The following is a 56,916-nucleotide window of genomic DNA, read 5'->3' on the forward strand; positions in this document are numbered from 1 at the left end:
TACGGTTGCTTTTCTTTGCCGCTGCAAAGAAAAGTAGGTGCCGCCCCGCACAGGGGCAACGCCTGCATACCGACATGAAAACAAGGAAACGCGCATAAACTGCGCAGACCACTCAGAACCACACCACCGCCCCAAAAAAGGCCCGTTCCAAACACGCGCGAGGCACTCAGCGCGATCCCGAATCGCACGGGCGATGTCTCAACTTGAGACGCGAAGCGAAACACATGTCGACTAGTGCGACACGTCACCCACTGTTCGCTACCGCGCTCTCCCGCCTGGTGGGCCGCATTCGTGTGGCATGAGTCCTGCTTCGATGGCTCGCACTCAACCCGAATCGCAACCCGAATCACAACGGCCACCTCATGAATAAAACCCTCTATGCCTTATCAGCAGGATTCCTGATTTATTGCTCACACGCCTGCGCACAGAGCAGCATGACCCTCTTCGGCGTGCTAGACGAAGGCCTAAACTATACGAGCAACGTGGGCGGCCACACGTCCTGGCAAACTTCGAGCGGCGAGCTTTCCGTCAGCCGCTGGGGCCTGCGCGGCACCGAAGATCTCGGCGGCGGCCTGAACGCCGTCTTCGACCTCGAAAGCGGCTTCGCGCTCGACAACGGCCAGACGGCCTACGGCGGGCGCCTGTTCGGCTACCAGTCTTATGTCGGCCTGCAGTCGGACCGTTACGGCACGCTCACGTTCGGGCGCCAGTTCGATTCAATCGCCGACACCGTGGGCCTCTTGACGGCCAACGGCAATTGGGCCGGCTTTCTGTTCTCGCATCCGCTCGACAACGACAACACGGACGCCACCTGGCACGCCAGTAACTCGGTCAAGTACACGAGCCCCGCATGGGCCGGCCTCACGGCCACGGCGCTCTACGGTTTCAGCAATCAGGCGGGCGGCTTCGCGAACAACCGCGTCTTCAGCGCGGGCGTCAACTACACGTGGCAAACGCTCACGCTCGCGGCCGTCTATGCGGACCTTGGCGCGCCAGGCTCGAACGCGGGCGGCTCGATTGCCGCCGACGACATCGGCTTCGCCGCGCAGAACCAGAAAACGTGGGGCTTTGGCGCGAACTACGGCATCGGTCCCGTCACGCTCGGCGCCGTGTACACGCGCGCGAACGTCATGCAGCCAAGCGCTTCGATCTACGTTGGCGACCTGGGCCTTGGCGATCACGCCAGCCTGAAATTCGACAACTTCGAAATCAACGCGCGCTACAACGTAACGCCCGCCGTGATTTTGGGCGGCATGTACACGTACACGCGCGCCACGCTCGACGAGGACAGCGGCCGCTCGTCGCTGCACTGGAACCAGGTGGGTGCGATGGCGCAGTACCTGCTGTCCAAGCGCACGTCCGTGTATGGCCAGGTGGTCTGGCAGTCGGTCTCGGGCGGCAACACCGGCACGCCGCTCGACGATGCGCTGATCCCGGGCACGGCGGGCGCCTCGTCGAACTCGCATCAAATCGTCGCGCGTGTCGCGATCAATCACGCGTTCTGAAACGCGCCGGTCTCCGGGGCGATTCCGGCCCGGCAAAAACGCGCGAAGTGGCCTAAACTGGCGCCCTCGTTCGACGCGATGGCGCTCGCGCATTTCGCCCAACCCGCTACTTTGCCCAAGTTTTCGCCCATGTTTTCGCTTTCCGACACCCTGCCCGCCGACAAACCCGCCCTCTATGCAACGCTCGCCGCCCAGGCGCGCGCGCTGATCGAGGGCGAAGCCAATGTCATCGCCAACGCGGCGAACTTCTCGTCGCTCGTGTTCAATTCGCTCGAAGGCCTGAACTGGGCCGGCTTCTACTTCTTCGACGGCACCGAGCTCGTGGTTGGCCCGTTCCAGGGCAAGCCCGCGTGCGTGCGCATTCCGCTCGGCAAGGGCGTGTGCGGGACCGCCGCGCAGACGCGCGAAACCCAGGTCGTCGCCGACGTGCACGCGTTCGCGGGCCATATCGCCTGCGATTCGGCTTCGCAATCGGAGATCGTCGTGCCGCTCGTCGCCGCGGACGGCTCGCTCATCGGCGTGTGGGACGTGGACAGCCCGCACCTCGCGCGCTTCGATGAAGACGACGCGAAAGGCATGGCCGAGCTGTGCCGCGTGTTCGTGGAATTCGGCTGGAAAAAAGCGGCCTCGCGCTGAGCCTCGCTGCCCCAAGCCGATGAACGCGCTCGGACGCTAACGGGGCAGTGCCAGCGGGAGCGCGCCGCTACGCACTAGCCTCAGGGCCGCCCGCCTTCAGGAAATCGACGAACGCCCTGAGCGGCGTGGGCAAATGCCGCCGGCCCGGATAGTACAGAAAAGGCCCGGAAAACTGCGGCCACCAGTCCTGCAGGAGCGGCTCCAGCGCCCCGCTTGCGAAATGCGGCGCCAGCATGTCCTCGAACAGCGCGATCACACCCGCGCCGCTCAATGCCATGTCCACAGCAAGGTCGAACCCCGCCGCCGGTTTCACCACGAGCGCTCCGGGCGGATCGACGCGCAGCGTCTCGCCGTCGCGCTCGTATTCCCAGATCGCCATCGCGCCGCCTGAAAAACGCACGCGCAGGCAAACGTGCCCGAGCAGATCGCGCGGGTGTGCGGGCCGGCCGCGCGCGGCGAGATACGCAGGCGACGCTGCCGTCGCGAAACGCTGCACGCGCGGGCCGATCGGAATGGCGATCATGTCCTGCTCGAGCCGCTCGTCGTAACGGATGCCCGCGTCGCAGCCCGCCTCCAGCACGTCGACGAAACCATCCTCCACGACCACTTCCACGCGGATCTCGGGATACGCCCCCATGAACCGCGTGAGGATCGGCGGCAGGATGCTGCGCGCCACGTTGGCCGGCACGTTCAGGCGCAGCACGCCTGCGGGCCGATCGCGATAGCCGTTCAGGACGTCGAGCGCGGCTTTCATTTCCGCGAACAGCGGCGTGATGCTTTCGAGCAGGCGCTGGCCCGCTTCCGTGGGGGCCACGCTGCGCGTGGTGCGGTTGAGCAGGCGCAGGCCGAGCTTCGCCTCGAGCCGCCGCACGGCCGTGCTCAGGCTCGACGCCGAAACGCCGCCCGCGCGCGCCGCGTCGCGAAACCCGCCCGCGCGCGCGACGGCGGCAAAGGCGGCCAGATCGTTCATTTCGAACGCGGCGAACGAGGGGTTCATCGGCGTTGGGTTTTCGTGGCTCATATCGGTCGGGCCTGGCGTGTGTGTAGGCGTGCCCATTGTGCGGAATTTCGAACAACCCGTGCGGATCAGGTGGGATTATCCGCCAACGCGGCAGCGCCCATACTGGCGCCATCCGTTCACGAGGAGCATCGAGATGCCGCAAACGTCCAGCCAACCGTCCACTCATTCCCCCGCCCAACCGAGCCGCACGTTCGCGCTCGCGGGCCGGACCGTCAACCGCATGGGCTATGGCGCCATGCAGCTCGCCGGCCCCGGCGTATTCGGCCCTCCGAAGGACCGCGCGACGGCCGTCGCCGTGCTGCGCGAGGCGCTCGCGCTCGGCGTGAACCATCTCGACACGAGCGACTTTTACGGCCCGCACGTGACGAACCAGATCATCCGCGAGGCGCTCCACCCCTATCCCGCCGATCTCACGATCGTCACCAAGGTGGGCGCGGTGCGTGACGGCACGGGTGCCTGGCTGCCCGCGCAGGAGCCCGCCGATATCGAACGCGCCGTGCACGACAATCTGCGCAATCTGGGGCTCGATGCACTCGACGTGGTCAATCTGCGCATCATGGGCGACGTCCACCAGCCCTCCGAAGGCCCCATCGAAAGGCAAATGGAAGCGCTCGCCTCGCTGCAGGAGCGCGGGCTCGTGCGCCACATCGGCATCTCCAACGCGACGGCGAAGCAGATCGACGATGCCGGGCAGATCGCTCCCATCGTCTGCGTTCAGAACCACTACAACCTGGTCAATCGCGCCGACGACGCGCTGATCGACTCGCTCGCCGCACGCGGCATCGCCTATGTGCCGTTCTTCCCGCTCGGCGGTTTCACGCCGATCCAGTCGACGGCGCTCTCGGAGATCGCGCAGTCGCTCGGCGCCGCGCCGATGACTGTCGCGCTCGCGTGGCTCTTGCACCGCGCGCCCAATATCCTGCTGATTCCGGGGACGTCGTCGCTCGCGCACCTGCACGAGAACATGCAGGCGCAGACGCTCGAGTTGAGCGACGCGGTGCTCGCACGGCTCGACGCGATCGGCAAGCCGCGCGCTTGAACATGTGAGCCTGGCTGGCAGAACCGCCCACCGAAAAGCGAGGCGAAAAAAAACCGCGGCCATCGGACCGCGGTTGACAGAGTTCTGCCACTCTCATCGAACGCACGCGCCGCTCCCTCAAGCGGCTCGCGCGGAACTGCGTGGAGCGATGCGGATCGCGCAGATCAGGTCTGCGAATCCGGTGCCGCCGCATCGCCTGCGTCGGCTTGCTGGGTGCCGTCGTCGGCTTGCTTCTCGTCTTCTTTCTTCTCGACCATCTTCTCGAGCGCCCCCGCACCCTCGAAGCCCGCAACCGCAGCGGCCGCCTTCGTGAGGAAACCGGCGTCCGTATCGACCTTTTCCGTTGCTTCCACCGCGGCGATCGCGCCAGCGACCTTGCCTACTTCGTCCAGAATGCCCATTTGATCCCTCCGGTTGATTGCCGCTCGATTGCAGCCAGTTGCCTGCGTTGCGCCTGTGGGGCGCAGTCGCCGCACCCAGGCGCTCCGCCGCCCGTGATGCTCGCCGAAAGCGGCGGGCGTTGATGCATTTTGGGCGCACGCGATACGCAGGGCAATCATATCTCTCAAAAAATGACAATGGTTAACGGTTCAAACGACGTACGATTCTTGCGGCGCGTCAAGGGCGTGCTTATACTGAGTCCGTCTCCTCCATGTCTCCTTCGACGTGGTTCAAGCCCGCCCCGTGTTCAACTCAGCGAACCTTTCGGCGGGCTTTTTCTTTTCTCCCGTTTCTCTTCCGCGGCATAATTCACGTTTCGTCTTTCAACACGCTGTCGCCATGAGTCTCCACACCTGGTGGTTGTTCCTCGCCACTGTCTTCGTCGTCTGCGCCATTCCCGGCCCCAATATGCTGCTCATCATGTCGCACGGCGCGCAGTACGGCATGCGCCGCACCAGCGCGACCATGGGCGGCTGCCTTTCCGCGCTCGTGCTGATGCTGGCCGTCTCTGCCGCCGGCCTGGGCGTGTTCCTGCAAGCGTGGCCGACCATGTTCAACGTGCTGCGCTTCATTGGCGCGGCCTATCTCGTGTATCTGGGCATCAAGGCGTGGCGTGCGCCCGTGCGCGAAAGTGGTGCCGACACCGCCGACGCAATGGCCGAGGCACTCACCGCCCGCGCGGGGCGCTCACCGGGCGCGCTCTTTCGCAACGGCTTTCTGGTGGCGAGCAGCAACCCCAAGGCCATTCTGTTCGCGGCCGCGCTGCTGCCGCAGTTCATCGACGCGAGTCGTCCCACGCTGCCCCAGTTCGGCGTGCTGGTGGCCACTTTCGCCGTGTGCGAAGTGAGCTGGTACCTGGTCTATGCGGGTTTCGGCACGCGCATCGGCGCGACGCTCAAGAGCCGACGCGTAGCGAAGGCTTTCAACCGCGTGACCGGCGGCGTGTTCGTCGGCTTCGGCGCGATGATGGCGCTCATGCGCCAGTAAGCGATTGCCGCTTGCGAAGGCCTGGTGCGGTGGCGCGGGAACCATTAAAGTTCAACTCTGAAGTTAACCGCTTCCCTTTTGCGACCCAAGCACAGAATCGCACCACGTTGGCGCACAATTCGGCCTTAGCCGACCTTCGGCGATGAGTGGCGGTACGTCGGCTGCAGGTTGGCTTGCCTGGCACCAACCATCCTGGCCTCAGGCGTTCGACGATACTTTCGTTTGCGGGGCAGCTCGATCGCTTTCTGGGGCGTCACGCCGCGCAGCTTCACAAGGGCGATTGATATTCCACCGGCTTGTACGGCATCGAAACACGTTTTCGGATCGTGATGCAATATTTATTGCGGCCGGTGTAACCAATTCGGCTTGCCGGCCGTATTGCATTGTGCGCGTTGGCGATCTGCGCGCAGTCAGGATATTCCTCAGGCATTTCCTCAGTGCTTTGTTTGCCGTACCACGACGTTGCACCGGCACGGCACTTATAGGAGCTGGCAATGAAATCGAACCTGCGATGTGTCTTGTGTGCGTCTTTTCTGTTGATCCTTACGGGCGTGTCCCATGCCCAGTCGGCCAATGCGCCTTCGGACGCGTCAAACATGACGGGCGCGATGCCGGCAGCTCCCAGCGCGAAGAAGGCGGACCGCGCGCTCTCCCACGCTGTCCGCCGTGCATTGGCTAAAGCGCCAGGCCTGGATGTTTCCGGGATTTTCGTTCGCGCGCGAGACGGTGCCGTGACGCTGAGCGGCTCGGTTCGCAATAGCGACCAGCTCCGGCAGGCGGAAGACGTTGCGCGCTCTGTGCAGGGCGTGAATTCCGTATCGAACAAGCTGACGTACTTTCACGGCGGCAACGGCTGAACGCTCGGTGACAGCAAAACAGACAGGGGGCAACTGTTTCGCGCGCCGATAGTACCGGATGCGATGTGATGACCGGGGCGGTCATTGTCTATTACGGAGGGGAGGTCAAATTCGCTACGGTTGGAATGAACCGGCCGGAACTGGTCGCCAGGTGCCTCCTGACGGATCTCGTTCAGCGGGCAGAGTCGAGCAAGCGCAAGCAATCGTGCCATTGAGAACTCCGCGCACCTGCGTCGTCCGCCGCCCCATGCGATGCATCGTGCCGCGCAATGGTGCAGGTCACCCGTCGAGTTCGTTCAGGAAGGAGAGTAGCAGCCGGTTCACTTCGCGCTCGCGCTCGCGCTGCAGCCAATGGCCCGCGCCTTCGAGCACGTGAGCACCGCGCAACCCCGGCAGCACTTGCGGCAACGCAGCGACGCGCTGCTGCATGCCTGGAAACCTGAGTACATCGTCGCGCGAGCCACCGATGAAGAGCGATGGCTGACGAATCGGGCAACCATACCAGGGGGCGAGCAATTCCGCGCTCCTGCGGATCGCGCGATACCAATTCAATCCACCACGGAAGCCGGTGCGTCGGAACTCCGCGACGACATATTCGAAGTCGTCCTGACGAAGCCAATCCGGCAATACGTCGGGGTCCACGGTGTTGTCGAGGACGCCGGCGCCCGGCGTGAGGATGCCTGCGACCATGCGGCCCGGGCCGTCGCCCGACATGCTGAACGTGAGGCGGCGCATGGTCGCTGCGACGTCGGCCTGAAGCTCCTCCTCAGCCACACCCTCCTGCTGGAAGTACTGCATGTAGAAAGTCGTCACGCCCTGCTGCTCGAGTGCCGTCAGCAAGTCGATCTTCGCGGGGGGGACATAGGGTACGCTCAGGCCGGCGACGGCACGGAAGACATCGGGCCGTAGCAGCGCACTGTTCCAGGCCGCGGGCGCTCCCCAGTCGTGGCCCACGATCACAGCCGTTCCGGCACCGAGTACCCTGACCAGTTCCACCATGTCGCCTGCGTGGTGCAGCATCGTGTACTGTGCAGGGTCGGCCGGTGCGTCCGTACCGCCGTAGCCGCGCATGTCCGGCGCCGCGGCGCGGTAGCCCGCGTCCGCGACCGCAGCCATTTGCGCGCGCCACGAGACCCACGACTCCGGAAATCCGTGGCAAAACACCACGAGCGGCCCCGCGCCCTGCAGCGCGACACGCATGCGGATGGCGCCAACCTGCAGCGTTTCGAGCTGCACCTCGCGGGGGACGCTCACGCTGCCTCCGCTGCTGCCAGAAATTGCGGAATGCGCTGCGCCGCGTCAAAAGCTTTGGCCCCGACGGCCTTGAGAAGGTCCTGCACGGCAGCGTCCACCTCTACGCCTTTGAGAACCACAACCTGGCCGTTGAGGCGGCACTGCCTGAGCCAGGCGCTCAGGTCGGGATTCTGCTGCCAGCGCGCTGCATTGGCGAGAGTCGGCAGCCACATACGCAGGTAATCGATCGGCAGTTCGGGCACAGGCACCGGCATGCACATCGCGTTCTGTTCCTGCAGATTCGCCAGGTGCGCTTCGACCCAGGCGATCACGCTGCCCGAAAAGACCGGCTGGCACCAGCGGACCATCAGGAGGTTGATCGCTTCATCCTGGAACACCGGCACGCCCGGCGCCGGCTGAATCGCGCAGGCAGTGCAGTCGATGTACAGCGTGTCAGGATCTGCGGCGAGCTCACCCTTCTCCAGTACGATCCGCGACGGCTCGATTGCGCGCACGCGGCCCAGCCGCACGATCTCACCGACCTTGCGCAATTGGGCCATCTCGCCGCGCGAAACGAGTGCGCAGCGGTAGGTCGTGGGTTCGATGGCAGGGTCGATCCGCATCAGCGCGCCGCCCGCTTCGAGCCGCCGGAACAGGTCGGGGACGTCGAGTGCGTCGCGGATCGCATCGAATTGCACCACGTTGTTCTCGAAATAGCGCCGCCAGCCGTCCGGGCCTGGCTGCATGTTGGCACGGTCCATCACCCAGGCGTCGCGCGGCATGATCCAGCGGATGCGCTCGTGCGGTACACCGTTCTCGATCAGCCAGATGCACGCATCCATGCCGGTCTTGCCGGAGCCGACGACGGTGTAGCACGAGTAAGGCCGCGCAACCTTCGGCAGCTCGTTGCAGGCAATGCATTGCACACCCGCGGCCACGCTGTATTTTGGTGGGTGGGTGGACGGCACCTCGGTTTTCGCAAGCGTGGCATTCACCCATTTGCGCCGCACGCGCACCTCGTGCTCGGCGCCGGTCAGCAGCGAGCGGAAGCGGTGCGTGTGGCCGTCGCTCGCGAAGTGATCGCATTTCGGGAACCACTGCACGCGGCCAGAGGTAATGAAGCGCTGTTTCATCACCTGCTCGAAATGCGCGAGCACCTCGGCCCCCGAAGCCAGACCAAGCATTCCTTCGTTAAAGCCCGTCGCTTCATGCGACCAGTCACTCAGTTCGCGCGATGCCACGCCATACCAGGCGGACGGCTGGTGCAGCCGCACGTACGGATAGGTGTCGTTCCAATGGCCACCGGGACGGTGGTGGCGATCCACCATCACGACTCGCGCATCTGGCGACTCAGTGAGCAACGTGTCGACGAATGCCATGGCGGTGGCGCCCGTCCCCGTCACGAAGTAGTCGGACTCGATCCATGCCATGTCACCCTCCTTGACCTTCAATATCGATCGACTCGCGCTCAAAGTAGAATTCCGGCACCGTCTTCGTCAAGGTTACCTAACCATGTCTATTCTCATGAGAATCCGCTCCATTGCGCGCAGCGATTTTCGTAAATGGAAAGTCCTTTGGGATGGTTATAACCCCTTCTACGGCCGCCATGGCGATACCGCCTTGCCCCAAAAAATAACTCGTTGGAAAGCGGCGGCCGCGCGCTTCGGCTACTGCTTTTGCTAACGGGACCCTGCCCGCATCGCAATTTCGCAACTCGGGGTTGGATCGTGTCTGTACGCTGCCGCACACACTTTTGAAGTGCACGCGGTCATTCGATGGTCAGGGGCACGACGCCGCGATCTCTACTCCGTCTTGAACGGCGGCTCACGGCGAAGTTGGTCCGCAAATCACCTCGCTATTCAAGTCAGCGCGATCAGGCACCAGGCTACTCCTTATTCAGATAATTTTTTTCAAGGTATTCTGACCTGAAATTTTGTGGCGGAGTGGGAATATCGGGTCGCCCCTCTGGTGTAAAGTCCATGAGATTCCAATACGGCCACACCGTGTCTACATGATTCCCTGACAATTCAGTTCCCCAGAAATGAAAAATCTTTCCATCCAGCCTCCTGAATACATGCATCACTGGCCATTGCATATCATCAGAGTCTCCCTGGCATTTGTAATCGGCCTGATAGGAGGAGCCCGATCCAGAAACCAGTGCAATCTGCGACCAACCACGCTGTTTGGCCCATGTATTGATTCGATCAGCCGGGGCTTTGGCAATGGCTACGAACGCGGCATGTTGAGTGACCTGATACCAGGTGCGATCAAACCCATCGACCAGCGACGTACATGACGGACAGGGATTGTCCCAGTTCGGACCAAACATGAATGAGTAAATGAGCAGGGTGTTTTTGTCTCCAAATAGCTCGGAGAATTTCACGCTATTGCCCACTTTCCCATCGTTGGCCCATTGGAAGACGTAGTCCTCTTTCAACTGCCCGCCTGGAGGAAGATTGCGGCGTTGTTTCGCGACTGATCTCACTTTGTCGACAAGCGCTTGCTCTTCTTTCAGCAATAAGTCACGCGCATCGCGATACTCTCTGCTTTCGTTTGGATACCGTAAATCACTCATGGCCGGCTCCTCCTGGAAACTGATATTTGGGTTCCCTTCTCTCCTGGACACATCGAATGACGGGATGTAAATTCGGGGGCAGGCAAACCCCATTCGAGTGTACTCTCAATGGTTGCTCGAGGCCGCCTTTGACGATGTATGCGGCACTGTCGACCGTCTCAATCGGGCCGCTCGCTGCCCGATCCTGAAAGGATCACACCCGACCTCGGTGCATAACCAGCTAGTTTCCGCGTCAAGGAACCCGGGTTTTTTACACAGTCAACGAACTGGGCCGCAGGCGTAAGGCTTGACTGCATGAGAAACCGACGGTATTTTTTGACTGGGCGCCACGCCCCGCGGCCTCACAGTCCATTTCGATTCCGTGCCTGCTGTGGAGTCTCGTCCGCACGGAAACTCGGACCAAAGCTATGCGTATCTACTTCCAGAACGCGTCAATCCCGACACGGGCCGCCAATCGGCTCAAATACCGCCTTTCGCTAAAGGAATCCCAGGCGCGACAAGTCACCTCCGAAGTCTTCGGCTATAGCGACTGGACCGCCCTCCATAGCGAGCTGGGAAGCGAAGTAGCTTCCGCACTCGACGAAGCGTGTGACAGCGCGACACTGACCGAGAGACGCGTATATCAGGCGTCTCAATTGGCCGCATCTTCGATTGACCTCCACGGTGAATCCGCGGACGACTTTGTCCGATGGTGGCAACCATCGGCCGCGTACGCGCGTGACGAGGGCGCGCACCCGATAGAAACTCCCTTTGCCGGCTCAAAAGAAGATCTGAGTTTTCAAGAGGCGCTGAGTACGTTGGCTCACGTCGGGCAACATACCGTTGGCCACTTCGAACAGGCGCTCGTAGCTGGCATACATAGAACGGAAAACGAAAGCTCGCTGAAGTTTGTAGAGTCGATTGCGGATGAGTTGCTAAGCGGCAACCGAAACCGGGAACCTGAAGTGGCTCGTCAGCTGCTCGAGGCTTTGGCCTCGCGCGGACTGCCCCGGTCGATACTCAACCTGGCGACGAGTTTGACGCTTGGCGATGGTGGTCCGAAAGACGAAACGAGAGCCAGGGACTTGCTTAAGCAGCTAGCTGAATCTGCTTCAACTCCCGATGATCTGAAGCGGATTGCCGAATCACGCCTGAGCACCGCCTAAGCACCAGGTGTCCGGCGGAAACCCGGTACGTCCGTCGAGCTCCAACTGCGGGAGCGGACGGCGGAGACGGGCGGCCGGGCGTTGCTCCGGCTATTACGTCCGCGCCCCGTTGTCGGGCAATTGTTCCGATCATACGCTGGCGAGTGATGCGCACCTTTACACCTGCGATGCAGCCATTCGTGGGTTTGTTCAAGGTTCCGCAAAGCAGCCATTTATTCGTTGCACGATTGTCCAAAGCTCGTACGAATGGCGACAACGCCGTTGTATCAAATGGATTGCTATGAGTGTCGCTTGGGGTTCCACGCTTTGTGCACGAACTCAAGACGGTTGCCGTCGAAGTCGGCGACGTTGGCGGCGTAGTAGCCGGGGGCGAAGTAGGTACGATCTGCAGGCTTTCCCTCGTCGATGCCGCCGGCTTTGATTGCAGCCGCGTAGGCGGCGTCGACCAGTTCATTGGTGTCGCAGACGATCCCGAGGTACAGCCCGGTCTCGCCCGGCTTGCGTTGACGTATTTCGGGGCGCCAGCGGCAGTTATGTGGCGTCATAGCTCAGCGGGTAAAACCGGCCAGCAAGGGACATTCGATCTACGAAGCAGATACGTTGAAAATTTGACGCGTCCCAACACGCGTGCTCACCAGCCCTGGCGAGTAACAGACCTTTCAGCAAGACTACGGACTTATCTGGTGACGGCCCATTGAAGCCAGCTCCAATACTCGGCGCAAAAGAGGAAGAATCGGCACTTAACTCCTTCCAGAGTTAAAGATTAATGGTTTCCCGACCAGAATGCCTGGTGCGGATTCGAGCATGAGCGCGTCTGGAACATCCGGCCCCGGCCGGTTCGCGATTCACGCAAGATCGCGACGGCCTTGGAGCCGCGCCATCATCGCCTGCGCCAAAACGGTCTCGCGGGAATCGGGCATGCCACGAGAACGCAATACAGGCTTTGGCATCGGCATTACGGAGATGCCGGGTGCATGAAGAAGTAGAGCGGCTTGTCGTACAACAGGCACAAAATAAGAGCCGTTGGCTGATTCCCGTCGCGCAGTTCAGCGCTGATTTCAGTGCCGATGTGCTGACGGCCTACAGGTTCATCGTAGCGGTTTTCTGTCACGCTTTTCCGAACGATCGTCGAGCGGTTGAGCAGTGCCAGCATCTCTGTGTTCTTCGCCATGACCTTCTTTCCATAGGCAAGGCAGCGCTGCGCAGTGCCAAAATCGCTATTCTCAAAGCTCAAATCATCTGCAAGTGCCGCGCCTGCAAAGAGGAGCGCTGCAAAGCCAAGTGCGAATCGGTAACGCTTCATGAGTTGTACCTCCAGGTGAAAAATGTGGGAAAAGCGATAACTGGCAATCAAGATATTCAAAGCGGCGTCATCTTCCAGCCTTCCAATGTCGCCTCCAGCCGGTCGGTCAAATCGAGGCTCTCCAGAAACGCTTCGTCGTGCGAAACGACCATCAGCGCGCCGCGATAGTCGCGCAGCATCGCCTCCAGCGCCTGTAGCGAAGGCAGATCGAGGTGATTTCCCGGTTCGTCGAGCAGCAGGAGCTGCGCGGGAGGATCGGCATAGATCGCGCAGGCGAGCGCCGCCTTGAGCCGCTCGCCGCCACTCAGCGCACCGCACGGCGCCGCGAGTTTGTGCGCATCCAGTCCCAGTTGCGCGAGCCGCGTGCGCAACGCATCTTCGCCCGCCGTGCGATTGGCCTCGCGCATCTGCTCGATCACCGTGCGTTGAGGCGCGAGACTCGCGAGCCGCTGGTCGAGCCAGGCGCTCGCCACTCGAACCGAGCAGCGGCCCGCAAGCGGCGCGATCTGCCCCGCCAGCACTTTGAGCAACGTCGATTTACCGCTGCCGTTCGCGCCCGTCACGCCCACACGCTGCTGGCCGTGCAACGCGAGGCGAATCGCGCGTGTCCCGGGCGGCGCATGCGGCAGCACGACGTCGTCGAGCGCCGCGATCCAGCGCCACGCCATCCCGACCGCCGGCGCCGGGCACATGACGATACGCGCCGCGTCGGTCACTTCCATGGCGGCCTCGCGCACGTTCAAATCGAGTTGCTCGCGCGCGGCGGCGTGCTGCCGGCGCAAGCGCCCCGCCGTACTCTCGCTGCGTGCCTTCTGGCGGTCGAGCAGGATCTTCGCCTGATTGGCTTCGCGCCCGTGACGCCGGCCCTGCGCTTCGCGCCGCTCGGCGCGCTCGCGTTGCTCGCTCAGTGCGCGCGCCTCGCGGCGGCGTTCGACTTTGCGACGCTCGAGGAGCGCGAGCGCAGCCGCCTCCTCTTCGGCACGACGCTCCGCGTAGAGCGCGTAGCCGCCGCCGTAGCTGCGCAGCCCCGCGGGAGACAGCTCGACGATGCGCGCCATCGTGTCGAGCAGCCGCCGGTCGTGGCTCACGACCACGAGCCCCTTCGGCCAGCGCTGCAACTGGCGAATCAACGCGTCGCGGTTCGGGCGGTCGAGGTGGTTGCTCGGCTCGTCGAGGATCAGCCAGTCGGCATGCGAGAGCGCGGCGCCCGCGAGCGCCACGCGCATCGCTTCGCCGCCGCTCAGCGCTTGCGCCGGCGCGTGCAGATCCAGATGCCCGAGGCCGCAGCGTTCGAGTTCGGCCTGCAGGCGCGGGCGCAGATCCCAGCGCTCGCCGATTGTGTCGAAGTCTTCAGGCGTGCCGTCGCCGGCTTCGATGCGCGCAAGCGCGTCGAGCGCACCCTGCACGCCCGCCAGGGCGGCGACGGTCGTGTGAGCGCCGTCGACCTGGACTTGTTGCGCGAGGTAGAAGACCTCGCCCGTGCGCAGGCAGCGCCCGGCCGAAGGCGCTAGGCGCCCCGCCATCACGCGCGCGAGCACGCTCTTGCCTGCGCCATTGCGGCCGACCAGACCCGTGTGACGCGCGTCAAACAATGCGTTGAGATCGGAAAAAAGCGGCCTGCCGTCGGGCAGGAAGCAGGAGACGCCTTCCAGCGTCAATGAGGGATTCGTCATAAATCGATGCGTTGGATGCCAAACATTGCCCTCGATCAAAAGCTGCGAAAAATCGACGATGAGCCGACGAGGGAGCGCAGACGGACAGGCGCCGTCGGAGCGACGGCAGCATCAATGGCGCATGGGACGAAATCCTCAGGATGAACAAAACCGCAACGTCTGACATTGCAAATTCACTTCGAGTTCCATACGAATCCCCTACGCGACGTGTAGGTGTACGAAGCCGGAGAACGAAGACACGATTGAGGGTGCACCGTGCCGAACGCATCGGCGATAATCGAACGTTCCCCCTTCAACGTATGCAGCGAGATGACCCGCCCCGGCTCCCTGTTCCTGCCGCAGCAAGACGATCCCGGCGACGACGCATCGAAGGTCCGCCTGGCACTCGCCGTTCTCGACGCCTTCACGGCGGCCTTCAACGCGCGCGACATTGCAGGCATGGATGCGCAGTTGCACTTCCCGCACGTCATCCTGAGCGGCGAGCAGCTCGTGCTGTGGGAAACACCGGGGCAGCTGCCGCCGCACTTCTTCGACGACCTGGCGCGCGAAACCGGCTGGCACCATAGCGCATGGCATGCGCGCGAGCCGGTGCTCGTCGGCCCGCGCAAGGTGCACTTCGCCGTGACGTGGTCACGCAATCGCACCGACGGTTCGATCGTCACGCTGCACCACAACCTCTGGATCGCGACCGAGGAAGCCGGACGCTGGGGTATCAAGCAACGCTCCTACTAAACGCAGGACAGTCATGAAATCGCATCTTCACGCCATTGCCACGGCACTGCTGGCCGCCGCGCTGTTCGGCGTGGCCACGCCGCTCGCCAAGGCGCTGCTCGGCACACTGCCGCCCTTCATGGTGGCGGGCCTCTTCTATCTGGGCAGCGGCGCCGGGCTCGCGCTCGTCATTCTCGTGCGGCGCCTGCGCCGCCGCGCGGACGAGCCGCCCGCGCACGCGCCGCTGCGTCTGGCCGAAGTCCCGTGGCTCGCGGGCGCGATCCTCGCGGGCGGCGTGGCCGGCCCGGCGCTGCTGATGTTTGGGCTCGTCACGACGCCCGCGGCCACCAGCTCGCTGCTGCTCAACCTCGAAGGCGTGCTAACTGCGCTCATCGCGTGGGTTTGCTTTCGCGAGAACTTCGACGCGCAGATTGCGCTGGGCATGGTGGCCATCGTCGCGGGTGGCGTGCTGCTCTCGTGGAGCGGGCCGCATGCGGGGCTCGCGCCGGGCGCGCTGTTCGTGGCGCTCGCATGCCTGTGCTGGGCCATCGACAACAACCTGACGCGCAAGGTCTCCGCCAACGACGCCATGACGATCGCCTGCCTCAAGGGCGTGGTCGCGGGCCCCGTGAACCTGGCCGTCGCGTTCTGGCTGGGCGCGCACTGGCCGGACGGCGCACGGCTCGCGGGCGCGCTGGCCGTGGGCTTCGCAGGCTACGGCGTGAGCCTCGTGCTGTTCGTGATCGCGCTGCGCAATCTGGGCACGGCGCGCACGGGCGCGTATTTTTCGGTGGCGCCGCTGTTCGGCGTCGCGCTCTCGCTGCTGATCTGGCCGCAGCGTCCGGAGCCAACGTTCTGGCTCGCCCTCGCGCTCATGGCGCTGGGCGTCTGGCTGCACGTGCGCGAGCGCCACGAACACGCGCACACGCACGAGGCGCTCGACCATACGCATCGGCATCGGCATGATGCACACCATCAGCACGAGCACGACTTCGACTGGGACGGCATCGAGCCGCACACGCATGCGCATCGCCACGTGCCGATCACGCACACGCACGCGCATTACCCAGACGTGCATCACCGGCATTCGCATTGAGGGTGACGATGGCAGCGACGGTGTCGATTGCGGCACATGAAGCGCTTGTCGTCACCCTGTTGCACGCGGACAGCAATTTTCCCCAGGTGCACTAGCGGGCCGGCGCGCACAATCGCCTCACGACGCCTGCATGCGGGCGTGGATGAGCTTCACATGGGATCGAAGCAAGTGCTTTGCATGGGACAAGAGTAAGCGCTGAAGCACGAACTCCGGTCGACAGCTGAAGCAAGAACTCCGAATCGACAGGAGACAACGCGATGGCTTCCCTCTACCGCGAGATTCCCCTTGAAACCGACGCGGCCCGGGCCTGGGCGACGCTGCGCGATTCGCGCAACATCGCCAAGGTGTTCGCGGGCGTGCTGACCGACGCGCAGGTGGACGGCGATCTGCGCATCGTGACGTTCGCTAACGGCAGCGTGGTGCAGGAGCGAATCGTCGCCGTGGACGACGCGCACATGCGCGTGGCCTACACCGTCTGCGGGCCGAACTTCGAACAGCACGCGGCTTCGATGCAAATCGTGGCCGAAGCCGGTGGACGTTGTCGCCTCGTGTGGATCAGCGACTTTCTGCCGGACGAACGCCGCGCCATGGTCGAGCCGCTGATGGACGCGGGCTGCGCAGCTGCGGCGCGCAATCTGACGGAGTGAGGACGTGAGGCTGAACGACCACGGCTCCCTCTTCCATGCGCCGTTGGTTTGCGCATGGGCATCGAATGCTTTCTACGGGTGACGACGCTGAGAAAGCATTGCGCACGCTGATGATGCATCGGCCTTTCGCCGCTCGAGCATGCGCCGTATTCCGCACCTCCGATTCTCCTCACCCAGACCGCCCCTTCTCTCGCTGAACGGTCCCATCCCGGGAACCCCAGACACGCTCGCGCCTGCGCGACGTGCGACGCACCGCGTGTAATCGTGGCCCGTTGCACGCGGCTATTTGATGTACGACCAAGAAGCCATCCTGGTGACCCGCTATGCTCGAACAGGACTCGATCCCTCTTCGAGCCAATGGTCCGTAGCCGGCGAGCGCCGCTGTGGAAATGTGTATGCGTGGATGCCATTCAATGCGTGGATTTTTTATATGGAGTCGACATGAAAATGCGCCCTCTCATCCCGGCCATCAGCCTCTCGCTAGGCCTCGCCCTGACGGCATTCGGGGCCTCCGCGGCGCCAGCCACTCCCGCGCGCCCGCTGGAATGGGTGACGCTCGGTACGAACGCTGGCCCGTACATTCACCAGAACCGTTCGGAACCCGCGAATCTCCTGGTGGTCAACGGCAAGCCGTGGCTGGTCGATTGCGGCGACGGTGCCATGGAGCGGCTCGCAGCAGCGGGCTTTCAGGCCGCGGATGTTTCCGTGGTCTTCATCAGCCATCTGCACATGGACCATATCGGCGGTATCCAGGGACTGATCGGCTTGCGATGGATGACGAGCGCAACGACCCCCATGACCATTTACGGCCCTCCCGGCACCCAGGAGCTCGTCAACGGCATTCTCAAATCGCTGGCGCCTACGATAAAGATCGGCCAGTTCGAGCCGATGCGCGGCATGCCTCCCGACAAGATGGTCAAGGTCGTGACCGTCGAGGGCGGCGCCGATTTGCAGGTCGATGGCGTCCGTGTCCGCACGGTGCGCAACTCGCATTTCGACATGCCGCCCGGCCATCACCTCCCGGATGGCACCCAGTCGCTGGGCTACCGTTTCGACGTCGACGGCCAGTCGATCACCTTTACGGGCGACACTGGCCCGAGTGACGCGATGACCGGCCTTGCGAAAGGAACGGACATTCTCGTGAGCGAAGTCATCGACAAGGATGGCATGGAGCAACAGGCGCTGGCAGACAAGAAACGGCCGGTCGCGGCCATGAAAGCCGAAGTCGAGCATTTCGGAACGCAGCATCTCAGCCCCCAGGACGCCGGCGCGATGGCCGCAAAAGCCGGGGCGAAGCAACTGGTCTACACGCATATCGCTACCGTGTTCGGCGCCACGCCACCCAACGGAGACGCGATCGAGCGCGAGGCGATCGCGAGGATCGTGGCCGAGACGAAGCAGGTTTATAACGGCAAAGTGGCCGTTTCCAACGACCTGGACCGCTATTCCGTAGCGGCCACTCGCTAAGGCGCCTTGCCATCGACGCCGGCCCTCAGCCTCATCGCCCAGGCCAGGGTGCGCAGAAAGCATCACCAGAAACGCATGTAAAACGCGCGGGTGCACAGGCACTCGCGCATTCGGGTGCCGGGCCTTACTGCCTGGCGTCCGTGCTGTCCTTCGCGTCGTCCTCGGAGGTATCGAAACCCCAGTCGCCGTATTCGAGCCAGTCTTCGCCGAGCAATTCGATGGGGTGTTGCGTGCGTGATGAGCCGTTTCCGCAACTGAGCGACCCGGCGGGGCAATAGCGGTCGCAGCCCCAACAGATGCGTTCAGGATGCTTCGGATGTAGCGGGATCTTCTTGGCCATGACGGGTTATGGAACGGCGAATAGGCAACGAAATTCATTCTAGGATGCGCGGCCGAACGATCCAGAGACGCATTGCCGCATTTCATCCGGCCCGAACCTACCCTGCGTAACGCTATGAAGTCGCGCGTGCCGTCGCGGCCCGCGGCGGTCCCAGATTTGTTGGCGTCGCACGGGCTGGGCAGTTAGTTGCACTTTTGGCCGCCACGACGCATCCCTCCCCTTCAGCCCGACAATTCATCGAGCGAGACGCCATTGGTTCGCGGTCCGAAAGCGCCAATCGACACCATCACCACGAGCATGCAAAGCGTGATGCCCGCGAACACGCCATGCACGCCGAAGTCGCGCAAAAGCGCAGCGATGATGAAGCCCGACATCGTTGCGCCCACGCGGCTCGCCGAATAGACGACGCCGTTCGCGCGGCAGCGCACCCAGGTGGGAAAGAGCTCCGCCTGATAGGCGTGGTAGCAGACCGAGATCGTCTGCCCGGCGAGGCTGATCAGGATGCCGAGTACGATCAGCGCCGCGGTGCTGCGCGCCTGCGCGAACGACAGTCCGAAGACCACGACGGCAAACGCCGAACCAACGATGAGCCATTTGCGCTCGATCCGGTCGGCCACTGGCATGGCGAGCAGCGGGCCGCACGGCAATGCGATGGCGATCACGAAGGCGTAGAGCAGGCTCTTCGTGACGGTCACGCCCTGCCCGATCAGCAGTGTCGGCACCCAGTTCGCGAAGCCGTAGTAGCCAACGGCCTGGCACAGGTTGAACGCGATCAGCATGATGAGCCGCGCCCGATAGGGCGGACGCCACAGCTCGGCGAGCGACGTGCGCCGGTGCGCGGGCGGCGTGAGCACGGGCGCGGGCGCCGGCAAGTCGCGTCCGCTCTCGCGCCGCGCAGCCTGCTCCAGCCCCGCGATGATGCGCTCGGCCGCTTCCGTGCGCGCGTGGGTGGCGAGCCAGCGCGGGCTCTCCGGCACCGCGCGCCGCACGAACCACACCAGCACGGCGCCAAGCGCGCCGGCGAGCACGACCCAGCGCCAGCCATCGAAGCCGAACGGCGCGATGGGCACGAGCCACCACGAGAGCAGCGCCGAAGCCGGCGCGGCAGCAAACATGACGGCCTGATTGAACGCCATGGCGCGGCCGCGCATCTGCTGCGGCACCATCTCCGTGACGTAGCTGTCGATCGTGACGATCTCGATGCCCACGCCAATCCCCGTAATGAAGCGCCACAGGATCAGGCCTTCGGAAGAATGCTGCATCGCCATCAACAGCGAGCCCGCCGAATACCATAGCAGCGAGAATGTGAAAACGCTTCGTCGTCCGAATTTGTCGGGCAACCAGCCGAAGCACAACGTCCCCACAAAGAGCCCGCCGAAAGTCGCGGCAACGAACGCGCCGATGCCGTTGAAGCCGAAGAAGCTCGACGTGGTCGTGTGCAGCAGGCCGCTCTTCGCCAGGCCTGGCGCGATGTAGCCCGTGAAGATGAGATCGTAGACCTCGAAAAAGCCCCCCAACGAGATGAGCAGGACGAGCTTCCATAGCTGCCACGTGACGGGCAGCCGGTCGAGGCGCGCGGACAGGGCCTGCGCCGCAGCGCGCCCGGTCGCAGCCGCCTCCAGGCGTGCGCCTGCCACCTCGTCCGTGGTGAGGGTTCGTTGCATGTCTGTCTCCATGTCTGCCCTGCGTGCGGCATCGCTTTGGCGATCGCCGCCGCAAGGGCTTCGTTATGCGTGCTTGCGCGAGCCTCTACGGCCCGCGTTGGGTGACAGCGGCCGGGCGCCGTTACGGCTGCCGCGCTTGCGCACCGCCGAGCCGCGCGAGCACTTCCTCTGTGTGCTCGCCTACCTTCGCGAGCGGCTGGCGCACGCCCGGGCGGCGGCCATCCATCAGGAGTGGAAGCAGCACGACTTCGGTGGTCTCGCCGTCGTCGGTCTGCATGGGCGCGAGTCCGCCGCTTTCCCGCAGGTGCGGGTCGTCGAACAGCTGGTCCGGGCGCACGATTGGCGCATAGGGAATGCCGGCCGCTTCGAGCCGCGGCGCCAATTCGCTCACGTGCAGCGCCTTCAGGACCTCGCCGAGCCGCGCGAGCAATTCGGGCCGCACGGCCACGCGTGAAGCATTGGTGGCGTACTGCGGCTCATCGGCAAGCTTCGGACAGCCAATCACATCGCACAGCGTCACGAACTGCTTGTCGCTCACCGCGCCGATAAAGAGCTGCTCGCCTTCAGCGAGCGTGAACACGTCGTACACACTCCACGCCGAAACGCGCGAAGGCATGGACGGCGGCGCTTCTTTCGTCATCGCGTATTGCTGCATGTGCTGAGCGCTCAGAAACACGCAATTTTCGAAGAGCGCGCTCTGCACCTCCTGACCACGCCCGGTCGCGTCGCGCTCGCGCAGTGCCGCCAGCACGCCGATCGCGCCGAACATCCCGCCCATGATGTCGTTGACCGACGTGCCCGCGCGCAGCGGCCTGCCCGCCGGTCCTGTCATGTACGCGAGGCCGCCCATCATCTGCACGACTTCATCGAGCGCGAGGCGGTTCTCATAGGGTCCTGGAAGGAAGCCCTTGTGGGAAACGTAGATAAGGCGCGGATAGCGCGCCGAAAGCGTGGCGTAATCGAGCCCGAGCTTGTTCATCAGGCCGGGGCGGAAGTTCTCCAGCATCACGTCGCTCTGCCCGATCAGTTCGATGGCCGCGGCACGCCCCGCCTCCGTGTTGATGTCGAGCACGACGCTCTTCTTGTTGCGGTTGAACGAGCGGAAAAAGCCGATGCCGAGGCCGGGAAGATTGCGTGTCTTGTCGCCTCCAGGCGGCTCGATTTTGATGACCTCCGCGCCGAGATCGGCGAGGATCATGCCGCACGTCGGGCCCATGACCATGTGCGTGAATTCGACGACGCGCACGCCGTCTAGCGGAAGCCGTTTTGCTGTATTCACGATAACCTCAGGAAGACGAATCAATTTGATCGGTTTGGGTGGGCGGCACGAAACGTCTTCGGTAGCCCCGCGCGCCAGAGCGTGCCGTGCAACGTTTCGTGCTCGAGCCATTGCGCCACTTGCGCGCGCAAGGCGAGCAGCGCTTCGATGTCGATACCGGTCTGGAGGCCCATGTCGGCCAGCATGAACGCGAGATCCTCGCTCGCGGCGTTGCCGCTCGCGCCCGGCGCGTGTGGGCAGCCGCCGATGCCCGCGAGCGAGGCGTCGAAGCGCGTGACGCCCGCTTCCAGCGCGGCATAGACGTTGGCGAGCGCGAGGCCGCGCGTGTCGTGAAAGTGGGCGCACCAAAGCCGCTCGCCCGCGATCGCTCGCGCCTGCCCGAAAAGATCGCGCACGGCGGCGGGGTTCGCATAGCCGACCGTATCGGCCAGGCTCACGCGGTCCGCGCCCGCGTCGAGCAGCGCCTGCATGTAGCGCAGCACGTCCTGCACGCGCACGTGCCCCTGCAACGTGCAGCCGAACGCCGTGCCGATGCCACCTTCGATCAGCGTCTTCGCGCCCGATGTGTCGCGCGCGGCGCGCATGCGGGCGACTTCGGCGACCACTTCGTCAGGCGTCTTGCGCAGGTTCGCGAGGCTGTGCGCCTCGCTCGCGGAGAGCGGCACGAGCATGAGGTCGGCGCCGGCTTCGAGCGCGCGCTCGGCGCCCTTGAGATTGGGCACCAGCACCGAGACGAACAGGCCCGGCAGGCGCCGCGCGGAATCGACGAGCTCGGCCGTATCGGCCAGTTGCGGCAACAAGCGGGCGGGCACGAACGAGCCCACCTCGATCTCGCGCAGGCCAGCGGCGTGCGCCGTGCGCAGCCACTCGCATTTGCGCGCGGTGGGCAGCACGGTCTGGATGCTTTGCAGGCCGTCGCGCATGCCGACTTCACGGATTACGGCGCGCTCGGGGAATGAGGGCATGAAGGGTCTCCATAAGCTGCGGGCAGGTCCGCCGGTTCATGGCGGTCCAACGATGTGCTAACTTTAGCCATTCCCTGAGATACATAAAGCGGTATTTCGGAACCTCTAACATTCCGAACTGGAAACATAACGGCTCGGCATCGATGCGGACCGGAAACCCCGTGGAGCGAGACGGAGCAGTGCACATGCACGACATCGACATCAAGACCCTGCGATTGCTGGTTGCCGTGTGCGAGCACGGCAACATGGGCCGCGCCGCGCGCGAGGAGCACATCGAGCCTTCGGCGATCAGCAAGCGCATCGCGCAACTGGAGGCCAGCCTCGGCGTGCCGCTCCTCACGCGCTCGCGGCGCGGCGTGCAGCCCACGCCGGCGGGCGTCGCTCTCCTCGAGCACGCACGCAGCGTGATCTTCACGCTCGAGCGCGCGCTCGGCGACATCGCCGCTTTCGGCAGCGGATTGCGCGGCAGCGTGAGCGTGTGCGCCTCCGCATCGGCCATCGCCGAGGCGCTGCTCGACGATCTCGCCTCGTTCATGCGCATGCCGGCGCACCAGAACATCCGCGTGAACGTGGAGGAGCGCACGTCCAGCGAACTGGTGCAGCGCGTGCGCGATGGCGTGGCGTCGGTGGGCGTGTGCTGGGACAACGTGGAACTCGCCGGCCTGGCGTCGCGCCCCTGGCGCGAGGACCGGCTCGCGCTCGCGGTGCATCCCGACCACCCGCTCGCGCGCCGCAAGCGCGTCGCGTTCGCCGATACGCTCGACTACGAGCACGTGGGCCTGCCGCCGTCCACGGCCGTTCATACGCTACTGCAGCGCTCGGCGGCGCGCAGCGGGCGCACCATCGACTATCGCGCGACCGTGTCGAACTTCGATGCCGCGTTCCGGGTGGTCGCGGCGAATCTGGGCATCAGCGTCGTGCCACAGGAGGTCGGACAGACCTACACGCGCATCATGAACGTACGCATGATCGCGCTCGCCGATGCCTGGGCGCGGCGGCGCTTCATCGTCTGCTTTCGCGAGTTCGACGCATTGCAGCCCGCCGCCCAACGCATGGTCGAGCATCTCGTCGCGCGGGCGCAATCGGCACCGGAGGCTCGCGAGGCAAACGAGACGCGCAACTGAAGCGGCGCCTCATGAATGCCGCGCCGAAGCCCCGTGCGTCGTTTACACTTCCAGCATTCCCTGATCGACGCTCCGAATCTCGCGCCTTGCGCGCCCCAAGCCGCCGCCTTTGCCATGCCTGATGAAAAACGCCGCCGCGTCGTAATTGCGAGCCTGCTTGGCGCGATCGGTGCCGCGCGCACGCACACCAGCAGCGGCGCGACGCGCAACTTCACCATCGCGCTGGTGCTCAAGGGCCTCCCGGATGCCTACACGCAGACCATGATCGCCGCCGCGAAGGTCTTTCAGGCGCACGCCCCCTACCCCTTCACGCTGCTCGTGCAAGGTGTCACGGGGGAGACCGACTCGGACGGGCAGATCCGCCTCGTCGACGCGCTGATCGCCCAGCGCGTGAACGCCATCGTGGTCGCGCCGGCCGATTCGCGCGCCCTCGTGCCGGCCGCGCGCCGCAGCGTGCAGCAACGCATCCTCACGCTGGCGATCGACAATCCGCTAGACGCCGACGCGCTCTTGGCGGCAGGCATCCGCGTGCCCTATGTGGGCCCCGACGACCGGCGCGCCGCGCGGCTCGTGGGCGACTATCTCGCGCATCGTTTGCGGCCGGGCGACCGGGTTGGCATCATCGAAGGCGTGCACAGCGCGCGCAACGCACAGGAGCGCAACGCCGGCTACCGCGATGCGATGCAGGCCGCGCATGTCGAGATCGTGGCCATCGCGCCCGGCGACTGGGAATACGGTAAAGCCCGCCTCGCCGCGGCCGCGATGCTCGCGGCGCACCCCGGCATCCGCGCCTTGCTCTGCGCGAACGACAACATGGCGCGCGGCGCCGTGGATGCCGTGCGCGCGGCGCAGTTGAGCGGCCGCGTCCTCATCACGGGCTTCAACAACGACGACGCCATCAAACCGCTGATCAAGAAAGGCCAGGTGCTCGCCACGCTCGACCAGTTCGCGGCCAAACAGGCCGTCTATGGCCTCGACGAGGCCATGCAGGCCCATGTCGAGCAGCAGACCCAGGACGATCTTTCGGACTTCATCGAAACCCCCGTCGTGCTCGTCACGAAGGACAACGTTCAGGCCGGCCACGCACCATGAGACACCTCCCGCCCCTGAACGCCCTGCAGATCTTCGAGACGGTCGCCCGCTACGGCAGCTTCACGCGTGCGGCGGAGCATCTGTGCCTCACGCAAGGCGCGGTGAGCCGGCAGATCCTCACGCTCGAAGAGTATTACCGGCTGCCGCTGTTCCGGCGCTCGCCCAAGGGGCTCACGCTCACGCCCGAGGGCGAGCAGTTGCTGCCCGCCGTACGCGACGGTTTTGCGCGCATCGAAGAGGCCTCGATGCGCCTCACGCGCCAGCGCACCGAGCTGGCGCTCAAGGTGCCCACCTGCGTCATGCGCTGGATGCTGCCGCGCATCATGCGCTTCCAGGCCGAGCATCCCGATCTTCAGGTGCAGATCACGACTACCTGGCAGCACGAAGCAGATTTCCAGGTCGAGCCGTTCGATGCCGCCATCGTCTATGCGCCCGCACCAGGCGCGGGCGTTCATGCGGTGCTGCTCTTCGACGAATACCTCACGCCCGTGTGTGCGCCGGAGCTGCTCGAGAAGTCCCCCATCGCGCACGCCGACGACCTTGCGCGTCAAACCCTGCTGCACCCGACGCGCGACCACCGCGACTGGAAGCTCTGGCTCGCGCAAGCGGGCGCGCAGCATGTCAATGCCCACGCGGGCCCCACGTTCGAGTCGCTAGACCTCGCAACCAGCGCCGCGATGCAAGGCTTCGGCGTGGCCATTGGCGACCGCACGCTCGCCTGCGAGGATCTCGCCGCGAACCGGCTCGTGATGCCCTTCGATCTGGCCGTGGCGACGGGCTGGCGCTACTATTTCGTCTACCCCGAGTGCGTCGCGCAGCAGCAGAAGGTCCAGCGCTTCAGCGAGTGGATCGCGCAGGATCGAGAGCGCCCGGACGCTGGCTGACGCTCGCTCGAGGGACGCCGGCCAGGCGCTTGCTGAACGGGGCGAAGCGCGCTCCATGAGGCAAATGCATGCCAGCCATGAGAATTATTCGATTGCCGCGGCGGCGCGCTTTGGGCTAAATGGACACTTTCCATCACGGCGTCTGCCACGACGCCGCCCCCCCCGAGGGAGTACCAACCCATGCAGAGCGCCGCTCGCACACGCTCGAAGCTGCCCGACGTGGGCACGACGATCTTCACCGTCATCGGTCAACTCGCCGCCGAGCATGACGCGCTGAATCTCTCGCAAGGCGCGCCCAATTTCGAGCCCGATGCGCGGCTCGTCGAGAACGTTGCCGCCGCCATGCGCGCGGGCCATAACCAGTACGCGCCGATGGCGGGCATTCACACGCTGCGCGAAGCCCTGGCCGCCAAGTTCGAAACGCTGCACGGCGCGCATTACGACCCCGCCGACGAAGTCACGGTGACGGCGAGCGCGAGCGAGGGCCTCTACGCCGCAATCAGCGCGCTCGTGCATGCGGGCGACGAGGTCATCTATTTCGAGCCGTCGTTCGACAGCTATGCGCCCATCGTCCGCCTGCAGGGCGCGACGCCCGTGGCGATCAAGCTCGCGCAACCGGATTTCCGCGTGAACTGGGATGAAGTCGCCGCCGCGATCAATCCGCGAACGCGCATGATCATCGTGAACACGCCGCACAATCCCACGGCCACGATCTTCGACGAGCACGACATCGCGCGCCTGAAAGCGCTCACGCGCAACACCGATATCGTGATCCTCTCCGACGAAGTCTACGAACACGTCGTGTTCGACGGCGCGCAGCACCAGAGCATGGCGCGCCACCGGGCGCTGGCCGAGCGCAGCGTGATCGTCTCGTCGTTCGGCAAGTCGTATCACGTGACGGGCTGGCGCGTCGGCTATTGCCTCGCGCCCGCCGCACTGATGGAAGAGATCCGCAAAGTCCATCAGTTCATGATGTTCTCCGCCGATACGCCAATGCAATACGCGTTTGCCGAAGCGCTCGCCGATCCGGCGACTTATCTCGGCCTGGGCGAGCTCTATCAGCACAAACGTGATTTGCTGGTGAACGCGCTGGCCGGCTCGCGATTCGAGCTGCTGCCGAGCGCCGGCAGCTTCTTCCTGCTCGCCCGCTTTCGCGCCTTTTCCAGCGAACGCGACAGCGATTTCGTGCTGCGCCTGATTCGCGACGCACGCGTGGCGACCATTCCGCTCTCCGCGTTCTACACGGACGGCACCGACGACGGCCTCATCCGCCTGAGCTTTTCGAAGGACGACGCCACCCTGCTCGAAGGCGCGCGCCGGCTGTGCGCAATCTGAGCGGCCCCTGTCCGTTCTGGGTCGGTTACGCGCACATCAAACGACAACCATCGCAAGGAGATCACCATGAAGCTATCCAGGATATTGCTCGCACTCGCCTGCGCCTGTGCCGCGCTTCCGGCATTCGCGGATACGACCGCACTGCGCTTTGGCGTGGAGGCGCAATATCCGCCCTTCGAATCCAAGGCCGCCAATGGCAGCCTGCAAGGCTTCGACATCGACATCGGCAATGCCGTGTGCGCGGCCACGCATCTCACCTGCAAGTGGGTCGAGACGTCGTTCGACGGGCTGATTCCCGCGCTCAACGGCCGCAAGTTCGACGCCATCAACTCGGCGATGAACGCAACGGCCAAGCGCCGCGAGGCCATCGATTTCACCACGGTGATCTATCGCGTCCCCACCCGCCTGATTGCCCGCAGCGACAGCGGCCTCACGCCCACCACGGCGTCGCTCAAAGGCAAGCGCGTGGGCGTGCTGCAATCGTCTATTCAGGAAACCTATGCAAAGGTGCACTGGGAGCCGGAAGGCGTGAGCGTCGTGGCGTACCAGGACCAGAACCAGATCTACGCCGATCTCGCGGCGGGACGCCTCGACGCGACGCTCCTGCTCGCGCCCGCTGGCCAGACAGGCTTTCTCTCCCGCCCTGATGGCAAGGGCTTCGCGTTCGTTGGTGCGCCGGTGCGCGACGACGCGATCCTCGGCAGCGGCGTGGCATTCGGTCTGCGCAAAGGCGACGATGCGCTGCGCCAGCGCCTGAATGCGGCCATCGCGAAGCTCGAATCCGATGGCACGGTCGCGTCGCTCGCGCACAAGTACTTCGGCGATATCGACGTGTCGCCGAAGTAAGGCGTTGCGGATCGGCCATGTCATACGGCGCCGATCCGCAACGAGACGCAAGGGTCTGTTTCTAATTTGAACAGACCCTGGGCCTTATTGCTGCTTTTGCTGCTGCAGATACTGCCGCACGTCGCTCATCGAGACGCGGCCCGCATGCGCCGTGTCGATCTGGTCGAAATGCTGCGCGATATAACCGAGGCCGCTGCTTTGCGCCTGTGCCTTCGTGATCGTTGCACCATTGCTCAGAACCGAATTCGCGCCTAGCCGCGCTTCAATGCGCTTTTGCGCCTCTTGTTGCAACTGCGTCCCGGTGGATGGCGTCACGGGCATCGGACGGTTGGTGGGGAAAAACGGACCGTCAACGCCGTGCCCGCCTTGCGGGAGCGTGACAGGTGCCACGGCCTGGGTTGCCGCCTGCGCGTTGCCAAACACGGCAACGAGCACGACTAGCGGCACGAGGCGCCACAGTTTATTGAGTTCGGACATGATCACTCGCATTCATTGGGTGTGCATGAAAGTGTGGATCAGGTCCCCGGCTCCGCAGGGACCCGTCTCTTAAGCTTACTGCGTTGCAGTGGCCTGTGCAGTCGCCGTCGTAGGCGTGCCCGCCGGGCTCTCGTCGGACCACGGAGCGGGCAGCGTCCAGAGCGAAAGCGCCAGCGGAATGGGCTGTCCAGCGTAGTAGTTCGCGAGATCGGCCTTCATCTTCGGGCGCGCCACATCGTCCAGATAAATCATGTGTCCGCCCTGGAAGAAGTTGACCTGCAGGTTCGGCGCCAGTCCCTTCACCGTTTGCAGACGCGCGAGCTGCTTCTCCGTATTGAAGAACGGCGTGGCGAGATCGTGATAGCCGTTTTCGGAAAGCACCTGCAACTGCGGGTTTAGCTGGATCGCGCCCAGCAGATCAGGCAGCGTGTCGGGCAGTGGCTGGCCGTCGTGCGAGAAGTCCCATACGTTGATGATATTGTCGTTCAGCGGCATATACGTCGCGTTAGGCGCGCGGTAGCCGAGATAGTCCGGCATCTGTGTCGCCAGCGCGGTCGTGAACGGCTGCGAAATCAGAATGTCCGACGGGTCGCCGTCGCTCTGCAAGCGCGGATCCGAATTGGGCAACGACACGCGTCCATCGTAACGGCCGATGGTGGTGCCCGGGATCAGCTCGATATTGAAGGGATTCGCGTTGAAGTAGCCCTGTAGCGCCTGCAACGTCAGGCTCGAGGGCCAACGCCACGAGTCGAGCGTGCGCTGGGCCGGGAAAACGGGCGTGCCGAGCGCGCCCGGAATGCCAAGCTGGCTCAGCACCCACGATTGCGCGTACTTTCCAAAGTGGTTGTACTGGCCCGTCGCGAAGACCTCCGATTGATAAGCAAAGAGCCCCTGATCGATCAGCGGCGGCGAGACCTGGTTGAAGTACGCGGCGACCTCGGCATAGCCGGGGTAGTAGCCCGCGAGCGTATCGGTATCGAGCGCGAGACCCTCCGTCGAAGCCGTGATGGCCGTGGCCTCGATGGCGTCCGCGAAGTAATTCAGAATCGACGACTGCAGCACGATGCCCGTGAGCTTCACGCCAGCCGTTTCGAGCGCGAGCGCGAGCATGTCCGTACGCGGCGTGCCGTACGACTCACCATAGAGATAGATGGGCGAGCCGCTGCGATTGTTCGCCGCCAGATAGCGCATGATGAAATCGCGCATCACGTTGACGTCCGGATCGCAGCCCCAGAAGTTCTGGTTCGTGTACGGCTGAATCGCCTCGGAGAGGCCCGTGCCCGGGGGATCGATGAACACCATGTCGGTGGTATCGATCAGGCTTTCCGCATTATTGACGAGCGGAAAATTCGGCCAGTTCGTCATCAGCGGGTCGGGCGTGGCGACGCGCGTGGGCGCGAACGAACCGAGCCGCAACCAGATCGACGACGAGCCCGGCCCGCCGTTATAGATGAACGTGACGGGCCGCGGCGCTCCGTTCGTGCTCGGTGCGGTGTAGGCGACATACGACATCGTCGCCTCAGGCGTGCCATTCGCATTCGAGGCCGTCAAGTGGCCCGTTGTCGTCGTGTAGTTGATCGACGTCTTGCCCGACGTCCACTGATAATGCATGACGGCCGCCTTCTCCGCGACCTTGTTCAGCGGCAGGGCGTCGGTGGCATTGGGCGAATAAGCGACGGGGTCGACATAAGGCTGATTACCGTTTTGCCCTTGCGGGTTGCCGTTTTGCGCCTGCTGGCTCGCGGCCACCTGGTTCATTGCGCTCGCACCGGAAGCCCCGGAGCTGCCGTCTCCGCCACCACATCCCGCGAGCATCAGCACGCCAGCGATTAGCGCACCGGACGCGGCTAGCCTGCCCACGCCGCGCGGGCGGCCCTTGTTGAACCTACTGTCTGGATTCATTTCTGTCCCTGTGATTGGTGAAATACCGCTACACAAAGGCCGCCTTCGCCGGGGAGACGCATTAGGAAAACAGACTGCACATGCAAGAATCGCCGACACACAGCGGCTGACAATAAGCTTTCTATTTTCTGACCGTTTTAATTCAATTCAATGAATCGGCAATTATTCCGGATAACTAATTATATGGATCAGGTAATTCCGGAAACTTATACCGTTTCCCCCGAATACCCATTTGAAATATTTAGTAATGAATCTTGGCAGAGGAAAAATAGAGGGTGTTGCAGCGCTTTGTCAAGGCAGAGTTTTAAAGCCTTTAATACCAGCCATTAACTACGCAATACGCATATCAGGCATGCGTGCGCCCGGCCATGTATAGCGGCACACCTTTATTTTGGAAAACCAGATTTGATCCGTTGAGAAGCTCTGGAAGCGGTGCCGCAGTCCGACAGACAATGTGACCTGCGAACGCTTACCGCCCGCGGGTTTTCAGCAACGCCATTGTGAGAGAGCAGTCCGGCTTACGCCGGGCCGCTCACTGGAAGTGCTGCTCGTCAAATCAATCTCGGTACCGGAAAGTCCGGCGCGGCATCACTCGCCGAACGGATTGTCGATTGAGGCTGCCGGCTGCGTGAACCATTGCGGACCGCTTTGCGTCATGTAGGCATGGTCCTCATGCCGGATGCCAAATTCGCCGGGCACGCACAGCATCGGTTCAATGCTGAAGCACATGCCCTCCTCCAGCGGCACGCTGTTCCCTCTCACCAGATAGGGATGTTCGTGCAGTTCGAGCCCAATTCCATGCCCGGTGCGGTGTGGCAAACCCGGCAACCCGTAGTTGTCGCGGTAGCCAACGCTCTTGAGATACTCGCGCACCGCGGCATCGACCGACTCGGCTGTCCTGCCGATTTGCGCCGCTTCGAACGCACGACGTTGCGCCCGCTGTTCGTGCTCCCAGACTTCGCGCTGCCGGTCACTGGGTGTTCCGAACACGTAGGTCCGGGTAATGTCCGAGCAATAACCGTGCAACTGGCAACCGGTATCGATCAACACCATGTCGTTGCCTTCGAGCGCCTTGGGCGCACTGACACCGTGCGGGAACGCCGTGTCGCCACCGAACAGGACGATGCAGAAACTGGAGCCGCGTCGCGCACCCACCTTGCGGTGGGCTTTATCGATGAATTCGGCGACTTCGCCAGTACTGATGCCTTCACGCAAAATGCGCGCAACGGCCTGATGGACACGCAGCGTCATGTCGTTTGCACGCTGAAGCAAAGCGATTTCCGTGCGCGACTTCTTCCTGCGGCAAACCGTGGTGATCCTGGCCGCGCCCACAATCGCGAGACCGTCCGCGTGCTCGCGCAGTCGCTCGTAGGTCAGGAAGGGAGATGTCTCGTCGAGCGCCAGCGTACCAGCGTGTATGCCCATATCCCGAATGATCCGCATGGCGTGCAGCCAGGGGTCATCGTGTTCGTCCCATAGGTCGATCTTTCCCGGTATCTTCAGCATGCTGTCGAAAGTGCCCTTTTCGAAAGCCGGCACGATGTATCTGACTTCACCTCGGGCAGGAATGATCGCCGCCACCAACCGCTCGCTGCGGTGCCATGAAATGCCGGTGAAATAGAGCATGTTGTTGTTGGCATCGACCAGCATGGCATCGATACCCGCGTCCCGCATCAGCTTTTGCGCGAGCGCGATTCGGTCGAAATATTCGCCGTTGCTGATCGGCGCCACACCCTGCGTCATATCGTGCAGCTTGTCCAGTTCGATTTCCGCGCTCGAACCACCAACACCGATAGTCATGCTTCGCTCCAAGACATAGGTTTCAAACAGTTTCGATAAATACTGCGCAACAATGCGGTCTACTTCACGCTAACGCCGTCGAAACGCACATAACCGAGCGGCTCGATGCGCATGTCGACCACGCTCTTGCGCGCCGGCTGATAGACCGTCGAGTTGGCGATCGGTGAGAATGGCAATTGCTGCGCGAAAATTTGTTGCGCTTGTGTATAGATGTTTGTCCGTGCATTGAGATCCGTTGCCGCCCTGCCCCTCTGGACCAGATCGTCGAACGGTTTGTAGCACCAATGAGCAAAGTTGTTGCCGTGCACAGAATCGCAACCGAGCAGCGTTCCCAGCCAGTTGTCCGGGTCGCCGTTATCGCCAGTGAAGCCGATCAGCATGCTGTCCTGCTCCCCTGCATGTGCACGTTTGATGTACTCGCCCCACTCATAGGTGACGATCTTCGCTTTCACGCCGATCTTCGCCCAGTCGGCCTGGATCATCTCGGCCATGAGACGCGCGTTCGGATTGTAGGGGCGCTGGACAGGCATCGCCCAGAGCGTCATCTCAAAGCCGTTCGGCAAGCCCGCCTTGGTGAGCAACGCCTTCGCGTTGACAGGATCATAGGACGAGGGCTTAAGACCCGGATCGTACGACCACTGCGTCGGCGGCATGGGCGCGGTGGCGGCCTGCCCTGCGCCTTGATACACCGATTCCAGAATGGCCTTCTTGTTGATCGCCATGTCGAGCGCCTTGCGCACTTCGACCTTGTCGAACGGCTTGCGCTCGAAGTTGTACGCGAGATAGCCAAGGTTGAAGCCCGGCTGCGACGGAACGTCGATATCCGCGCTGCTCTTCAGCGGCCCGATATCGGCCGGGCGCGGATAGCTCATTACCTGGCATTCGTCGCGCTTGAGCTTCTGTACGCGCACGCTGGCATCGGGCGTGATCGAGAAAATCAGCTTCGAAAGCTTCACCGCACCCGGCTTCCAGTAATCAGGATTGCCATCGAAACGGATGGTCGCGTCCTTCGTATAGCTCTTGAAGATAAAAGGGCCCGTGCCCACTGGATACTGGTTGATGTCGGCGGCCTTGCCGGCCTTCAACAACTGGTCCGCGTATTGCGCCGACAAAATCGAGGCAAACTCCATCGCCACGTTCTGGATGAACGGCGCGTTGGGTTCATTCAGTGTGAACTTCACGGTATACGGATCGATCTTCTCGACTTTCACGATCAGCTTGTCGAGGCCCATGTCGGTGAAGTACGGGAACGACACCGGATACGCCTTGCGAAACGGCTGGTTCGGGTCGAGCATGCGCTGGAACGTGAACACGACATCGTCGGCGTTGAACTCGCGCGTGGGCTTGAAGAACGCGGTGGTCTGAAACTTCACGCCGTGGCGCAGATGAAACGTATAGGTCTTGCCGTCAGGGGAAACGTCCCACGATTGCGCAAGGCCGGGCTCGACCCTGGTGCCGCCGCGCTCGAACTCGACAAGGCGGTTGTACACAGTGAACGTGTTCGCGGTAAAGTCGGTGCCAGTCGTGTACTGCGCCGGATCGAATCCTCCCGGGCTACCCTCTGAACAGTACACCAAGGTGCTCTCGGCAGCCCGTACGTGATGGGCAGCCATTGCCGAGAAGGCCACGATTGCGGCGACCACCAGATTTGCATACCTGAATGATGGCCGGCGGCCAGGGTTGTGCTTCATCGACGCTGCCTCCCTTATTATTCGTTATTGGCTTTGCCGGATCTTCCATGGATCGCCCTTAGAAGAACGACACCGATTTAATCCATGCCTGATCTCTAGCATCCTTCAGTAGACATTTTCGACAAGAATAAAATCAGCGTCTTGATGCCGTTCTACGCCGTAAATGACGAAATCTGCACAATCAAGGTCCGGCGAGACGACGGGCAGCGTCCTGCGATAGTCCGTCTGGAGGCGAGCTTCTTCACGTTGGCGCCGAGGCGAATTGCGGCGTCTGCGCGAGAAGCGCGGCGCTGAGGGTAGCGCCGCGCCGCCGCGCCGCATCACACTGCGGCACGCGGCGGCATTGATGCGTTCAGTGACTGATATCCTCGAGTGACAACCCGCGCGTGTTCGGCCCGAGCAGAATCATCACAATGCCCACGAACATGGCCACGCCGATGAAGATCGCCACGCCCGGCACGCCGTAGTGATGCAGCAGAATGCCGATGGCGAGCCCCGCGAACGCCGCGGCGATCCGGCTCCACGAATACACGAAGCCCACCGCGCGTGCACGCACGCGCGTGGGATAGAGCTCGGCCTGATAGCCGTGGTAGGCATAGGACATCACGTTCGATGCCAGCGTGAAGAGCACGCCGAGCACGATCAGCACGCCCGGCTGCGAGGCCTGCGAGAAGAACGCGATGACGATCGCCATGACCAGCAGGCCACCGACGATCTGCGTCTTGCGCTCGAGCTTGTCAGCGAACCAGACGCCAATGAGCGGGCCGAACGGATTCGCGATCGCGATCACGAAGGCGTAGGCGAGGCTCTGCGTCACGTGAATGCCGCGCTCGATCAAGAGCGTCGGCACCCATGCCGCGAAGCCGTAAAAGCCGATCACCTGCGCCATGTTGAAGATCGAGAGAATCACCGTGCGGCGCAAGTAAGGCGGGCGCAGCACTTCGCCAAGCGAGCCGCGGCCCCCTTTTTCGAGCTGAATGGCTCCGGGCGGCGGCAGCGCAATCCCCTTCTCCGCAGTCACACGGCGCTCGATTTCAGCGACGATGCGCTCCGCTTCATCCACGCGTCCGTGGCGCGCGAGCCAGCGCGGGCTTTCCGGAATGTTGCGCCGCAGGAACCACACCACCACCGCGCCCACCGAGCCGATCAGAATCACGACGCGCCAGTAGTCGAGGCCGAGCGGCTGCGTGTCCTTCAGGATGTACGCGAGAAATGCGACCACCGGCACCACGCTGAACGTGATGAACTGGTTGACCGCGTAGGCGCGGCCGCGCTCGGCGCTTGGGATCAGTTCGGAAATGTACGTGTCGATCGTGACCAGCTCGATGCCGATGCCGATGCCGGCGATGAAGCGCCAGATGTTGAGCCCCATGCCGGTCGTCTGGAACGCCATGATGGCCGTGCAGGCGATGTACCAGATCAGCGACCACGTGAAGATGATGCGGCGCCCGAACCGGTCGGCCACCTGGCCGAATACGAGTGCGCCCACCCACAGCCCCGCGAAGGTGGAGAACACGAAGGTGCCGAAGCCGGCAACCTTGAGTGGCCCGAGCGCGGAAAAGAAGCCGAGCGACTCGGGCGTGAAGAGGCCCGAATGCACCATGCCCGGCGCGACGTAGCCGGTAAAGAACAGGTCATAGAACTCGAATACCCCGCCGAGCGAAAGCAGGACCACCATCGACCAGACCGTGAACGACGGCGGCAGCCGGTCGAATCGGGCGGCGATTTCCGCGGATTTTTCTATTGACATCGAAATACCTCACACCCTTTTTGTAAGCATATTGGAAGCAAATGACCGATGTATCGCGCGCCATGCGATACGCCTGCTGTCTCCTCGGCGTAGATCCTTGCGTCGTCATCGTTCTGGCGGCGCGGGACACGCGAGACGCAGCAAGCCGTCGCCGGACGCGTCGATACGCGGCACAGCTTGCAGCTTATTTGTACCGGAGCATCAAGGCACCTGGTTGAAACCCAAATTCGCTCGTTTTATAGCGCGGGCGTGACTGATATTGGCCGCTATGGCCGATATGGCCGATATGGCCGCTTTGGCCGCTATGGCCAATTTGGCAAATAAGGCCGGCACGGTGCATTTTCGTTTTGCCGAATCCGGTTTCGACTTTAATGCAGCCGCTCGGGGAGTCAATTCCATGCTCGGCACAAACGCTTTTATGATTCTTTCTGTCTCACGCCTGGCCAACCAGCTCCCGCATCAGGCGGGACGTATCGAGGTCTCTCGCCTGCGTCGCGCCCGCAACACATCCTCGCTTGTCGAGCCGCTCAGCCAGTAGCCAGCAAAAGGCGTCCAGTTCCGCGCTGCCTTGTGCCGCGACGAACTCTTGCACGACTTCGTGCACGGCCGCTTGCAGCGTCGCCGCCGAAAGCGTGCTGGCGATATGCGAAGCCCCGCGCGCGAGTTCGAGCGACCAGGCCGACTCGTAGTAATACATGCCGCTTTGCCGCGGCTTTCTCTGGTTCTTTTTCATTTTGCCCCCGTTCTGCGCCGATCTCGCAGATGCCGGCATCTTTGCAGGAGGCGGCATACGGGAGCAACGATCGTAAGGGGCGTGACAACCAAACCTGTCCGTACGTCTCAAATACTTGTTGCGATGTCTCACGCATGATCTGTTGCGCGAACGCCGGGACGAACTGCGCCGGCCTGGCTCAACGCATCAGGGACATCCAGTAACGCCAGTCGTCCACAGAGGCGTTTTGCGTGGGCACGGCATTGCCGTTCAGCGCCAGCATGCGCACGGCGCGAGGAGACAGGCCAATCGAGCGGCGGAATGCACGGGCGAACGCGGGCGGCCGGCGCCAGTTCGCTTCGGGCCGGAGCCGGTTCAACGCGCGGCGCGCACGCCGTCCTGCGAAAGCCAAACCGGTTTTCCATCGCCCGCAATCACGACCGCAGTGAGTGTCGCGCGATCCGGACGCTGAGCGACCTCGAACCACTTGGCGCCCGCACCCTGCTTCAACAGCAGTCCGTCCAGCCCGACGCCCAGCAGCCCATTTTCGACTTCGTGCTCGCCTACCGCGACGATGCGCGAACCGGCGCGCGCCGCGTCCAGCAGCATCATGTGCGCCGGCGCGCTCCAGGCGCGCACCGGTTTGGCCGCCCAGTCCGCCACCGCGCCATGGGGCTGTGCAAAAGCCGTAGCACTCGCGCACAACACGGCGCAGGCCAAAAGCGTCTTGATCATGATTCGGTCTCCTGACATCAATGGCTGAACAGGCCCGGCGCGCGCGCCGGCTTGCGGCGCGGGAACCACCGCTCCAGCACCGAGGCCAGTGCGGGCAGCGCGGTCATCGCCATCAGCAGGTTCACGAGGAACATGAACGCCAGCAGCTCGCCCACGTCCGCCTGGAACTTCAGCGCCGAAAAGCTCCACGTCGCCACACCGATTGCCAGCGTGATGGCCGTGAAGATCGTGGCCACGCCCACCTCCAGCATCGCGTGCTGGACCGCCTTCACGATGCTGCGCTCAACGCCTGAACGCCAGCGAACTGCTGCGACTTGCCTTGGGAAGGCCTTGGGAAGGTATAACGCGTGTCACTTCCAGCGACCACCTGATCATCGCAACGCCTTACAGAAATTGTTCGACCAGCGCACTGAATGCCGCACCATGCTCAATTTGCGTCCAGTGCACGCATTGCTCGAACACGTGCAGCCGCTCGGGTCCGATGAGCTCGAGCAGCCGCAGCGAATTCGAGGGCGGAATCACCTGATCGTCACGACCGTGCACGATCAGTGTCGGCATGCTGATCTCGTGCAGCGCATCCGCATGGCACGCAAGCGCATCGACATCGTTATCCGTTCAATTGCTGCCGCCATCGAAGCGCTCCCGGCGCTCGATCTCCAACGGGCGGCAAGCTTACGATGAACTCGAAGCGGACATTTCCATGTAGCCAGGCCTGGACATTAAATCGGCCAACAATGGCCGCCGCCGGCAAAAAATTCTTCTATAAGACTGCACGATTTACGCCCCGATTTATAAGGGTCTTTACCAGATTGACAAGTAATCAGGCGCCAAAACAAGAAAACACCTCCGGCGTGGGCCGATCGCCCTCAGCAACCCGCAAATCCTTGCTCGGCGGGCTTTTGGCGTGGCAACGTTTTCAGCGCATGGCCGCCCGAACCGGGCCAAACCGGCCGGCTTCCTGGCCAAACGGGATCGCGCAACGTCATTCCATATTATGAAATTGATGGACAGTAAGCCCCCAGGTCTCCTCAAATTGAGGCAAAATCCAGGTGTTTCGCCGACTGCGCGCAGCCGGTGGTGTTACCACCCTGTTTTTGAACCCCGCCAAGAAGCCGATGAGTACCCAGCAACCCACCATCATCTATACCCTGACCGATGAAGCGCCGCTGCTCGCCACCAGCTCGTTTCTGCCGATCATCCGCACCTTCGCTGCGCCGGCCGGCGTGAACGTCGAGACCAGCGATATCTCCGTTGCGGGCCGCATCCTGGGCGAATTCCCCGAGTTCCTGAGTGAAGAGCAGCGCGTGCCGGACAATCTGGCCGAGCTGGGTCGCCTCACGCAGTTGCCGGAGACGAACATCATCAAGCTGCCGAACATCAGCGCGTCGGTTCCTCAGCTCGTTGCCGCGATCAAGGAACTTCAGGGCAAGGGCTTCAAGGTCCCCGACTATCCGGAAGACCCGAAGACCGACGAAGAAAAGGCCATTCAGAAGCGCTACTCGAAGTGCCTCGGTTCCGCCGTGAACCCGGTGCTGCGCGAAGGCAATTCGGACCGCCGCGCGCCGCTCGCAGTCAAGAACTACGCGAAGAAGCACCCGCACAGCATGGGCGAGTGGAGCATGGCTTCGCGCACCCACGTCGCGCACATGAAGCACGGCGACTTCTACCACGGCGAAAAATCGATCACGAACGAAAAGGCGCGCGAAGTGCGCATGGAGCTCGTGACGAAGAGCGGCGAGACCATCGTCCTCAAGCCGAAGGTGGCGCTCCAGGCTGGCGAGATCGTCGACAGCATGTTCATGAGCAAGAAGGCGCTGCTCGCGTTCTACGAAGAGCAGATGGAAGACGCGCGCAAGACCGGCGTCATGCTCTCGCTGCACGTGAAGGCGACCATGATGAAGGTTTCGCACCCCATCGTGTTCGGCCACGCCGTCAAGGTGTTCTACAAGGACGCGTTCGAGAAGCACGCGAAGCTCTTCGAAGAGCTCGGCGTGAACGTCAACAACGGCATGGTCGATCTGTACACGAAGATCGAAGCGCTGCCGGAATCGAAGCGCGAAGAAGTGATCCGCGACCTGCACGCGTGCCATGAGCACCGTCCGTCGCTCGCGATGGTCGACTCGGCCAAGGGCATCTCGAACCTGCACGCGCCGAACGACGTGATCGTCGACGCATCGATGCCCGCGATGATCCGCGCCGGCGGCAAGATGTGGGGCGCCGACGGCCGCCCGGCCGACACGAAGTGCCTGATCCCGGAAAGCACGTTCGCGCGCATCTACCAGGAAATCATCAACTTCTGCAAGACCAACGGCGCATTCGATCCGCGCACGATGGGCACGGTGCCCAACGTCGGGCTGATGGCGCAGAAGGCCGAAGAGTACGGCTCGCACGACAAGACCTACGAAATCCCGCAAGACGGCACGGCGCGCATCGTCGACAACGCCACGGGCGAAGTCATCGAAGCGCTCACGCAGGAAGTCGAGCAAGGCGACATCTGGCGCATGTGTCTCGTGAAGGACGCGCCGATCCGCGACTGGGTCAAGCTCGCCGTCACGCGCGCACGCAACTCGGGCATGCCGGCCGTGTTCTGGCTCGACCCGTACCGTCCGCACGAAAACGAGCTGATCAAGAAGGTCGAGGCGTACCTGAAGGATCACGACACGAGCGGCCTCGAGATCCACATCATGTCGCAAGTCCGCGCGATGCGTTACTCGCTCGAGCGCGTGATCCGCGGTCTGGACACGATCTCGGTCACGGGCAACATCCTGCGCGACTACCTGACCGACCTGTTCCCGATCATGGAGCTGGGCACGAGCGCGAAGATGCTCTCGATCGTTCCGCTGATGGCGGGTGGCGGCATGTACGAAACGGGCGCGGGCGGCTCGGCGCCGAAGCACGTGCAGCAGCTCGTGCAGGAAGACCACCTGCGCTGGGACTCGCTTGGCGAATTCCTCGCGCTGGCCGTGTCGCTCGAAGACCTCGGCATCAAGACGAACAACGCGCGTGCCAAGCTGCTCGCGACGACGCTCGACGCCGCCACCGGCAAGCTGCTCGACAACAACAAGGGCCCGTCGCCGAAGACCGGCGAGCTGGACAACCGCGGCAGCCAGTTCTACCTCGCGATGTACTGGGCGCAAGAGCTGGCCGCACAGAAGGACGACGCGGAGCTCGCGGCTCACTTCGCCCCGCTCGCGAAGACGCTGGCCGAGAACGAGAAGGCCATCGTGGGCGAACTCGCCGCGGTGCAGGGCAAGCCGGTCGATATCGGCGGCTACTACATGCCGGACTTCGCGAAGCTCGCCGAAGTCATGCGCCCGAGCAAGACGTTCAACGCAGCGCTCGAAGCCGTGGCGAAGTAAGCCCCGGCTCGAAGTCGAGAGGCCGGGCTGGGTCTGCCCTACCCGGCCTCGTTCGGCACGAGGCGCCTCGCCTCATGAAAATCGCCCTTGCAGCGTAAGTCGCTGCAAGGGCGATTTTGTTTTGTCTCGTAGAAGAGCAACGAGGGCCACCGTATGGTTGCCCAACTCGCCGGCCCCCATCTGGTTTCCCCAGGACCACGGGCAGCGCTCTTTTCTAAAAGTGCTTGCTATCGCACCACCACTGAAATACATTGGTCTATCCAAAACCAATTTGTGGGAGACCAGTCATGCGTCAGTTCATTACGGCTGTGGTTGCTGCATCGGCATTGGGCGCTGTTGCGGCGCACGCGCAGGAAGTCGTCGTCATTGGGCATTCCGCGCCGCTGACGGGTCCGCAGGCCGCAAACGGCAAGGACAATGAGAATGGCGCGCGCCTGGCGATCAACGAGCTGAACGCGCAGCACGTTACCGTCGCGGGCAAGGCGGTCACGTTCAAACTGGATTCGCAGGACGACCAGGCAGACCCCAAGGTGGGCGTGCAGGTCGCCCAGAATCTCGTCGACAAGGGCGTGGTCGCCGTCATCGGCCCCTACAACTCCGGTGTGGCGATCCCGGCATCGCGCGTCTATCACAATGCCAATATCCCGATCCTCCCGGTTGCGTCCAATCCCGCGCTGACCCAGCAGGGCTTCAAGAACATCTTCCGTATCGGCGCGAGCGACGAGCAGCTGGGCGGCACGATGGCCGAATTCGCCGCCAAGACGCTTCACGCCAAAACGGCCGCCATCATCGACGACAGAACGGCCTATGGCCAGGGCGTCGCCCAGCAGTTCGAAGATGTCGCGAAAGCCAACAACCTGAAGATCGTCGATCATCAGTTCACGAATTCACAGGCAACCGACTTCCTCGGCATCCTCACCGCCATCAAGGCCAAGAATCCCGATGTGATCTTCTTTGGTGGCTATGCCGCCCAGGGCGCGCCCATGGCCAAGCAGATGCGCCAGCGCGGCCTGCGCGCCAAATTGCTCGGCGGCGACGGCATTTGCTCGGCCGACATGGGCAAGGTTGCGGGCGATGCGGCCTCCATCGTGTATTGCGCTCAAGGTGGCGTGGCGCTGGACAAGACGCCCGAAGGCCGTGAATTCCTGAAGAAGTACCACGACGCCTACCATATGGACACCCAGGTGTATGCGGTGAACTACTACGACGGCGTAAAGTTGCTGGCCGACGCGATGGTCAAGTCCGGTACGACTACGGACAAGCAAAAATTGATCGATCAGTTGTCCAAAGAACACTACAAGGGCGTCGCGGGCACCTATTCGTTTGACGCGAAAGGCGACCTGCAAGGCGCACCCACGACGGTTTATGTCATTCGCAACGGCCTGCCCGTGCCGTATACAAATTAACTCATCCATCAGCCTGGTCATTCGATTCTCATGAAGCCGACACGCACCATTTCGACCGTCGAAGTTCACACCGGCGGCGAGGCCTTCCGCATCGTCACGAGCGGCCTGCCGCGCCTGCCCGGCGACACCATCGTCCAGCGCCGCGCATGGCTCAAGGAAAACGCCGACGACATCCGCCGCGCGTTGATGTTCGAGCCGCGCGGCCACGCGGACATGTATGGCGGCTATCTCACCGAGCCCGTCTCGCCGGGCGCCGACTTCGGCGTGATCTTCCTGCACAACGAAGGCTACAGCGACCACTGCGGCCACGGCGTCATCGCCCTGTCCACGGCCGCCGTCGAGCTGGGCTGGGTGCAACGGACCGTTCCCGAAACGCGCGTGGGCATCGACGCACCGTGCGGCTTCATCGAGGCCTTCGTCAAGTGGGATGGCGAGCACGCCGGCAGCGTGCGCTTCGTGAACGTGCCGTCATTCCTCTGGAAGCGCGACGTGACGGTTCAAACGCCGAGCTTCGGCAAGGTCACGGGCGATATCGCATACGGCGGCGCGTTCTACTTCTACGTCGACGGCGCGCCTTTCGATCTGCCGGTGCGCGAATCGGCGGTCGAAAAGCTCATCCGTTTCGGCGCCGAGGTCAAGGAAGCGGCCAACAAGGCCTTTCCGGTGCAGCATCCGGAGATTCCCGAGATCAATCACATCTACGGGACGATCATTGCCAACCAGCCGCGCCATGAAGGATCGACCCAGGCCAATTGCTGCGTGTTCGCCGATCGCGAAGTCGACCGCTCGCCCACGGGCTCGGGAACCGGCGGACGCGTGGCGCAGCTCTATCAGCGCGGCGAGCTCAAGGCGGGCGAAACGCTCGTGAATGAATCCATCGTCGGCACGATATTCAAAGGCAGGGTCCTGCGGGAGACGTCGGTCAAGGGCATTCCCGCCGTGATTCCCGAAGTCGAGGGCGAGGCCTATATTTGCGGGTTCGCGCAGTGGATCATCGACGAGCGCGATCCGCTCACCTACGGCTTCCTTGTGCGTTAAAACCATTCTCCCCGTACCTGGGGTTTTCAGCGCACGCCTGATTTTCCGGCGTGCGCTTTTTTTATTTATCCAGGATTTCCTGAGAAACCCAGACGGAACGGCGATGTGCCTCTCCGAGCATCAGGCGGACCGCGTGCGCTTGCTCGGCTTCACCAGCCTTTCCACGGCGCTCCCGGTCACCTCCTTGAATAGCGCGACGTTGCCCTGCACGCGCGCGGCCAGCATCGCGCCGTAGACCACCGACACCAGCGTTGCAGCCTCGGTTTGTGCCGACGAGCCCAGTTTGATGAGGCCGTCCTTCACGCCCGATTCGAGCACCTTCTCAATCCACGAAGTCAGGGTGTCGAAAAACATTTTCACCGCTTGCGCCACTTCCTCGGGCAGCGCGGGGAGCTCGGCGCCAAGCATGCCCGCTACGCAGAACGGCGCCGTATCGTCCGCAATGCAGCGCTCCCAATGACCGATGTAAGCGTGCAATTGCGCAATAGCGTCGGCACCGCTCGCTTGAAGTGCCGCAACGTCGGTATCGAGTGCTTCCCGCCACTCGTCCAGCACAGCGATCACGAGATCGGTTTTAGCGGGGAAGTGATGGTGAATGCTCGCCTTGCGAATGTCGATCGATTCTGCGACGTCCGCATAGCTAAACCCGCTATAGCCGCGACGCATGATGAGCTGCCGCCCCGCTGCGACGATCCTGTTTGCCGTTATGTCCCCAGTTGCCGTCATTTTGCCTACCATCTAGTCGGTTGATTCATCGATAGTCTACCGTGGAACGCGGCCTCATTGCGAGTCGCAAAAATCTTCTTGCATCTCAGCCATCCTACTAGTAGGATGGCTACATCGAACAGGTCATGCCCTGTCGGTTCCTCAGTTATCTCACCCACCGGAGCACGAAAATGAAGACTTCCTCATACCTCACCCGCATCGCCGCCGCCATCGCCCTTTCCGCCGCCGCGCTCGGCTCGCAGGCCGCCACGGCCGCGCCGGTCAAGAACATCGTCCTCGTCCACGGCTATTTCGCCGATGGCTCGGGCTGGCAGGCCGTTTCGAAGATCCTTGCGCGTGACGGTTACAAGGTCTCGGTCGTGCAGGAGCCGGAAACCTCGTTCGGTGACGACGTGCAGGCCACCACCCGTGTGATCGATGCGCAGGACGGGCCCAGCATCCTCGTCGGCCATAGCTACGGCGGCGCGGTGGTGACAGAGGCCGGCAACGACGACAAGGTCGCGGGCCTCGTCTACGTGGCCGCGTTCCAGCCGGACACGGGCGAGTCCCCGCTCGAGCTGACCAAGAAAATCCCGCCCGCAACCAAGGCCATCAAGGCAACCGCCGACGGCCATCTGTACATCGATCCGGCGAATTTCCACGAGGATTTCGCTGCCGACTTGCCCGCCTCCGAAGCCAGCTTCATGGCCATTTCGCAGGTGACGCCCGCCGCCCAATCATTCGGAGTACCGATTAAGCACGCCGCGTGGAGAACGAAGCCGAGCTGGGCGCTCGTCGCAACGGCCGACCGTGCGATCAATCCCGACCTGGAACGCTTCATGACCCAGCGCGCAGGCAGCAAGACGGTCGAGATCGACTCGAGCCACGTGGCCTACATGTCGCATCCGGCGGCCGTCGCAAAGCTGATCGAGCAAGCCGCCACGCAGTCCAGCAAAGAATGACGATCAGGTGGGCGCAATATCGCGCTGGACACGATGGATGTGCTGCTCCACGTAGAACGCGGCCGCATCTGCGTCGCCGGTCACGATGGCTTCGTAAATGAGCCGGTGCTCCGCGACGTAGAGGCGGATGCGGGCGGGATCGTAAATTCCGTCGTCCTTTAGACGCTTCCACAAGGACTGGTCCATCGTGTCGGCAATCTCCTGGGCGAGCTTCACCAGCAGCGCATCGCCGGTCATCACGGCAAGCTGGCGATGAAACAGGCGGTCACTGTTGTTCCAGAGCGCACGCTGTTCGGGGTCCGAAACATCGGTCAGCGTTTCCATCTGCGCGAGATAGTGCTCCGCGAGCGCGTCGCGCTTCTTGTGGGCCGCCGCCCGGCGCGCGATGGCGGGCTCGAGAATCAGGCGCACGTCCAGCGTTGCCGACGGGCTGTAGTCCGCTTCGACCAGGCTGGCTTCGACAGTGCCAGCCGGCGCACCGGCCCGCGCCAGCACCTCGGGGGCATTCGCCGCGACATAGGTGCCGGAATTTCTGCGCGTGAGCACGAGGCCTTCGTTCTGGAGCGCCCCGATCGCCTCACGCACTGCCGGGCGGCCGACGCCGAACAAGGCGGCCAGCTCGCGCTCGGAAGGCAGGCGCGACTCCGGAAGGTATCTGCCGGCCCGGATCTCCGCGCGGATCTTTTCGGAAACCTGTTCGTAGATCTGGAGGGGGCGGAAGTTCGCGGGGAAATCGATGCGTGCGGAGGCCATAGAGGATCGGTCGAAACGTTGGTCTCCAATATACCACTTACTCGCGCCGTCAAAACCACCAGAGCCGCTGCCGACCTGCACCGTACCGATGTGGATTGCACGAATGCCAGATGGGGTCAATATATTGGATTCATGGATTGATAACAGGCCAAATGTGGTTTAAATTGAATCCACTTAAGCGACTTATCCAATGCGAGCCACCCAGACCATGACCACTCCGCCAGTCAAAACTTTCGACGCGCAAACCACTGCCGCGCTGCTGGACTATCCGACGCTCGTGCAGACGCTGCGCGAAACCATCGTGGAATACGCAGCCGGGAAGATCGTCAGTCCTGAGCGTCTGGTCATTCCGTTGCAGGAAGGCGGCGTGATGCTCTCGATGCCTTCGAGCGCGAGCGACATTGCGATCCACAAGCTCGTCAACGTGTGCCCTGGCAACGGCAAGCGGCAGCTCCCCACGATTCACGGGCAGGTCATCGCGTGCGACGCGTTCACGGGCGAGATGCTATTCGTGCTCGACGGCCCCACGGTCACCGGACGCCGGACCGCCGCTGTCACCGCGCTTGGCATCATGTGCCTGCATGCAGACGCGCCCAAGGAGATCCTGATCATCGGTACCGGGAAGCAGGCCGTCAATCATGTGGAAGCCTTTGCGGCGCTCTTTCCGCAGGCACGGATTCTCGCGAAAGGTTCGACGCCAGAAAGCACGCAACGCTTTGTCGAATCGCTGCGCGCGATTGCGCCCAATCTCAGCGCCCTCGAGGGCGATATTCCCGACTCGGTCGATGTCGCCGTGACGGTCACGACGAGTCAGTCGCCCGTCTACACCGCTCCTGCGCGAGCCGGACGTCTCGTGATCGGGGTCGGCGCGTTCACGCCGGCAGCGGCGGAAGTCGGCAAAGCGACCGTGGACAGCAGCTTCCTCGTCGTCGACGATCCTGCTGGCGCAAAGCACGAAGCGGGCGATCTGATTCAGGCGGGCGTCGACTGGGCAAACGTGAATGCGCTAGCCAATGCCATCAAGGGAAACCTCAAGCCCGCTGCACCGGTCTTTTTCAAGAGCGTTGGCTGCGCCGCATGGGATCTAGCTGCGTGCCGGGTCGCGCGCGCGCATATCGGTTGATGGTCGCGCGGGGCACGCCCACCAACGCCCCGCGCATCATGCTGGATGCATAGGCAACAACATTCGCACGCTTCGCGCTAGAATGAAAATCTTTCTTCGCCAACGCGTCCATCACCCATGCTTCAACCTTCTTTGCCGGAGAACGAAGCCGAGCGTGTAGAGACTCTGCGCTCCTGCCATATCCTCGACACCCTGCCCGAGGACCGATTCGACCGCATCACGCGCCTCGCGCGACGCTTGTTCAATGTCCCCATTGCCGCTGTCACGCTCGTCGACTCCGAGCGCCAATGGTTCAAGTCGCACCCGGGCCTCGACGCTTCTGAAACGCCGCGCAACATCTCGTTCTGCGGCCACGCCATTTTGAGCGACGACCTCTTCTTCGTGAGCGATGCGAGCGCCGACGTGCGCTTCGCCGACAACCCGCTCGTGACCGGCGCGCCGAACATCCGCTTCTATGCGGGCTGCCCGCTCTCGGTTCCGAACCAGATGCGCCTCGGCACGCTCTGCTTGATCGACAGTGCGCCGCGCAGTTTCGGCGACGAGGAGCGCGCCGTGCTGCGCGATCTGGCCGACATGGCCGAAGAAGAGATCGCGGCCGCGCGCATGGCGAGCACCGACGAGCTCACCGGTCTCGCGAACCGGCGCGGCTTCAAGGCGCTCGCCGGGCAGGCGGTGCGCCTGTGCCGCAGCGCGCAGCGGCCGGTCTCGCTGCTCTATCTCGACCTCAACGGCTTCAAGCAGATCAACGACACTTACGGCCACACCGAAGGCGACCACGCACTGGTTGCGTTCGCAACTATTTTGCGCATGGCCGTGCGCGAAGGGGACGTGATCGGCCGGCTGGGCGGCGACGAGTTTGCAGTGCTGCTCCCCGACGCCGACGAGGCCGGCGCGGCGCAAGCGACCGAGCGCATCTGCTCGCAACTGGAGCGCTTCAATCGTGCGGCGCAAAAGCCCTACGCGCTGCGCAGCAGCGTGGGCAACGCGGTGAGCCGCGCCGACGCGGCATCGTCCGTGGACGACCTGCTGGCGCTCGCCGATGCCGCGATGTACCGGCAAAAGCGCGCGACGGGGAGCGAGCGGCGCTGACGATCCGCGGCCGCCGCTGGCCTTATACGCGGCCGGCGTCCTCCCATTCATTCGTTTTATGCATATCGGCCGCGCTGCCTATCATCGATCGATGATGCCGCACCGCGCGCAACGGCGTATCGTTACCCCATGCGGGGGTTCCAAAGCCGCCCGCACGAGCAAGGACACGCTCGTTGGGGAGCGACATGACGAATCGGCAACGTCCGCGCGAGCACTTTGCCGCGCTAGCGCTGGGTGTCGTGCTGGGCCTCGTGGCCGTAGCAGCGGGCGCGGGGCTGTGGCTCCACTCAGTGCAATCCGGCCCGCTAGCCAGCGCCGGCGATCAATCGGCCTCGGTGGCCGCGATCCTGTTCGGCGTCTTCCTCGCGATTTGCGCCGGCCACGAGATCTGGCGCCGCAAGACGCACTAATACGCACAGTATTCGCTGCGTCGCAATCCTCGCGTTCGGCCCTTCTGGCGGCCAGCGCGGCCCTGCTATTCGCTTGAACAGGCCCGGAAGCACGCCGCGTAGTTCCGCCTTGCGCGGCGTGCCGAGCACCGCCGCAGTTCGTACCGTCGCGAGCCCGCAAGTGCCGGTCGCGCCCGGCGCTCAATACACGTCGCGCACATAGCGCCTGTCGCGCGCCATCTGGCCGACGTACTCGCCGGCCGCTTCGTCGCTCATGCCGCCATGGTGCGCGACGACCGACCTCAAAGCGGCATCCACGTCTTTGGCCATGCGGCTTGCATCGCCGCACACGTAGAAGTGCGCGCCCTCCTCCAGCCACGCCCACAACTGCGCGCCCTGCTCGCGCATGCGGTCCTGCACGTAGACTTTCTCACGCTGGTCGCGCGAGAACGCGAGGTCGAGCCGGCTGAGCAAGCCGTCCTTGTGCATGTGCTCCAGCTCGTCGCGATAGTAAAAGTCGGTGCCCGCGCGCTGCTCGCCGAAGAACAACCAGTTGCGGCCCGTATCGCCATGCGCGCGCCGCTCGTGCAGAAAGGCGCGGAACGGCGCAACGCCCGTGCCTGGGCCGACCATGATCATCGGCGTGTCGCCGTGGCGCGGCGGCCGGAAATGGGTGCTCTTTTGCACGAACACCGGCACGCTGCCCTCAGCCGCGCGGTCGGCGAGGAACGTGGAGGCCACGCCCTTGCGCTCGCGCCGGCCATTGTTGTAACGCAGCGCGGAAACGGTCAGATGCACTTCTCCCTCATGCGCCTTCGGGCTCGACGAGATCGAGTAGAGCCGCGGCTGCAGGCGCTTGAGCATGCCGGTCAATTCGCGCGCCGAAAGCTCGATGGGATACTCGTGCAGCACGTCGGCAAGTTGTTGCCCCCACAACCAGTCCTTGAGATCGCTCTTGCGCTCCTCGCGCAGCAGTTCGCCCAACCCCTGGCCGCGTGCGCGCGAAGCGATGAACGCGAGCGCGTCGGGGCTGGGCCGCGCGATCTCGTAGTGCTTGCCGAGCGCATCCGCCAGACGCATATCGCCGACACCGGGCACCTCGACTGGCGCATCGGCCTGGAGGTGGGTCAGTGCAAGCAGTTCGTCGACGAGCGCGGGGCAGTTCGTCGGCCATACGCCGAGCGCGTCCCCCACTTCGTACTCGAGGCCCATGCCATCGCCGCCGCCTGTCGCGAGCGAGAAGTAGCGCGTGTCCTTCACCGCGCCCTGCATGTTCAGGCGCACATTCTGGATGAGACGCGATGCGGCCGGGCGCGCCTTGGTCGCCGCGCAACCGGGCAGCACCTCGGGAATCGCGCCGCCGGCAGGCACGGCGTGCAGCGCGGCATCTTCTTCCTTGATGCGCGCAACCACGCGGTCCAGCCAGGCATCCGCGGCGTTTTGATAGTCGGTGTCGCACTCCACGCGTGCCATCAGCCGTTGCGCGCCGAGCGCTTCGAGGCGTGCGTCGAGGTTGCGGCCGTGACCGCAGAACTGGTCGTAATTGCGGTCGCCCAGCGCGAGCACGGCATAGCCCAGCGCGGCCAGGCGCGGTGCAGTCTCCGCCTTGAGCGCCGACCAGAACGGCTCGCCGTTGTCGGGCGCATCGCCGTCGCCGAAGGTGCTCGTCATCAGCAGCACGTATTGCGCTTTCTCCAGATTCGCGAGCGAATAGTCGGCCATGCAGGCCGTGCGGATCTCGAAGCCCGACTCCATCAACTGCATGGCGTAGCGCTCGACGAGCGACTCCACGTTGCCCGTCTGCGATGCCCACAGCAGAACAACTTTCGGGCGCGTATGTGCGATCCGTACGGCGCCCGGCTTTTCGGCCTGCTTATCGTTATGCTGCTGACCCGCTTCCAGCGCCGGCGCAATGCGCGCCTCGCCGCGGCTGAACAGCCCCGCCAGCATTCCGTCGAGCCACGCGCGCGTGCTCGCGGGAAACGGCGCGTGCGCGGGCAGCACGGGCAGCGCTGCGGCGCTGCCCTGCGCCTCGTCCTTCAACGCACGCAGCCCGCCGACGAAACCCGCGAGGTAGAGCCGCTCCATATCGCTGAGTTCCGGCGCGGCCACATCGCCGAGGTCGAGTAGATTCGCAAACGCATCGATTCGGGACATATCGTGTTCCTGAGACGGATGAGCCATGCCGGCCTCGCGCACGTCGAACGCGTCAGGCGCGTCGGGCACGAGAGGGGCAGACTCAGGCGCCACGCGCGTTAGCGCAACGGCACAAAATTTCAATTCGGGTTGCTGGGAGAATTCGTCGATCGCATCGCTCGTGACCTCGTTCACGCAAAGATCGTCGCCAAATACGTCGTTCCAGTGCATCGGCGCGAAGCAGTTGCCGGGCTGCACGCGCTCGGTCACCACGGCGGGCAGCACCACGCGCCCGCGCCGCGAGCGCACCTCCACGCGGTCCTTCGCCGCGATGCCAAGCGCGCTCGCGTCCTCCGGATGGATTTCGACGAAGGGCCCCGGGTTAAGCTTGTTGAGCATGGCCACCTTGCCGGTCTTCGTCATGGTGTGCCATTGGTGCTGCACGCGCCCTGTATTGAAGACAATGGGGAAGGTGCCATCGGGCAATTCCGCGGGCGCCACGTGCGGCCGCGCGAAGAACACGCCCTTGCCGTGCAGCGTGGGAAAGACGATGCGCGGGCGGCTGCCGTCTTCGCCCTCGCGCAGGGTCTGGCTCACGCCGTCGTTCAGATAGCGAATGGGATTGCGCTCGCCCTGCGCGTCGTGCGCCTGCGGGGCGCAAGGCCATTGCAGCGGCGTCTCGCGCAGCCTCGCATGGCTCGCGCCGCGCAGATCGTAGCCCGTCTTCGGATTCGAAAACGCCACGATCTCCTCGAATACTTCCGCCGCGCTCGCATAGCTGAACGCCGACTCAAAGCCCATCTCGCAGGCCACGTGCGCGATGATCCGCCAGTCGGGCAAGGCCTCGCCCGGCGGCTCGACGGCCTGCTGCATGAGCGTCATGTTGCGCTCGGAATTGATCATCACGCCCTCGCCCTCGGCCCAGAGCGCGCCCGGCAGCAGGACGTCGGCGTACGGATTCGTTTCGGTGTCCAGAAAGGCGTCCTGCGCGATCACGAGCTCGGCCGCGCGCAGACCCTCCACCACGGTCTGCCGGTTGGCGACCGAGGCCACCGGATTGGTGCAGATGATCCAGCATGCCTTGATCTCGCCCGCTGCCATGCGCGAGAACATGTCGATCGTGCCACCGCCGAGCTTCGTCGTGAGCGTGCCGCGCGGCACGCTCCAGAGGTCTTCGACAACGGCGCGGTCTTCTTCGGAGAGCACCGAGCGCTGGCCCGGCAAGCCGGGCCCCATATAGCCCATCTCGCGCCCGCCCATCGCATTGGGCTGGCCCGTGAGCGAGAACGGCCCGCTGCCGGGGCGGCAGATCTTGCCCGTTGCCAGATGCAGATTGCAGATGGCGTTCGTGTTCCACGTGCCGTGCGTGCTCTGGTTCAGGCCCATGGTCCAGCAGCTCATCCACTCGGGCGCTTTGCCGATCATCTGCGCCGCGCGGCGGATATCGGCTTCTGCAAGCCCCGTGATGGCCGCGACATTCTCCGGCGTGTAGTCGCCAAGAAAGTCCGGCATCGCGTCCCAACCCTGGGTGTACTGAGCGATGAATGCCGCATCGGTGTGGCCGTTCTCGTGCAGCAGATACAGCAGGCCGTTGAGCAGCGCGAGATCGGTGCCCGCCTTGATCTGCAGGAACAGCGACGCCTTCTCGGCCGTCGCGGTGCGGCGCGGGTCCACCACGATCAGCTTCGCGCCCGCTTTCACGCGGTCCATCATGCGCAGGAACAGGATCGGATGGCAATCCGCCATGTTCGAGCCGATCACGAAGAACAGGTTGGCGCGATCGAAGTCCTGGTACGATCCGGGCGGCCCGTCCGCGCCCAGCGAGAGCTTGTAGCCGGTGCCCGCGCTGGCCATGCACAGTCGCGAGTTCGACTCGATGTTGTTGGTGCCGATAAAGCCCTTGGCGAGCTTGTTCACGAGGTACTGCGCCTCGATCGACATCTGGCCCGACACGTAGAACGAGAGCGCATCCGGACCATGCGCGTCGAGCGTCTCGCGCAGGCGGCGCGCCGTATCGGCGACGGCCTGCGCGAGCGGCAGCGGGACGGGGTCTTCGTCGCGCGCGTGGCGCACGAATGCGCGCTCGAGCCGCCCGGACTTGCGCAGCGCCACGTGCGCCGAAGAACCCTTGGTGCACAGGCGCCCGAAGTTGCTCGGGTGCTCGGTGTCGCCCGAGATCTTCGTGACCTCGCCGTCCTGCACGTGCAGGACCATCCCGCAGCCCACGCCGCAGTACGGACAAACGGTCTTGACGGTCTTTTCGGTCATGCGCGGCTCGAATTCGCAAGCAAGGACAAAATCAGGCCTGAATCAGGCAGATACCCAGACCTGGCCGTTCTCCACACGCGCGGCGAACGTATTCACCGAGCGCACCGGATCTTCAAGGCACTCGCCGGTCGAGAGATCGAAGTGGTGCTTGTAGATAGGCGACGCCACGACGATGCGCTCGCCGAGGCTGCCCACGAGCCCGCGCGAGAGCACCGCAGCCTGGGAGTTCGGGTCATAGTTGCCGATGGCGAATACGCGCGCGTCACCGTCGTCGATATGGAACACCGCGATCTGCTCGCCTTTCACGAGCGCGCACACGCCCGTATTGGGCACGATGTCATCGAGCTGACACACGGGCACCCAGGTGTCTTGCGCAAATGCGTTGCTAGCGACGTGGCTCATTTCGTACTCCTCGTAAGTAAACGGGTTCGGGCAAACTCAAACGGTTTCGACAACGACGGGAATCTGGGCGAGCGCATCGTAATCGGCGCGCACAGGGATCTGCTGGCGCTCCTCGGGCGTGGCCGGACGAATCTGGCCGCGCTCCTCGACGAACGAAACGTGGTGGTCGCCCGCGTCGCTGTTGACGAAGTGGCGAAAGCGCCGGCGCGTGTGCGGATCGGTTACGGCCTTCTTCCACTCGCACTCGTAGGTGTCCACCACGAGCTGCATCTCCGCTTCGAGCTCGGCGGCCAGGCCCAGCTTGTCGTGCACGACCACGTCGATCAGATAGTCGAGACCGCCTTCGAGGTTGTCGCGCCACACGCTCGTGCGTTGCAGGCGGTCTGCCGTGCGCACGTAGAGCATGAGGAAGCGGTCGATGTAGCGAATCAGCGTGTCCTTGTCGAGATCGGACGCGAGCAGTTCGGCGTGACGCGGCTTCATGCCACCATTGCCGCACACGTAGAGGTTCCAGCCCCGCTCCGTGGCGATGATGCCGATGTCCTTGCCCTGGGCTTCCGCGCATTCACGCGTGCAGCCCGAGACGCCGAACTTGATCTTGTGCGGCGCGCGCAGGCCCTTGTAGCGGTTCTCCACTTCGATCGCGAGCCCGACCGAATCGCCCACGCCGTAACGGCACCATGTCGAGCCCACGCACGACTTCACGGTACGCACGGCCTTGCCGTAGGCGTGCCCCGATTCGAAGCCCGCGTCGATCAGCTCCTCCCAGATGAACGGCAGTTGCTCGACGCGCGCACCGAACAGGTCCACACGCTGGCCGCCCGTGATCTTCGTGTAGAGGCCATATTTCTTCGCGACCATGCCCACGGCGATGAGGCCCTCGGGCGTGACCTCGCCGCCCGGCATGCGCGGCACGACCGAATAGGTGCCGTCACGCTGAATGTTGGCGAGGTAGTAGTCGTTCGAATCCTGCAGGCTCGCGTGCTCCTTCTTGAGCACGAACTCGTTCCAGCACGAAGCCAGAATGCCGGCCACCGCGGGCTTGCAGATATCGCAGCCGAGCCCGTGGCCGTGCTTCGAAAGCAGCGCGCCGAAGGTCTTGATGTTCTCCACGCGCACGAGGTGATAGAGCTCCTGGCGCGAATACGGGAAGTGCTCGCAGAGGTGATTGTTGACGGCCACGCCCTGACGCTGCATCTCCGACTTCATGATCTGCGTGACGAGCGGCACGCAGCCGCCGCACGACGCGCCAGCGCACGTGGTGGCCTTCATCGCGCCGATGCTCGTCGCGCCGTCGCGCACCGCCGCGCAGATCTGCGCCTTCGAGACGTTGTTGCACGAGCAGATCTGCGCACCCTCGGGCAACGCCTCCACGCCGAGCGCGGGCTTCGCCTTGCCATCGGCTTGCGGGAGGATCAGGAACTCGGGTGCCTCCGGCAATTCGATACGGTTGAGCATCATCTGCAGCAGCGTGCCGTATTCGCCAGCGTCACCCACCATCACGGCTCCGAGCAGATGCTTGCCGCACTCGGAGACCACGATCTTCTTGTAGACCTCGCGACGCTCGTCGGCGAAGCGGTATGAGCGGCTGCCCGGCGTCTTGCCGTGCGCGTCGCCGATGCTCGCCACGTCCACACCCATCAGCTTGAGCTTCGTGCTCATGTCCGCGCCTTCGAAGCGTGCCGCCGCGCTAGCGTCCTGCGCCGTGCCCGCGAGCGCCTTCGCGACGATACGCGCCATGTCGTAGCCCGGCGCCACGAGGCCGAAGATCTGACCTTGCCACAGCGCGCATTCGCCGATCGCATAGATGTCGGAGTCGCTCGTGCGGCAGACGTCGTCGATCACAATGCCTCCCCGCGCACCCACTTCGAGCCCGCACGCACGCGCGATCTCGTCGCGCGGACGAATGCCGGCCGAAAACACGATCATGTCGGCTTCGAGGTGCGTGCCGTCGGCGAACACCATGCGGTTGGCCGCGCTTTCGCCATCCACGATCGCCGTGGTGTTCTTCTGCGTATGCACAGTCACGCCGAGCGCTTCGATCTTGCTGCGCAGCATGCGGCCGCCGTCTTCGTCGACCTGCACGGTCATCAGGCGCGGCGCGAATTCGACCACGTGCGTATCGAGCCCCAGATCGCGCAGGGCCTTCGCGCATTCGAGGCCCAACAGGCCGCCGCCCACCACCACGCCCGACTTGGCGCTCGCACCGCGTGCCTGCATGGCCTCGAGGTCCTCGATGGTGCGATAAACGAAGCAGTCCGTACGATCATTGCCTGCGATGGCGGGCACGAACGGCGACGACCCCGTGGCGATCACGAGCTTGTCGTATGAAAGCGTCTCGCCGTTGGACACGCTCACGGTGCGCGCCGCGCGGTCGATCGACACGGCCTTCGCGTTGAGCACGAGACGCACGCGCTGGCGAACGTCGTCGCGCTCGAAGAAGCCTTCGCTCACGAGCGACAGGTCCTCGACGGACTTGCCGGCGAAGAATTCGGAGAGATGCACGCGGTCGTAAGCGGGACGCGGCTCTTCGCAGAGCACGGTCACGCGCACGTTCAGCGCGCTTTGCGCAGCGTCCGCGAGCACGCACTCCAGAAATTTGTGGCCCACCATGCCGTGACCAATGACGACGACGTCCAGACCGTTCACTGCGAGCGTTGATTGCGTCATGCTTATGCACCCTGCCAAATAAAAAGGCGTCCCGCGGATCCAGCTCGCGAGGAGCCAGATTCGGGGGACGCCGTTGCCCTGAGATTCAATCGATTTGCACTGCCATGCTGCATTGCAGCCGGATCGCCGGCCGCCGGATCGCCGTTGATCCTGTTTGCGGAACGTTATGCAAGCACTGTGCCAGTTCTCAAGAAATACCCGGAAACCCCACGCCACACGGCACGGGCGAATTCCCGGGCCACCGCACCGTGCGTGATGGCCCTGTGCGCGGCGATGCAGCCGGGCACAAGTTTGGTGCCATGCAGCACACGCGCTGTGCGATTTCGGTGCGCCACGGCGATGCATTCGAAAAACTTGTCAATGGGTGCGCGCCCCGCTGGCGCCGGCCAGCGCGATGTGCGCCGGTGCGGCTCGTGCGCTGGTCTGGAACTTGCGTAGAGGCATCCATCCGGCAACGATGCCGGAGCGGCCATGCCATCGGATTCGATGCGCGGGCCATGCAGCAACACCTTCATGCATTGGCGGACAACGGCGTCCCCTCGTCACGCAAGACGAGTGGACGCCGTTTGTTTTGATGGCGCGCCTGAGAGCGCGCAAGATATGAGAGAACGCGAAAGGATCAACATGAACGCAACGGGCAAGGTCACCTTATTGAGCGCGGGTCCTGGCGACCTCGACCTGCTGACCCTGAAAGCGGCCAAGGCGCTCGCACGCGCCGACGTCGTGCTGCTCGACGACCTCGTGAACTCCGAGATCGCCTCGCTCGCCCCGCAGGCGCGCGTGATCAAGGTCGGCAAGCGCGGCGGCTGCCGCTCCACCCCGCAGGCGTTCATCGAACGGCTCATGCAGCGCTACGCGCGCAAAGGCCTCGACGTGGTGCGCGTGAAAGGCGGCGACGCCCTGCTCTTCGGCCGCGCGGGCGAAGAGCTCGCGGCGCTGCGGCGCGCGGGCATTCCGGTGGAGATCGTCAACGGCGTGTCGTCGGCGTTCGCGGCGGCGGCGGGCCTGGGCGTCTCGCTCACGCATCGCGACCACTGCCAGGGCGTGATCTTCGTGACGGCGCATCTGCGCGACCACAGCGAGCCGGACTGGCCGGCGCTCGCCGCGACACGCATGACGCTCGCCATCTATATGGGGATGAGCCGCATCGAAGGGCTGTGCGCGACGCTGGCGCAGGCGCTTTCGAGCGAAACGCCGGCTGCGGTGGTGCAATGGGCCGGCAGTGCGAACGAGCGCCGCGTGACGGGAACGCTCGGCACCATCGCCGCCATTGCGACGCAAGCCGGGCTCGGCAGCCCGGCCATCATTCTCGTAGGTGATGCAATTGGGGAAGCGTTGTCGCTCGCGACGTTCGATGCGGCGGTTGAAACGCACGGGGCAGCGTTGCCGGTATTGCGCAGCGCGTAGAGGTCGGTATCGTTTTATCGGCTCAGATTGAGAATGTTTGAAATTGCCAACGCCAGACCATCTGGATTGTCGTACGCCACCATATGTTCGGCGTTGGCAACGAGCTCGACCGTGCAGCCGGCCTGTTCGAACTTCGCAATCTCGTCGCTCGTTGCCGTATCCGAAAGGATCACGCCTTTGATTGCATTCAGTCTAGCCAGATCATCGAGCCAATTGCTCGAATTATCGTCGATAGCCGATCTCGCCCATTGATAAATGGCGTAGGGTGAAGCGACGG

General features: G+C 63.7%; 50 protein-coding genes and 1 pseudogene (1 of these 51 only partly in view). 24 read left to right on the plus strand and 27 right to left on the minus strand.

Going from position 1 to position 56,916, the window contains the following annotated elements:
• Positions 1–362: 362 nt before the first annotated feature.
• Both EYW47_RS28390 and EYW47_RS28395 read left to right on the plus strand, forming a co-directional pair.
• The gene (locus EYW47_RS28390; protein ID WP_133198174.1) at positions 363–1,505 is read left to right on the plus strand and encodes a porin; all 1,143 of its coding nucleotides are present in this window, start codon (positions 363–365) and stop codon (positions 1,503–1,505) included.
• A 129-nt stretch (positions 1,506–1,634) separates the two neighbouring features.
• Positions 1,635–2,141, plus strand: a complete 507-nt coding sequence (locus tag EYW47_RS28395; protein ID WP_133198175.1) for a GAF domain-containing protein — start codon at positions 1,635–1,637, stop codon at positions 2,139–2,141.
• 67 nt (positions 2,142–2,208) lie between these two features.
• Here EYW47_RS28395 and EYW47_RS28400 read toward each other — a convergent pair whose 3' ends face one another.
• Positions 2,209–3,162 carry a LysR family transcriptional regulator gene (locus EYW47_RS28400; RefSeq protein WP_240763959.1) on the minus strand — a complete coding sequence of 318 codons (954 nt, stop codon included), beginning with the start codon at positions 3,160–3,162 and terminating at the stop codon, positions 2,209–2,211.
• Positions 3,163–3,295: 133 nt separating this feature from the next.
• Between EYW47_RS28400 and EYW47_RS28405 the strand changes: the two genes are divergently transcribed.
• Positions 3,296–4,201 carry an aldo/keto reductase family oxidoreductase gene (locus EYW47_RS28405; protein WP_133198176.1) on the plus strand — a complete coding sequence of 302 codons (906 nt, stop codon included), beginning with the start codon at positions 3,296–3,298 and terminating at the stop codon, positions 4,199–4,201.
• Between the two features lie 164 nt (positions 4,202–4,365).
• Here the strand turns inward: EYW47_RS28405 and EYW47_RS28410 are convergent, their stop codons facing one another.
• Positions 4,366–4,602 carry a hypothetical protein gene (locus EYW47_RS28410; RefSeq protein WP_133198177.1) on the minus strand — a complete coding sequence of 79 codons (237 nt, stop codon included), beginning with the start codon at positions 4,600–4,602 and terminating at the stop codon, positions 4,366–4,368.
• Positions 4,603–4,981: 379 nt separating this feature from the next.
• On the opposite strand from EYW47_RS28410, the gene EYW47_RS28415 reads away from it, so the two are divergent.
• Both EYW47_RS28415 and EYW47_RS28420 read left to right on the plus strand, forming a co-directional pair.
• The gene (locus EYW47_RS28415; protein ID WP_133198178.1) at positions 4,982–5,629 is read left to right on the plus strand and encodes a LysE family translocator; all 648 of its coding nucleotides are present in this window, start codon (positions 4,982–4,984) and stop codon (positions 5,627–5,629) included.
• A 494-nt stretch (positions 5,630–6,123) separates the two neighbouring features.
• Positions 6,124–6,486 carry a BON domain-containing protein gene (locus EYW47_RS28420; RefSeq protein WP_133198179.1) on the plus strand — a complete coding sequence of 121 codons (363 nt, stop codon included), beginning with the start codon at positions 6,124–6,126 and terminating at the stop codon, positions 6,484–6,486.
• Positions 6,487–6,765: 279 nt separating this feature from the next.
• Here EYW47_RS28420 and EYW47_RS28425 read toward each other — a convergent pair whose 3' ends face one another.
• Together EYW47_RS28425 and EYW47_RS28430 are read right to left on the minus strand one after the other, a co-directional pair.
• Positions 6,766–7,740: an alpha/beta fold hydrolase gene (locus EYW47_RS28425; RefSeq protein WP_240763960.1), complete on the minus strand. Its 975-nt coding sequence runs from the start codon at positions 7,738–7,740 to the stop codon at positions 6,766–6,768.
• A complete protein-coding gene (locus EYW47_RS28430) occupies positions 7,737–9,149 on the minus strand; it encodes an NAD(P)/FAD-dependent oxidoreductase (protein ID WP_133198180.1) in 1,413 nt (470 codons plus the stop codon). Before EYW47_RS28430 ends, EYW47_RS28425 begins: the two co-directional genes overlap by 4 nt.
• 82 nt (positions 9,150–9,231) lie before the next feature.
• Here EYW47_RS28430 and EYW47_RS41045 point away from each other — a divergent pair, with 82 nt between their 5' ends.
• Positions 9,232–9,402: a hypothetical protein gene (locus EYW47_RS41045; RefSeq protein WP_165976699.1), complete on the plus strand. Its 171-nt coding sequence runs from the start codon at positions 9,232–9,234 to the stop codon at positions 9,400–9,402.
• A gap of 202 nt (positions 9,403–9,604) precedes the next feature.
• Here EYW47_RS41045 and EYW47_RS28435 read toward each other — a convergent pair whose 3' ends face one another.
• On the minus strand, positions 9,605–10,294 hold the full coding sequence (locus EYW47_RS28435; RefSeq protein ID WP_133198181.1) for a DUF899 family protein: 690 nt from the start codon (positions 10,292–10,294) through the stop codon (positions 9,605–9,607).
• A 407-nt stretch (positions 10,295–10,701) separates the two neighbouring features.
• Between EYW47_RS28435 and EYW47_RS28440 the strand changes: the two genes are divergently transcribed.
• Complete coding sequence (locus EYW47_RS28440) at positions 10,702–11,439, plus strand: SEL1-like repeat protein (RefSeq protein WP_133198182.1); 738 nt, start codon at positions 10,702–10,704, stop codon at positions 11,437–11,439.
• A gap of 278 nt (positions 11,440–11,717) precedes the next feature.
• Here EYW47_RS28440 and EYW47_RS28445 read toward each other — a convergent pair whose 3' ends face one another.
• The 3 genes from EYW47_RS28445 to EYW47_RS28455 all read right to left on the minus strand — a co-directional run bounded on the left by EYW47_RS28445 (position 11,718) and on the right by EYW47_RS28455 (position 14,415).
• Positions 11,718–11,984: a VOC family protein gene (locus tag EYW47_RS28445; RefSeq protein ID WP_133198183.1), complete on the minus strand. Its 267-nt coding sequence runs from the start codon at positions 11,982–11,984 to the stop codon at positions 11,718–11,720.
• Between the two features lie 410 nt (positions 11,985–12,394).
• Entirely contained in the window at positions 12,395–12,742 is a 348-nt protein-coding gene (locus tag EYW47_RS28450) for a hypothetical protein (RefSeq protein ID WP_133198184.1), read from the minus strand.
• A 56-nt stretch (positions 12,743–12,798) separates the two neighbouring features.
• Complete coding sequence (locus tag EYW47_RS28455; protein WP_133198185.1) at positions 12,799–14,415, minus strand: ABC-F family ATP-binding cassette domain-containing protein; 1,617 nt, start codon at positions 14,413–14,415, stop codon at positions 12,799–12,801.
• A 309-nt stretch (positions 14,416–14,724) separates the two neighbouring features.
• Here EYW47_RS28455 and EYW47_RS28460 point away from each other — a divergent pair, with 309 nt between their 5' ends.
• From EYW47_RS28460 to EYW47_RS28475, 4 genes are all read left to right on the plus strand, one after another.
• A complete protein-coding gene (locus EYW47_RS28460) occupies positions 14,725–15,147 on the plus strand; it encodes a hypothetical protein (protein WP_133198186.1) in 423 nt (140 codons plus the stop codon).
• A 13-nt stretch (positions 15,148–15,160) separates the two neighbouring features.
• On the plus strand, positions 15,161–16,222 hold the full coding sequence (locus EYW47_RS28465; protein ID WP_133198187.1) for a DMT family transporter: 1,062 nt from the start codon (positions 15,161–15,163) through the stop codon (positions 16,220–16,222).
• Between the two features lie 257 nt (positions 16,223–16,479).
• Positions 16,480–16,869 carry an SRPBCC family protein gene (locus EYW47_RS28470; protein WP_133198188.1) on the plus strand — a complete coding sequence of 130 codons (390 nt, stop codon included), beginning with the start codon at positions 16,480–16,482 and terminating at the stop codon, positions 16,867–16,869.
• A gap of 399 nt (positions 16,870–17,268) precedes the next feature.
• Positions 17,269–18,336, plus strand: coding sequence for an MBL fold metallo-hydrolase (locus EYW47_RS28475; protein WP_205710174.1), 1,068 nt, complete (start codon positions 17,269–17,271; stop codon positions 18,334–18,336).
• A gap of 124 nt (positions 18,337–18,460) precedes the next feature.
• Here the strand turns inward: EYW47_RS28475 and EYW47_RS28480 are convergent, their stop codons facing one another.
• The 4 genes from EYW47_RS28480 to EYW47_RS28495 all read right to left on the minus strand — a co-directional run bounded on the left by EYW47_RS28480 (position 18,461) and on the right by EYW47_RS28495 (position 22,584).
• The gene (locus EYW47_RS28480) at positions 18,461–18,676 is read right to left on the minus strand and encodes a DUF3079 domain-containing protein (RefSeq protein ID WP_133198190.1); all 216 of its coding nucleotides are present in this window, start codon (positions 18,674–18,676) and stop codon (positions 18,461–18,463) included.
• A gap of 221 nt (positions 18,677–18,897) precedes the next feature.
• Positions 18,898–20,340 (minus strand): MFS transporter, encoded by a 1,443-nt coding sequence (locus EYW47_RS28485; protein ID WP_133198191.1) that lies wholly within the window; start codon positions 20,338–20,340, stop codon positions 18,898–18,900.
• 121 nt (positions 20,341–20,461) lie between these two features.
• A complete protein-coding gene (locus tag EYW47_RS28490) occupies positions 20,462–21,619 on the minus strand; it encodes a CaiB/BaiF CoA transferase family protein (RefSeq protein ID WP_133198192.1) in 1,158 nt (385 codons plus the stop codon).
• 20 nt (positions 21,620–21,639) lie between these two features.
• On the minus strand, positions 21,640–22,584 hold the full coding sequence (locus tag EYW47_RS28495) for a hydroxymethylglutaryl-CoA lyase (protein ID WP_133198193.1): 945 nt from the start codon (positions 22,582–22,584) through the stop codon (positions 21,640–21,642).
• A 185-nt stretch (positions 22,585–22,769) separates the two neighbouring features.
• Here EYW47_RS28495 and EYW47_RS28500 point away from each other — a divergent pair, with 185 nt between their 5' ends.
• The 5 genes from EYW47_RS28500 to EYW47_RS28520 all read left to right on the plus strand — a co-directional run bounded on the left by EYW47_RS28500 (position 22,770) and on the right by EYW47_RS28520 (position 27,865).
• Complete coding sequence (locus EYW47_RS28500) at positions 22,770–23,708, plus strand: LysR family transcriptional regulator (protein ID WP_133198194.1); 939 nt, start codon at positions 22,770–22,772, stop codon at positions 23,706–23,708.
• A 114-nt stretch (positions 23,709–23,822) separates the two neighbouring features.
• Positions 23,823–24,800: a substrate-binding domain-containing protein gene (locus EYW47_RS28505; protein ID WP_133198195.1), complete on the plus strand. Its 978-nt coding sequence runs from the start codon at positions 23,823–23,825 to the stop codon at positions 24,798–24,800.
• Positions 24,797–25,684: a transcriptional regulator GcvA gene (gene gcvA / locus EYW47_RS28510; protein WP_133198196.1), complete on the plus strand. Its 888-nt coding sequence runs from the start codon at positions 24,797–24,799 to the stop codon at positions 25,682–25,684. The genes EYW47_RS28505 and gcvA overlap by 4 nt, the downstream gene beginning before the upstream one ends.
• A gap of 180 nt (positions 25,685–25,864) precedes the next feature.
• The gene (locus EYW47_RS28515; protein ID WP_133198197.1) at positions 25,865–27,019 is read left to right on the plus strand and encodes a pyridoxal phosphate-dependent aminotransferase; all 1,155 of its coding nucleotides are present in this window, start codon (positions 25,865–25,867) and stop codon (positions 27,017–27,019) included.
• A gap of 66 nt (positions 27,020–27,085) precedes the next feature.
• Positions 27,086–27,865, plus strand: a complete 780-nt coding sequence (locus tag EYW47_RS28520; protein ID WP_133198198.1) for an ABC transporter substrate-binding protein — start codon at positions 27,086–27,088, stop codon at positions 27,863–27,865.
• 84 nt (positions 27,866–27,949) lie between these two features.
• On the opposite strand, the gene EYW47_RS28525 is transcribed toward EYW47_RS28520, so the two are convergent.
• The 9 genes and pseudogenes from EYW47_RS28525 to EYW47_RS28570 all read right to left on the minus strand — a co-directional run bounded on the left by EYW47_RS28525 (position 27,950) and on the right by EYW47_RS28570 (position 37,505).
• Positions 27,950–28,342 (minus strand): 2-oxoglutarate dehydrogenase, encoded by a 393-nt coding sequence (locus EYW47_RS28525; protein WP_133198199.1) that lies wholly within the window; start codon positions 28,340–28,342, stop codon positions 27,950–27,952.
• Positions 28,343–28,417: 75 nt separating this feature from the next.
• Positions 28,418–30,244, minus strand: coding sequence for a S10 family serine carboxypeptidase-like protein (locus EYW47_RS28530; protein WP_133198200.1), 1,827 nt, complete (start codon positions 30,242–30,244; stop codon positions 28,418–28,420).
• A 588-nt stretch (positions 30,245–30,832) separates the two neighbouring features.
• Positions 30,833–32,044, minus strand: coding sequence for a M24 family metallopeptidase (locus EYW47_RS28535; protein ID WP_133198201.1), 1,212 nt, complete (start codon positions 32,042–32,044; stop codon positions 30,833–30,835).
• A gap of 59 nt (positions 32,045–32,103) precedes the next feature.
• A complete protein-coding gene (locus EYW47_RS28540; protein ID WP_240763975.1) occupies positions 32,104–33,657 on the minus strand; it encodes an ABC transporter substrate-binding protein in 1,554 nt (517 codons plus the stop codon).
• A 430-nt stretch (positions 33,658–34,087) separates the two neighbouring features.
• Positions 34,088–35,413, minus strand: a complete 1,326-nt coding sequence (locus tag EYW47_RS28545; protein ID WP_377785335.1) for an MFS transporter — start codon at positions 35,411–35,413, stop codon at positions 34,088–34,090.
• A gap of 505 nt (positions 35,414–35,918) precedes the next feature.
• Positions 35,919–36,218 (minus strand): hypothetical protein, encoded by a 300-nt coding sequence (locus EYW47_RS28550; RefSeq protein WP_133198204.1) that lies wholly within the window; start codon positions 36,216–36,218, stop codon positions 35,919–35,921.
• 354 nt (positions 36,219–36,572) lie between these two features.
• Positions 36,573–36,932 (minus strand): hypothetical protein, encoded by a 360-nt coding sequence (locus EYW47_RS42095; protein ID WP_240763961.1) that lies wholly within the window; start codon positions 36,930–36,932, stop codon positions 36,573–36,575.
• A gap of 17 nt (positions 36,933–36,949) precedes the next feature.
• Positions 36,950–37,222: pseudogene (locus tag EYW47_RS28565) on the minus strand (MMPL family transporter); the annotation flags it as partial.
• Between the two features lie 94 nt (positions 37,223–37,316).
• Positions 37,317–37,505: an alpha/beta fold hydrolase gene (locus EYW47_RS28570; RefSeq protein ID WP_338117850.1), complete on the minus strand. Its 189-nt coding sequence runs from the start codon at positions 37,503–37,505 to the stop codon at positions 37,317–37,319.
• Positions 37,506–38,047: 542 nt separating this feature from the next.
• On the opposite strand from EYW47_RS28570, the gene EYW47_RS28575 reads away from it, so the two are divergent.
• From EYW47_RS28575 to lhpH, 3 genes are all read left to right on the plus strand, one after another.
• The gene (locus tag EYW47_RS28575) at positions 38,048–40,291 is read left to right on the plus strand and encodes an NADP-dependent isocitrate dehydrogenase (protein ID WP_133198206.1); all 2,244 of its coding nucleotides are present in this window, start codon (positions 38,048–38,050) and stop codon (positions 40,289–40,291) included.
• A 287-nt stretch (positions 40,292–40,578) separates the two neighbouring features.
• Positions 40,579–41,697, plus strand: coding sequence for a branched-chain amino acid ABC transporter substrate-binding protein (locus EYW47_RS28580; protein ID WP_133198207.1), 1,119 nt, complete (start codon positions 40,579–40,581; stop codon positions 41,695–41,697).
• 30 nt (positions 41,698–41,727) lie between these two features.
• Positions 41,728–42,735, plus strand: a complete 1,008-nt coding sequence (gene lhpH / locus EYW47_RS28585) for a trans-3-hydroxy-L-proline dehydratase (RefSeq protein WP_133198208.1) — start codon at positions 41,728–41,730, stop codon at positions 42,733–42,735.
• Positions 42,736–42,855: 120 nt separating this feature from the next.
• On the opposite strand, the gene EYW47_RS28590 is transcribed toward lhpH, so the two are convergent.
• Positions 42,856–43,473: a TetR/AcrR family transcriptional regulator gene (locus EYW47_RS28590; RefSeq protein WP_276322966.1), complete on the minus strand. Its 618-nt coding sequence runs from the start codon at positions 43,471–43,473 to the stop codon at positions 42,856–42,858.
• A 158-nt stretch (positions 43,474–43,631) separates the two neighbouring features.
• On the opposite strand from EYW47_RS28590, the gene EYW47_RS28595 reads away from it, so the two are divergent.
• On the plus strand, positions 43,632–44,402 hold the full coding sequence (locus EYW47_RS28595; RefSeq protein WP_133198210.1) for an alpha/beta hydrolase: 771 nt from the start codon (positions 43,632–43,634) through the stop codon (positions 44,400–44,402).
• A 3-nt stretch (positions 44,403–44,405) separates the two neighbouring features.
• On the opposite strand, the gene EYW47_RS28600 is transcribed toward EYW47_RS28595, so the two are convergent.
• Positions 44,406–45,155: a FadR/GntR family transcriptional regulator gene (locus EYW47_RS28600; RefSeq protein ID WP_133198211.1), complete on the minus strand. Its 750-nt coding sequence runs from the start codon at positions 45,153–45,155 to the stop codon at positions 44,406–44,408.
• Positions 45,156–45,363: 208 nt separating this feature from the next.
• Here EYW47_RS28600 and lhpI point away from each other — a divergent pair, with 208 nt between their 5' ends.
• From lhpI to EYW47_RS28615, 3 genes are all read left to right on the plus strand, one after another.
• Positions 45,364–46,278, plus strand: coding sequence for a bifunctional Delta(1)-pyrroline-2-carboxylate/Delta(1)-piperideine-2-carboxylate reductase (lhpI, locus tag EYW47_RS28605; RefSeq protein WP_133198212.1), 915 nt, complete (start codon positions 45,364–45,366; stop codon positions 46,276–46,278).
• A 117-nt stretch (positions 46,279–46,395) separates the two neighbouring features.
• Positions 46,396–47,367, plus strand: coding sequence for a sensor domain-containing diguanylate cyclase (locus tag EYW47_RS28610; RefSeq protein WP_133198213.1), 972 nt, complete (start codon positions 46,396–46,398; stop codon positions 47,365–47,367).
• Between the two features lie 185 nt (positions 47,368–47,552).
• On the plus strand, positions 47,553–47,777 hold the full coding sequence (locus tag EYW47_RS28615; RefSeq protein WP_133198214.1) for a hypothetical protein: 225 nt from the start codon (positions 47,553–47,555) through the stop codon (positions 47,775–47,777).
• 180 nt (positions 47,778–47,957) lie between these two features.
• Here EYW47_RS28615 and EYW47_RS28620 read toward each other — a convergent pair whose 3' ends face one another.
• Genes EYW47_RS28620 through nirB form a run of 3 tightly spaced genes read right to left on the minus strand, consistent with a single transcriptional unit; the run spans position 47,958 to position 55,202 of the window.
• Positions 47,958–52,160, minus strand: coding sequence for a bifunctional nitrate reductase/sulfite reductase flavoprotein subunit alpha (locus EYW47_RS28620; protein ID WP_133198215.1), 4,203 nt, complete (start codon positions 52,158–52,160; stop codon positions 47,958–47,960).
• 42 nt (positions 52,161–52,202) lie between these two features.
• Positions 52,203–52,562: a nitrite reductase small subunit NirD gene (nirD, locus tag EYW47_RS28625; RefSeq protein ID WP_133198216.1), complete on the minus strand. Its 360-nt coding sequence runs from the start codon at positions 52,560–52,562 to the stop codon at positions 52,203–52,205.
• A gap of 36 nt (positions 52,563–52,598) precedes the next feature.
• The gene (gene nirB, locus EYW47_RS28630) at positions 52,599–55,202 is read right to left on the minus strand and encodes a nitrite reductase large subunit NirB (RefSeq protein WP_133198284.1); all 2,604 of its coding nucleotides are present in this window, start codon (positions 55,200–55,202) and stop codon (positions 52,599–52,601) included.
• Between the two features lie 654 nt (positions 55,203–55,856).
• On the opposite strand from nirB, the gene cobA reads away from it, so the two are divergent.
• Positions 55,857–56,639: a uroporphyrinogen-III C-methyltransferase gene (gene cobA / locus EYW47_RS28635; protein WP_133198217.1), complete on the plus strand. Its 783-nt coding sequence runs from the start codon at positions 55,857–55,859 to the stop codon at positions 56,637–56,639.
• Positions 56,640–56,653: 14 nt separating this feature from the next.
• On the opposite strand, the gene EYW47_RS28640 is transcribed toward cobA, so the two are convergent.
• Positions 56,654–56,916, minus strand: the end of a protein-coding gene (locus EYW47_RS28640) for an alpha/beta fold hydrolase (protein WP_133198218.1). Its footprint extends 520 nt past the window's final position; the window shows 263 of its 783 coding nt (coding positions 521–783); its start codon lies beyond the right edge, outside the window; it ends in the stop codon at positions 56,654–56,656.

Source organism: Paraburkholderia silviterrae (assembly GCF_004353915.1).
Taxonomy (GTDB): domain Bacteria; phylum Pseudomonadota; class Gammaproteobacteria; order Burkholderiales; family Burkholderiaceae; genus Paraburkholderia; species Paraburkholderia silviterrae.

Bases quoted from the DNA above. Each gene is read 5' to 3' on its own strand.
- EYW47_RS28495 (WP_133198193.1), bottom strand. From the start codon at position 22,584: ATGCCCTCATTCCCCGAGCGCGCCGTAATCCGTGAAGTCGGCATGCGC.
- EYW47_RS28520 (WP_133198198.1), top strand. From the start codon at position 27,086: ATGAAGCTATCCAGGATATTGCTCGCACTCGCCTGCGCCTGTGCCGCG.
- EYW47_RS28610 (WP_133198213.1), top strand. From the start codon at position 46,396: ATGCTTCAACCTTCTTTGCCGGAGAACGAAGCCGAGCGTGTAGAGACT.
- lhpI (WP_133198212.1), top strand. From the start codon at position 45,364: ATGACCACTCCGCCAGTCAAAACTTTCGACGCGCAAACCACTGCCGCG.
- EYW47_RS28535 (WP_133198201.1), bottom strand. From the start codon at position 32,044: ATGACTATCGGTGTTGGTGGTTCGAGCGCGGAAATCGAACTGGACAAG.
- EYW47_RS28595 (WP_133198210.1), top strand. From the start codon at position 43,632: ATGAAGACTTCCTCATACCTCACCCGCATCGCCGCCGCCATCGCCCTT.
- EYW47_RS28615 (WP_133198214.1), top strand. From the start codon at position 47,553: ATGACGAATCGGCAACGTCCGCGCGAGCACTTTGCCGCGCTAGCGCTG.
- EYW47_RS28485 (WP_133198191.1), bottom strand. From the start codon at position 20,340: ATGCAACGAACCCTCACCACGGACGAGGTGGCAGGCGCACGCCTGGAG.
- EYW47_RS28450 (WP_133198184.1), bottom strand. From the start codon at position 12,742: ATGAAGCGTTACCGATTCGCACTTGGCTTTGCAGCGCTCCTCTTTGCA.
- EYW47_RS28600 (WP_133198211.1), bottom strand. From the start codon at position 45,155: ATGGCCTCCGCACGCATCGATTTCCCCGCGAACTTCCGCCCCCTCCAG.
- EYW47_RS28405 (WP_133198176.1), top strand. From the start codon at position 3,296: ATGCCGCAAACGTCCAGCCAACCGTCCACTCATTCCCCCGCCCAACCG.
- lhpH (WP_133198208.1), top strand. From the start codon at position 41,728: ATGAAGCCGACACGCACCATTTCGACCGTCGAAGTTCACACCGGCGGC.
- EYW47_RS28390 (WP_133198174.1), top strand. From the start codon at position 363: ATGAATAAAACCCTCTATGCCTTATCAGCAGGATTCCTGATTTATTGC.
- EYW47_RS28500 (WP_133198194.1), top strand. From the start codon at position 22,770: ATGCACGACATCGACATCAAGACCCTGCGATTGCTGGTTGCCGTGTGC.
- EYW47_RS28455 (WP_133198185.1), bottom strand. From the start codon at position 14,415: ATGACGAATCCCTCATTGACGCTGGAAGGCGTCTCCTGCTTCCTGCCC.
- EYW47_RS42095 (WP_240763961.1), bottom strand. From the start codon at position 36,932: ATGATCAAGACGCTTTTGGCCTGCGCCGTGTTGTGCGCGAGTGCTACG.
- EYW47_RS28530 (WP_133198200.1), bottom strand. From the start codon at position 30,244: ATGAATCCAGACAGTAGGTTCAACAAGGGCCGCCCGCGCGGCGTGGGC.
- EYW47_RS28395 (WP_133198175.1), top strand. From the start codon at position 1,635: ATGTTTTCGCTTTCCGACACCCTGCCCGCCGACAAACCCGCCCTCTAT.
- EYW47_RS28550 (WP_133198204.1), bottom strand. From the start codon at position 36,218: ATGAAAAAGAACCAGAGAAAGCCGCGGCAAAGCGGCATGTATTACTAC.
- EYW47_RS28540 (WP_240763975.1), bottom strand. From the start codon at position 33,657: ATGGCTGCCCATCACGTACGGGCTGCCGAGAGCACCTTGGTGTACTGT.
- EYW47_RS28460 (WP_133198186.1), top strand. From the start codon at position 14,725: ATGACCCGCCCCGGCTCCCTGTTCCTGCCGCAGCAAGACGATCCCGGC.
- EYW47_RS28480 (WP_133198190.1), bottom strand. From the start codon at position 18,676: ATGGCCAAGAAGATCCCGCTACATCCGAAGCATCCTGAACGCATCTGT.
- EYW47_RS28430 (WP_133198180.1), bottom strand. From the start codon at position 9,149: ATGGCATGGATCGAGTCCGACTACTTCGTGACGGGGACGGGCGCCACC.
- EYW47_RS28410 (WP_133198177.1), bottom strand. From the start codon at position 4,602: ATGGGCATTCTGGACGAAGTAGGCAAGGTCGCTGGCGCGATCGCCGCG.
- EYW47_RS28420 (WP_133198179.1), top strand. From the start codon at position 6,124: ATGAAATCGAACCTGCGATGTGTCTTGTGTGCGTCTTTTCTGTTGATC.
- EYW47_RS28515 (WP_133198197.1), top strand. From the start codon at position 25,865: ATGCAGAGCGCCGCTCGCACACGCTCGAAGCTGCCCGACGTGGGCACG.
- EYW47_RS28620 (WP_133198215.1), bottom strand. From the start codon at position 52,160: ATGACCGAAAAGACCGTCAAGACCGTTTGTCCGTACTGCGGCGTGGGC.
- nirD (WP_133198216.1), bottom strand. From the start codon at position 52,562: ATGAGCCACGTCGCTAGCAACGCATTTGCGCAAGACACCTGGGTGCCC.
- EYW47_RS28470 (WP_133198188.1), top strand. From the start codon at position 16,480: ATGGCTTCCCTCTACCGCGAGATTCCCCTTGAAACCGACGCGGCCCGG.
- EYW47_RS28575 (WP_133198206.1), top strand. From the start codon at position 38,048: ATGAGTACCCAGCAACCCACCATCATCTATACCCTGACCGATGAAGCG.
- EYW47_RS28505 (WP_133198195.1), top strand. From the start codon at position 23,823: ATGCCTGATGAAAAACGCCGCCGCGTCGTAATTGCGAGCCTGCTTGGC.
- EYW47_RS28525 (WP_133198199.1), bottom strand. From the start codon at position 28,342: ATGTCCGAACTCAATAAACTGTGGCGCCTCGTGCCGCTAGTCGTGCTC.
- EYW47_RS28400 (WP_240763959.1), bottom strand. From the start codon at position 3,162: ATGAGCCACGAAAACCCAACGCCGATGAACCCCTCGTTCGCCGCGTTC.
- EYW47_RS28545 (WP_377785335.1), bottom strand. From the start codon at position 35,413: ATGGTGGTCCTGCTTTCGCTCGGCGGGGTATTCGAGTTCTATGACCTG.
- EYW47_RS28465 (WP_133198187.1), top strand. From the start codon at position 15,161: ATGAAATCGCATCTTCACGCCATTGCCACGGCACTGCTGGCCGCCGCG.
- EYW47_RS28445 (WP_133198183.1), bottom strand. From the start codon at position 11,984: ATGACGCCACATAACTGCCGCTGGCGCCCCGAAATACGTCAACGCAAG.
- gcvA (WP_133198196.1), top strand. From the start codon at position 24,797: ATGAGACACCTCCCGCCCCTGAACGCCCTGCAGATCTTCGAGACGGTC.
- EYW47_RS28590 (WP_276322966.1), bottom strand. From the start codon at position 43,473: ATGGTAGGCAAAATGACGGCAACTGGGGACATAACGGCAAACAGGATC.
- EYW47_RS28440 (WP_133198182.1), top strand. From the start codon at position 10,702: ATGCGTATCTACTTCCAGAACGCGTCAATCCCGACACGGGCCGCCAAT.
- cobA (WP_133198217.1), top strand. From the start codon at position 55,857: ATGAACGCAACGGGCAAGGTCACCTTATTGAGCGCGGGTCCTGGCGAC.
- EYW47_RS28580 (WP_133198207.1), top strand. From the start codon at position 40,579: ATGCGTCAGTTCATTACGGCTGTGGTTGCTGCATCGGCATTGGGCGCT.
- EYW47_RS28415 (WP_133198178.1), top strand. From the start codon at position 4,982: ATGAGTCTCCACACCTGGTGGTTGTTCCTCGCCACTGTCTTCGTCGTC.
- EYW47_RS28435 (WP_133198181.1), bottom strand. From the start codon at position 10,294: ATGAGTGATTTACGGTATCCAAACGAAAGCAGAGAGTATCGCGATGCG.
- EYW47_RS41045 (WP_165976699.1), top strand. From the start codon at position 9,232: ATGTCTATTCTCATGAGAATCCGCTCCATTGCGCGCAGCGATTTTCGT.